62 protein-coding genes, 1 pseudogene and 1 riboswitch (1 of these 64 only partly in view) are annotated in these 55,371 nt (G+C 61.4%); of the genes and pseudogenes, 8 read left to right on the top strand and 55 right to left on the bottom strand.

The window, feature by feature from the left end:
- The 7 genes from mlaD to P3T22_RS25295 all read right to left on the bottom strand — a co-directional run.
- Positions 1–10, bottom strand: the 5' portion of a protein-coding gene (gene mlaD / locus P3T22_RS25325) for an outer membrane lipid asymmetry maintenance protein MlaD (protein WP_429326486.1). It extends 560 nt beyond the left edge of the window; the window shows 10 of its 570 coding nt (coding positions 1–10); the start codon lies at positions 8–10; its stop codon lies beyond the left edge, outside the window.
- Between the two features lie 91 nt (positions 11–101).
- Positions 102–869 (bottom strand): lipid asymmetry maintenance ABC transporter permease subunit MlaE, encoded by a 768-nt coding sequence (mlaE, locus tag P3T22_RS25320; protein WP_063497511.1) that lies wholly within the window; start codon positions 867–869, stop codon positions 102–104.
- On the bottom strand, positions 866–1,687 hold the full coding sequence (locus P3T22_RS25315; protein ID WP_063497512.1) for an ABC transporter ATP-binding protein: 822 nt from the start codon (positions 1,685–1,687) through the stop codon (positions 866–868). The genes mlaE and P3T22_RS25315 overlap by 4 nt, the downstream gene beginning before the upstream one ends.
- Positions 1,688–1,781: 94 nt before the next feature.
- Positions 1,782–2,885, bottom strand: a complete 1,104-nt coding sequence (gene thiE / locus P3T22_RS25310) for a thiamine phosphate synthase (protein WP_429326485.1) — start codon at positions 2,883–2,885, stop codon at positions 1,782–1,784.
- Entirely contained in the window at positions 2,882–3,697 is an 816-nt protein-coding gene (locus tag P3T22_RS25305; RefSeq protein WP_063498104.1) for a thiazole synthase, read from the bottom strand. The genes thiE and P3T22_RS25305 overlap by 4 nt, the downstream gene beginning before the upstream one ends.
- 39 nt (positions 3,698–3,736) lie before the next feature.
- Positions 3,737–3,934 (bottom strand): sulfur carrier protein ThiS, encoded by a 198-nt coding sequence (thiS, locus tag P3T22_RS25300; protein WP_063497513.1) that lies wholly within the window; start codon positions 3,932–3,934, stop codon positions 3,737–3,739.
- Positions 3,935–4,023: 89 nt separating this feature from the next.
- Positions 4,024–5,154 carry an FAD-dependent oxidoreductase gene (locus tag P3T22_RS25295; RefSeq protein WP_429326484.1) on the bottom strand — a complete coding sequence of 377 codons (1,131 nt, stop codon included), beginning with the start codon at positions 5,152–5,154 and terminating at the stop codon, positions 4,024–4,026.
- 229 nt (positions 5,155–5,383) lie between these two features.
- Positions 5,384–5,507, bottom strand: a riboswitch (TPP riboswitch).
- Positions 5,508–5,873: 366 nt separating this feature from the next.
- Here P3T22_RS25295 and P3T22_RS25290 point away from each other — a divergent pair.
- Positions 5,874–7,625, top strand: coding sequence for an ABC transporter ATP-binding protein/permease (locus tag P3T22_RS25290; RefSeq protein WP_063498105.1), 1,752 nt, complete (start codon positions 5,874–5,876; stop codon positions 7,623–7,625).
- Between the two features lie 301 nt (positions 7,626–7,926).
- On the opposite strand, the gene P3T22_RS25285 is transcribed toward P3T22_RS25290, so the two are convergent.
- From P3T22_RS25285 to P3T22_RS25275, 3 genes are all read right to left on the bottom strand, one after another.
- Positions 7,927–9,396 (bottom strand): glutamate synthase subunit beta, encoded by a 1,470-nt coding sequence (locus P3T22_RS25285; RefSeq protein ID WP_063497515.1) that lies wholly within the window; start codon positions 9,394–9,396, stop codon positions 7,927–7,929.
- Positions 9,397–9,535: 139 nt separating this feature from the next.
- Positions 9,536–14,239, bottom strand: coding sequence for a glutamate synthase-related protein (locus tag P3T22_RS25280; RefSeq protein ID WP_063497516.1), 4,704 nt, complete (start codon positions 14,237–14,239; stop codon positions 9,536–9,538).
- 297 nt (positions 14,240–14,536) lie between these two features.
- Positions 14,537–15,244: a transposase gene (locus P3T22_RS25275; RefSeq protein ID WP_063497517.1), complete on the bottom strand. Its 708-nt coding sequence runs from the start codon at positions 15,242–15,244 to the stop codon at positions 14,537–14,539.
- Positions 15,245–15,431: 187 nt separating this feature from the next.
- Between P3T22_RS25275 and P3T22_RS25270 the strand changes: the two genes are divergently transcribed.
- A complete protein-coding gene (locus P3T22_RS25270) occupies positions 15,432–16,154 on the top strand; it encodes an OmpW/AlkL family protein (protein WP_063497518.1) in 723 nt (240 codons plus the stop codon).
- Positions 16,155–16,461: 307 nt separating this feature from the next.
- Positions 16,462–16,842, top strand: a complete 381-nt coding sequence (locus P3T22_RS25265) for a DUF883 family protein (protein WP_429326483.1) — start codon at positions 16,462–16,464, stop codon at positions 16,840–16,842.
- Between the two features lie 132 nt (positions 16,843–16,974).
- Here the strand turns inward: P3T22_RS25265 and P3T22_RS25260 are convergent, their stop codons facing one another.
- The 7 genes from P3T22_RS25260 to pilM all read right to left on the bottom strand — a co-directional run bounded on the left by P3T22_RS25260 (position 16,975) and on the right by pilM (position 24,458).
- On the bottom strand, positions 16,975–18,132 hold the full coding sequence (locus P3T22_RS25260) for a deoxyguanosinetriphosphate triphosphohydrolase (protein ID WP_429326521.1): 1,158 nt from the start codon (positions 18,130–18,132) through the stop codon (positions 16,975–16,977).
- 122 nt (positions 18,133–18,254) lie between these two features.
- On the bottom strand, positions 18,255–19,340 hold the full coding sequence (gene aroB, locus P3T22_RS25255) for a 3-dehydroquinate synthase (RefSeq protein WP_181448385.1): 1,086 nt from the start codon (positions 19,338–19,340) through the stop codon (positions 18,255–18,257).
- Positions 19,340–19,891, bottom strand: coding sequence for a shikimate kinase (locus P3T22_RS25250; RefSeq protein WP_063497520.1), 552 nt, complete (start codon positions 19,889–19,891; stop codon positions 19,340–19,342). The genes aroB and P3T22_RS25250 overlap by 1 nt, the downstream gene beginning before the upstream one ends.
- 106 nt (positions 19,892–19,997) lie before the next feature.
- Positions 19,998–21,614 carry a type IV pilus secretin PilQ gene (pilQ, locus tag P3T22_RS25245; RefSeq protein WP_063498108.1) on the bottom strand — a complete coding sequence of 539 codons (1,617 nt, stop codon included), beginning with the start codon at positions 21,612–21,614 and terminating at the stop codon, positions 19,998–20,000.
- Between the two features lie 188 nt (positions 21,615–21,802).
- Positions 21,803–22,726 (bottom strand): hypothetical protein, encoded by a 924-nt coding sequence (locus P3T22_RS25240; RefSeq protein ID WP_063497521.1) that lies wholly within the window; start codon positions 22,724–22,726, stop codon positions 21,803–21,805.
- Complete coding sequence (locus tag P3T22_RS25235; protein WP_236720862.1) at positions 22,723–23,385, bottom strand: fimbrial assembly protein; 663 nt, start codon at positions 23,383–23,385, stop codon at positions 22,723–22,725. Before P3T22_RS25235 ends, P3T22_RS25240 begins: the two co-directional genes overlap by 4 nt.
- 80 nt (positions 23,386–23,465) lie before the next feature.
- A complete protein-coding gene (gene pilM / locus P3T22_RS25230) occupies positions 23,466–24,458 on the bottom strand; it encodes a type IV pilus biogenesis protein PilM (protein ID WP_063497523.1) in 993 nt (330 codons plus the stop codon).
- 253 nt (positions 24,459–24,711) lie between these two features.
- Between pilM and P3T22_RS25225 the strand changes: the two genes are divergently transcribed.
- Complete coding sequence (locus P3T22_RS25225) at positions 24,712–27,114, top strand: penicillin-binding protein 1A (RefSeq protein ID WP_429326482.1); 2,403 nt, start codon at positions 24,712–24,714, stop codon at positions 27,112–27,114.
- Between the two features lie 199 nt (positions 27,115–27,313).
- On the opposite strand, the gene cyaY is transcribed toward P3T22_RS25225, so the two are convergent.
- Positions 27,314–27,631, bottom strand: coding sequence for an iron donor protein CyaY (gene cyaY, locus P3T22_RS25220; RefSeq protein WP_063497525.1), 318 nt, complete (start codon positions 27,629–27,631; stop codon positions 27,314–27,316).
- A gap of 35 nt (positions 27,632–27,666) precedes the next feature.
- Between cyaY and lptM the strand changes: the two genes are divergently transcribed.
- Both lptM and lysA read left to right on the top strand, forming a co-directional pair.
- Positions 27,667–28,011, top strand: coding sequence for an LPS translocon maturation chaperone LptM (gene lptM / locus P3T22_RS25215; protein WP_063497526.1), 345 nt, complete (start codon positions 27,667–27,669; stop codon positions 28,009–28,011).
- Positions 28,012–28,020: 9 nt separating this feature from the next.
- Positions 28,021–29,283: a diaminopimelate decarboxylase gene (gene lysA, locus P3T22_RS25210; RefSeq protein WP_429326481.1), complete on the top strand. Its 1,263-nt coding sequence runs from the start codon at positions 28,021–28,023 to the stop codon at positions 29,281–29,283.
- 83 nt (positions 29,284–29,366) lie between these two features.
- Here lysA and msrQ read toward each other — a convergent pair whose 3' ends face one another.
- The 5 genes from msrQ to P3T22_RS25185 all read right to left on the bottom strand — a co-directional run bounded on the left by msrQ (position 29,367) and on the right by P3T22_RS25185 (position 35,468).
- Positions 29,367–30,068, bottom strand: coding sequence for a protein-methionine-sulfoxide reductase heme-binding subunit MsrQ (msrQ, locus tag P3T22_RS25205; protein ID WP_181448386.1), 702 nt, complete (start codon positions 30,066–30,068; stop codon positions 29,367–29,369).
- 11 nt (positions 30,069–30,079) lie between these two features.
- Positions 30,080–31,075, bottom strand: a complete 996-nt coding sequence (msrP, locus tag P3T22_RS25200) for a protein-methionine-sulfoxide reductase catalytic subunit MsrP (RefSeq protein ID WP_063497529.1) — start codon at positions 31,073–31,075, stop codon at positions 30,080–30,082.
- Positions 31,076–31,273: 198 nt separating this feature from the next.
- Positions 31,274–32,482, bottom strand: a complete 1,209-nt coding sequence (gene ccsB, locus P3T22_RS25195) for a c-type cytochrome biogenesis protein CcsB (RefSeq protein WP_063498109.1) — start codon at positions 32,480–32,482, stop codon at positions 31,274–31,276.
- A gap of 4 nt (positions 32,483–32,486) precedes the next feature.
- On the bottom strand, positions 32,487–34,700 hold the full coding sequence (locus P3T22_RS25190; protein WP_063497530.1) for a cytochrome c biogenesis protein ResB: 2,214 nt from the start codon (positions 34,698–34,700) through the stop codon (positions 32,487–32,489).
- Positions 34,701–34,814: 114 nt separating this feature from the next.
- Complete coding sequence (locus P3T22_RS25185) at positions 34,815–35,468, bottom strand: c-type cytochrome (RefSeq protein WP_063497531.1); 654 nt, start codon at positions 35,466–35,468, stop codon at positions 34,815–34,817.
- Positions 35,469–35,684: 216 nt separating this feature from the next.
- On the opposite strand from P3T22_RS25185, the gene yihA reads away from it, so the two are divergent.
- Together yihA and hemB are read left to right on the top strand one after the other, a co-directional pair.
- A complete protein-coding gene (gene yihA / locus P3T22_RS25180) occupies positions 35,685–36,338 on the top strand; it encodes a ribosome biogenesis GTP-binding protein YihA/YsxC (RefSeq protein WP_063497532.1) in 654 nt (217 codons plus the stop codon).
- Between the two features lie 251 nt (positions 36,339–36,589).
- The gene (gene hemB, locus P3T22_RS25175; protein WP_063497533.1) at positions 36,590–37,588 is read left to right on the top strand and encodes a porphobilinogen synthase; all 999 of its coding nucleotides are present in this window, start codon (positions 36,590–36,592) and stop codon (positions 37,586–37,588) included.
- Between the two features lie 173 nt (positions 37,589–37,761).
- Here hemB and dsbD read toward each other — a convergent pair whose 3' ends face one another.
- From dsbD to tuf, 32 genes and pseudogenes are all read right to left on the bottom strand, one after another.
- Entirely contained in the window at positions 37,762–39,639 is a 1,878-nt protein-coding gene (gene dsbD, locus P3T22_RS25170) for a protein-disulfide reductase DsbD (protein WP_429326480.1), read from the bottom strand.
- A complete protein-coding gene (gene cutA, locus P3T22_RS25165) occupies positions 39,632–39,964 on the bottom strand; it encodes a divalent-cation tolerance protein CutA (RefSeq protein ID WP_063497535.1) in 333 nt (110 codons plus the stop codon). The genes dsbD and cutA overlap by 8 nt, the downstream gene beginning before the upstream one ends.
- Positions 39,965–40,148: 184 nt before the next feature.
- Positions 40,149–40,541, bottom strand: a complete 393-nt coding sequence (gene rplQ, locus P3T22_RS25160; protein WP_006052227.1) for a 50S ribosomal protein L17 — start codon at positions 40,539–40,541, stop codon at positions 40,149–40,151.
- Between the two features lie 181 nt (positions 40,542–40,722).
- Positions 40,723–41,700: a DNA-directed RNA polymerase subunit alpha gene (locus P3T22_RS25155; RefSeq protein WP_006052226.1), complete on the bottom strand. Its 978-nt coding sequence runs from the start codon at positions 41,698–41,700 to the stop codon at positions 40,723–40,725.
- A 124-nt stretch (positions 41,701–41,824) separates the two neighbouring features.
- Positions 41,825–42,448: a 30S ribosomal protein S4 gene (gene rpsD, locus P3T22_RS25150; protein WP_027800372.1), complete on the bottom strand. Its 624-nt coding sequence runs from the start codon at positions 42,446–42,448 to the stop codon at positions 41,825–41,827.
- A 156-nt stretch (positions 42,449–42,604) separates the two neighbouring features.
- Positions 42,605–43,009 carry a 30S ribosomal protein S11 gene (rpsK, locus tag P3T22_RS25145; protein WP_006052224.1) on the bottom strand — a complete coding sequence of 135 codons (405 nt, stop codon included), beginning with the start codon at positions 43,007–43,009 and terminating at the stop codon, positions 42,605–42,607.
- Positions 43,010–43,037: 28 nt separating this feature from the next.
- Positions 43,038–43,403, bottom strand: coding sequence for a 30S ribosomal protein S13 (gene rpsM / locus P3T22_RS25140; protein ID WP_006052223.1), 366 nt, complete (start codon positions 43,401–43,403; stop codon positions 43,038–43,040).
- A 41-nt stretch (positions 43,404–43,444) separates the two neighbouring features.
- Positions 43,445–43,561 (bottom strand): 50S ribosomal protein L36, encoded by a 117-nt coding sequence (rpmJ, locus tag P3T22_RS25135; RefSeq protein ID WP_004199844.1) that lies wholly within the window; start codon positions 43,559–43,561, stop codon positions 43,445–43,447.
- A 20-nt stretch (positions 43,562–43,581) separates the two neighbouring features.
- Positions 43,582–43,800 (bottom strand): translation initiation factor IF-1, encoded by a 219-nt coding sequence (gene infA / locus P3T22_RS25130; protein WP_004521905.1) that lies wholly within the window; start codon positions 43,798–43,800, stop codon positions 43,582–43,584.
- 8 nt (positions 43,801–43,808) lie between these two features.
- On the bottom strand, positions 43,809–45,155 hold the full coding sequence (gene secY, locus P3T22_RS25125) for a preprotein translocase subunit SecY (protein WP_063497536.1): 1,347 nt from the start codon (positions 45,153–45,155) through the stop codon (positions 43,809–43,811).
- Between the two features lie 46 nt (positions 45,156–45,201).
- The gene (gene rplO / locus P3T22_RS25120; RefSeq protein WP_054036556.1) at positions 45,202–45,636 is read right to left on the bottom strand and encodes a 50S ribosomal protein L15; all 435 of its coding nucleotides are present in this window, start codon (positions 45,634–45,636) and stop codon (positions 45,202–45,204) included.
- Between the two features lie 29 nt (positions 45,637–45,665).
- Entirely contained in the window at positions 45,666–45,848 is a 183-nt protein-coding gene (gene rpmD / locus P3T22_RS25115) for a 50S ribosomal protein L30 (RefSeq protein WP_007180126.1), read from the bottom strand.
- Positions 45,849–45,858: 10 nt separating this feature from the next.
- Complete coding sequence (rpsE, locus tag P3T22_RS25110; protein WP_006052219.1) at positions 45,859–46,377, bottom strand: 30S ribosomal protein S5; 519 nt, start codon at positions 46,375–46,377, stop codon at positions 45,859–45,861.
- Positions 46,378–46,391: 14 nt separating this feature from the next.
- Positions 46,392–46,757, bottom strand: coding sequence for a 50S ribosomal protein L18 (gene rplR / locus P3T22_RS25105; RefSeq protein WP_006052218.1), 366 nt, complete (start codon positions 46,755–46,757; stop codon positions 46,392–46,394).
- A 12-nt stretch (positions 46,758–46,769) separates the two neighbouring features.
- Complete coding sequence (gene rplF / locus P3T22_RS25100) at positions 46,770–47,300, bottom strand: 50S ribosomal protein L6 (RefSeq protein ID WP_028199570.1); 531 nt, start codon at positions 47,298–47,300, stop codon at positions 46,770–46,772.
- Between the two features lie 18 nt (positions 47,301–47,318).
- Entirely contained in the window at positions 47,319–47,714 is a 396-nt protein-coding gene (gene rpsH / locus P3T22_RS25095) for a 30S ribosomal protein S8 (RefSeq protein WP_006052216.1), read from the bottom strand.
- Positions 47,715–47,728: 14 nt separating this feature from the next.
- Positions 47,729–48,034: a 30S ribosomal protein S14 gene (gene rpsN, locus P3T22_RS25090; RefSeq protein WP_006052215.1), complete on the bottom strand. Its 306-nt coding sequence runs from the start codon at positions 48,032–48,034 to the stop codon at positions 47,729–47,731.
- 7 nt (positions 48,035–48,041) lie between these two features.
- The gene (gene rplE / locus P3T22_RS25085) at positions 48,042–48,581 is read right to left on the bottom strand and encodes a 50S ribosomal protein L5 (protein ID WP_063497537.1); all 540 of its coding nucleotides are present in this window, start codon (positions 48,579–48,581) and stop codon (positions 48,042–48,044) included.
- A gap of 17 nt (positions 48,582–48,598) precedes the next feature.
- Positions 48,599–48,907, bottom strand: a complete 309-nt coding sequence (gene rplX, locus P3T22_RS25080; protein WP_028199569.1) for a 50S ribosomal protein L24 — start codon at positions 48,905–48,907, stop codon at positions 48,599–48,601.
- A gap of 9 nt (positions 48,908–48,916) precedes the next feature.
- Positions 48,917–49,285: a 50S ribosomal protein L14 gene (gene rplN, locus P3T22_RS25075; RefSeq protein WP_006052212.1), complete on the bottom strand. Its 369-nt coding sequence runs from the start codon at positions 49,283–49,285 to the stop codon at positions 48,917–48,919.
- A 290-nt stretch (positions 49,286–49,575) separates the two neighbouring features.
- Positions 49,576–49,848: a 30S ribosomal protein S17 gene (rpsQ, locus tag P3T22_RS25070; protein WP_007180129.1), complete on the bottom strand. Its 273-nt coding sequence runs from the start codon at positions 49,846–49,848 to the stop codon at positions 49,576–49,578.
- Entirely contained in the window at positions 49,845–50,039 is a 195-nt protein-coding gene (gene rpmC, locus P3T22_RS25065; RefSeq protein ID WP_007180130.1) for a 50S ribosomal protein L29, read from the bottom strand. The genes rpsQ and rpmC overlap by 4 nt, the downstream gene beginning before the upstream one ends.
- A 10-nt stretch (positions 50,040–50,049) precedes the next feature.
- Complete coding sequence (gene rplP / locus P3T22_RS25060; protein ID WP_007180131.1) at positions 50,050–50,466, bottom strand: 50S ribosomal protein L16; 417 nt, start codon at positions 50,464–50,466, stop codon at positions 50,050–50,052.
- Positions 50,467–50,468: 2 nt separating this feature from the next.
- The gene (gene rpsC / locus P3T22_RS25055; protein WP_011490053.1) at positions 50,469–51,275 is read right to left on the bottom strand and encodes a 30S ribosomal protein S3; all 807 of its coding nucleotides are present in this window, start codon (positions 51,273–51,275) and stop codon (positions 50,469–50,471) included.
- Between the two features lie 11 nt (positions 51,276–51,286).
- The gene (gene rplV / locus P3T22_RS25050; protein ID WP_007180133.1) at positions 51,287–51,619 is read right to left on the bottom strand and encodes a 50S ribosomal protein L22; all 333 of its coding nucleotides are present in this window, start codon (positions 51,617–51,619) and stop codon (positions 51,287–51,289) included.
- 7 nt (positions 51,620–51,626) lie between these two features.
- Positions 51,627–51,902: a 30S ribosomal protein S19 gene (rpsS, locus tag P3T22_RS25045; protein WP_054036552.1), complete on the bottom strand. Its 276-nt coding sequence runs from the start codon at positions 51,900–51,902 to the stop codon at positions 51,627–51,629.
- 10 nt (positions 51,903–51,912) lie between these two features.
- Complete coding sequence (gene rplB, locus P3T22_RS25040) at positions 51,913–52,740, bottom strand: 50S ribosomal protein L2 (protein WP_063497538.1); 828 nt, start codon at positions 52,738–52,740, stop codon at positions 51,913–51,915.
- A gap of 2 nt (positions 52,741–52,742) precedes the next feature.
- Entirely contained in the window at positions 52,743–53,057 is a 315-nt protein-coding gene (rplW, locus tag P3T22_RS25035; RefSeq protein ID WP_007180135.1) for a 50S ribosomal protein L23, read from the bottom strand.
- On the bottom strand, positions 53,054–53,674 hold the full coding sequence (gene rplD / locus P3T22_RS25030; RefSeq protein ID WP_007180136.1) for a 50S ribosomal protein L4: 621 nt from the start codon (positions 53,672–53,674) through the stop codon (positions 53,054–53,056). The genes rplW and rplD overlap by 4 nt, the downstream gene beginning before the upstream one ends.
- Positions 53,674–54,333, bottom strand: coding sequence for a 50S ribosomal protein L3 (gene rplC / locus P3T22_RS25025; protein ID WP_007180137.1), 660 nt, complete (start codon positions 54,331–54,333; stop codon positions 53,674–53,676). Before rplC ends, rplD begins: the two co-directional genes overlap by 1 nt.
- A gap of 212 nt (positions 54,334–54,545) precedes the next feature.
- Positions 54,546–54,857: a 30S ribosomal protein S10 gene (gene rpsJ, locus P3T22_RS25020; RefSeq protein WP_006998489.1), complete on the bottom strand. Its 312-nt coding sequence runs from the start codon at positions 54,855–54,857 to the stop codon at positions 54,546–54,548.
- Between the two features lie 163 nt (positions 54,858–55,020).
- A pseudogene (gene tuf, locus P3T22_RS25015) lies at positions 55,021–55,371 on the bottom strand (elongation factor Tu); the annotation flags it as partial.

Raw genomic sequence — 55,371 nt, 5'->3', positions numbered from 1 at the left:
TCTTTTTCATCGTCATCCCAAAGTGAATCCGCCACGCTGCTCCCGCTCCCGTCACGCGCAACCCGAGGCGCGCCCGCCGAGCGAAAACGTGCAGCGCAGTTTTAGCTGAACATCAGTGCGGTCAGCAGAAAATCGAGGCCAAGCACCGCAAGCGACGCGTATACGACCGTCTTGGTCGTGGCGCGCGACACGCCCTCCGGCGTCGGCTTGGCTTCGTAGCCTTGAAACAGCGCCACGAAGGTCACCGCGAGGCCGAACACCACACTCTTGACGACCCCGGCGCCCACGTCGCGCCAGACATCGACACCACCCTGCATCTGCGACCAGAACGCGCCGGCGTCGACGCCGATCAGCAGCACACCCACTACGTAACCGCCGAACACGCCGACCGCGCTGAAAATCGCGGCCAGAATCGGCATGGAAATGATGCCCGCCCACAGACGCGGCGCCACCACCACTTTCACCGGATCCACCGCCATCATTTCCATCGCGGTCAATTGCTCGCCCGCCTTCATCAAGCCGATCTCGGCTGTGAGCGACGTGCCGGCGCGGCCCGCGAACAGGAGCGCCGTAACCACCGGCCCGAGTTCGCGCACCAGCGAAAGCGCGACCAGCAGCCCCAACGCCTGTTCGGAACCGTAGCGGTTGAGCGTGTAATAACCCTGCAAGCCGAGCACGAAGCCGACGAACAGCCCCGACACGGCGATGATCACCAGCGAATAATTACCCACGAAGTGGATCTGCTTCGTGACAAGGCGCGGCCGGCGCAGCAGCGGGAAAAACTCGACCAGCAGCCGGAAGAAGAAACGCGTGGCATAGCCAGCCGTGCCCAACCCGTCGATCACCCGGCGACCAAGCGAATGGATCATGACTGACCTCCGCCGATGCCGAAGTCCGCCGCGAGCGGCGTCTTGCTGGGGTAGTGGAATTTGAACGGCCCGTCCGGCGCGCCGTCGATAAACTGGCGCACCGTAGGATCGGCCGACGCGCGCAGCTCAGCCGGCGTGCCTTCGGCATGCACCCCGCCGTTGGCGAGGAAATAGACGTAATCGGCAATCGCGAACGATTCCGGCACGTCGTGCGTGACGAGGATCGAGGTCGCGCCAAGTGCCTGATTCAGCGCGCGAATCAGGTTCGCGGTGATGCCGAGCGAGATCGGATCGAGACCGGCGAACGGCTCGTCGTACATCATCAGCTCGGGGTCGAGCGCAATCGCCCGGGCCAGCGCCACACGCCGCGCCATGCCGCCCGAAATCTCCGACGGCGCCAGGTCGCGCGCGCCACGCAACCCGACCGCGTTGAGCTTCATCAACACGAGGTCGCGAAGCAGTTCTTCGGGGAGGTCGGTGTGCTCGCGCAGCGCGAAGGCGACGTTTTCGAACACCGACATGTCGGTGAACAGCGCGCCGAACTGGAACAGCATGCCCATCTTGCGGCGCAGCGCGTAGAGGCCCTCACGCGTCTGCTGGCCGATATCCTGGCCATGAAACAGGATCTGGCCGCGCTGGGCGCGCACCAGACCGCCGATCAGGCGCAGCACTGTGGTTTTGCCGCAACCCGAGCCGCCCATGACCGCGACGACCTGGCCGCGCTTGAAGCGCAGATTCAGGTTCGACAGGACGAGCCGGTCGCCATAACCGAAGTCGACGTCGCGCAGCTCGAGTAAGGTCTCGGGGGTGGAAGACACGAAACTGACAGTCCTTTTACACGGAAGGCCGAATTATAGGGCCATCATGCAAAAGCTGCCGTGAGGTGCCCTGTCCCTTTACCGAACTTGACGATTATTGCGCAAACGCATGTTGCAGCGCCGAAACCGCCGCAGCCGGATCGGCGGCCTCGGTCACTGCCCGCACGACGGCCGCGCAACCTACGCCGGTCGCCAGCACGTCCGGCAACACCTGCAGATCGATCCCGCCGATCGCCACCAGCGGCACGACGCCGTCGAGCAGGCGGACATACCGTGCCAGACGCTTGAGGCCTTGCGGCGCGGTCGGCATGACCTTGGTGGTGGTCGGAAAGACTGCCCCCAGCGCAATGTAGCTGGGCCGGAAGTGCAGCGCCTTCAGAATCTCGTAGAAACCATGTGTTGACAGACCGAGCCGGATGCCGGCCATGGCAAGCGCCGACAGGTCGGCCGTATGCAGGTCTTCCTGGCCGAGGTGGACGCCGTAGGCGCCCGCTTCCAGCGCGGCTTGCCAGTGATCGTTGATGAAAACCTGGGCATCGTGCTCACGGCCCGCGGCGACGCAGCGGGCGATCTCGCGCTTCAGTTCGTCGGCGGGTTCCGTCGATTTGCGGCGCAACTGGACCGTTTTCACGCCGAAGCCCACCACCCGTTCGACCCACTCCGCGGTCGGCAGCACCGGATACAGACCGAGCCGGTCGGGACAACGCGCGAACGCCTGTGCCGGCGCGGCCGGCAAGCAGGCGAGGCGCGGGAAATGCGCGATATTCGCCGGAAATGCGTCGTCCGCTTTGGTTTCGTCGCCGTCGCGCCAGGCCAGAGCCAGCACCAGCGCGTCATGCGGATCGAAACCGCAGTCCAGAAACGCCGCCAGCGCGGGAATCCAGTCTTCCGCCAGATGACCTTCCAGACTGTATTTCTCGCCGCCCAGATGCAGCGTCGCCGCATTCTCGGCGGCAACGATCACGCCGGCGCCTTGCACCTGCCGGCGCGCCACCTGCTCGCCATGCTGCTGCGCGTCGGCGACGACGATCAGGTCCCCACCGTTCGGCTCGTCCGGCGCGGTCAGGCAGATGCGCCACGGCGCATGCGTCGGCGGCCACTCGCCCAGGCGGGAGCGGATCCGCTCGGCGGCTTCGGTGAGTTCGTCGGCAGGCGGCCAGAAGAGGTCGCGGCCAGTCAAAGGCAAAGCTTGCGTCATGCGGCGCTCCCGTCTTGATGCCAGAACGGCATGCCGACCACCGGCGTGCTCGCGTGCGCGCTTTCGCGCTCGGCCATCGGCCCCGCCAGAAAAGCCTGGCGGCCCGCTTCGACGCCCAGCGCAAAGGCGCGCGCCATCGCATCGGGATGGGTCGCCTGCGAAACCGCGGTGTTTAGCAGCACGCCGTCGAAGCCCCACTCCATTACTTGCGCCGCGTGCGACGGCACGCCGAGGCCCGCGTCGACGATCAGCGGCACATCCGGCAGGCGTTCACGCAACACGCGCAGGCCGTACGGATTGATGACGCCCTTGCCGGTGCCGATCGGTGCGCCCCAGGGCATCAGTGCCTCGCACCCCGCATCGAGCAGACGGCGGCCGATCACGAGATCTTCGGTGCAATACGGCAGGACCTTGAAACCGTCCTTGATCAGCTGTGCAGCCGCTTCGATCAAACCGACCGGGTCGGGCTGCAGCGTGTAGTCGTCGCCGATCAGTTCGAGCTTGATCCACTCGGTTTCGAAGATTTCACGCGCCATATGCGCGGTCGTCACCGCCTCGCCGACGGTCAGGCAGCCGGCGGTATTGGGCAACAGCGGGACGCCGTGGCGCTTGAGCAAATCGAAGAAACCGGCTTCGGCGCCGCCTTCGTTCATTTGCCGGCGCAGCGCGACCGTCACCATGCCGGGCCGCGCCGCGTCGATCGAATCGGATAGCGATTGCAGCGACGGATAGCGCGAGGTGCCGAGCAGCACGCGGCTCGCGAAGGTTTGGCCGTAGAGCGTGAGCGCGTCGGCGGTTTGGGGGAAAGTCATTTGCATAGTCCTGGTCTCCGGCAATGCGTGGCGCGGGGCTTAGCCGCCGGCCACGGGTTGCACGACATCGAGCTTGTCGCCCGGCTGCAGCGCGCGCGCCGCATGCTGGGTGCGTGCAACGAAATCGCCGTTCAACGCGACCGCGAACGGCGGACGCGCGCCGAACGCGGCGAGCGCATCGGCAACAGTCGCGCCTTCGGGCAGCGACAACGACTTCTGATTGATATGAATGTCCATGGTGTTCGAATACGGTTCAATCGATGGCAGGAAGCGACGCGGCGCGCGCTTGATTGCCTGCGGTTATTTCATCCGCAGGCGCGCAACGCTCATGCCGGCTCCCGCGTGGAATCCAGTTGAAACAGCTCGCTCCAGCGCGCGGCACTTTGCCAGTCGGCGAAGGCATCGGCGTCGCCGATACGGCCGTCGAGCAGCGCCGCGGCGAAGCGCACGGCTTCATCGGCGACTTCGGGCACGATCATGTAGCCGTGCCGGTACAGGCCGTTCACGCGCAGTGTCTGCGCGCCATCCCACAGCAAGGCCGGACGGTGGTCCGGCAAAGTCGGGCGGCACTGCGAATTCAGTTCGAGGATGCGTGCTTCGCCGAAGCCGGGGTGCACGGAAAACGCCGCGCTCAGCAGTTCGAGCGCGGAGCGTACGCTGACCGGCGACATGTCTTCGCCTTCTACTTCGGTGGCGCCGATCACGTAGAGATCGTCCTGCTTCGGCGCGATATACAGCGGATAGCGCGGATGCAGCAGGCGCACCGGCCGCGTCAGCTTGATACCGGGCGCGTGCACGCGTGCGACTTCGCCGCGGATACCGCGCAATGTGGGCAGCACGGGCTTTGCGCCCAAACCCCGGCAATCGATCGTGATGCGCGCGGGTGGCAGCGCGTGATCGTCGACCGGCGTGTTCCAGTGCGTTTCGACTCCGCGCTGGGCAAGGCCCGCAGCGAGCGCGGCCAGCACCTGACGGTTATCCAGCTGACCTTCGCGCGGCAGCAGCCAGCCCTGATTGAAGCGGCCCGCCAACGCGGGCTCGGCGGCGCCGATCTGGGGACCCACAAGCGGGACGAAGCCGCCGTCGAGCAATTCGGCAGGCGCGTTCGAGCGCACACGGCGTTCGAACAACGGCGCTTCGGTCCGGTCGGCGTGATGCCACACGACGAGCGTGCCATTGCGCTGGAAGAACACCGGTTCGGGCAATTCGGCCAGCACTTGCGGCCAGGCGTCGAGCGAGCTCGCGCCAAGACGCGTGATCAGCAATTCAGCACTGGCGGCTTCGGCCAGCGGCGCCAGCATGGCGGCGGCGACCCAGGCTGCGGCTTGCGAGCCCGCGGCATCGCCACGCTCATAGAGCGCCACGCGATACCCTTGGCCGGCGAGACGCCACGCGACCAGGCGTCCGCACAGCCCGCCGCCGAGCACGGCGAAATCCGGTTGAGCTGAACGGTTCATCGCGCCCACTCCGAGTCGCAACGGCAAGCAAGGCTAAAACAGCGCGGCGCACCGACACAGCCGACGAGGGCGTGGCGCGGAGCAAAGCACTTGTATGAAGAATAGGCGGTCATCGAATCCTTTCCGTACGGCACAAAAACGCACGTACCCAGGACGAAACCGGCGGGTGAGGCCGGCCGGGCAATACGCGAGTCCAATGACGGACGCCGCCCGGCGGGGAATGGAAGATTGGCTGCTTCCGGAAACTTCCCGCGCCGGTATTACCCGGATCGGGTGCAAAGGGTCTCTCTCAGCCTTGCCGCCGTTGCGTGAGAATCACGCAGCCTGTGGGCAAAGCACCCCTGTTTCGTCGAAGGTCATTAGACCATAAAAGGCGCGGCGCCCGCAAACCAATGGCCTGCGCAGTCGCGCGCATTTGACCCGGCACCATCCTTCGATTCATCAATACGGCCGGGGGCGGCGCTCTGGCACAATGCCAAAATCGGATGCCGCAGGAGCCAGGCGCGGGCTGCAAGCTTCGCCACCCGCGCGACGGCGGCATCGAGGCGACACCTCTGAGCGGAAATTAATTTTCACTTAAGGGCTTCGCGCCAGAATCGGGCGCCCGCCCGGACGTGCGTTCGTCGAGCACGACGCCCGGGGTACGCACCGCAAACCCGCCGTGGGGCCGGCCCGACTGAGGCCAGCCCGGCACGGGCCAGCACTTCACCAGGATGCTCATGACACTGAATACCGCTTCCAGCCCCGTGCTGCCGCCGGACGAAAAAGTCTCCGCCTGGAGCCTGATCAAACCTTACTGGGTCTCCGAAGAACGAAAGACGGCGTGGGGGCTGCTCGTCGCGATCATCGTGATGAATCTGCTCGTCGTGTGGATCAACGTGCGCCTGAATCGCTGGAGCGCCGACTTCTACAACGCGCTGCAGACCAAGAACGTGCACGACTTTCCGCACCTGCTGATGGTGTTTTCGGGGCTCGCGTTCGGCTTCATCATCCTTGCCGTGTACGGCCGCTATCTGCGCCAGATGCTCGGCTTCCGCTGGCGCCAGTGGCTGACCACGCGGTATCTCAACGAGTGGCTGCACGACAGCGCCTTCTACCGGATCGAACGCGACCGGCTCGCCGACAATCCCGACCAGCGGATCAGCGACGACCTGCAATCGTTCGCCACCACCACGCTCTCGCTGACGCTCGATCTGCTGTCCACGGTCGTCACGCTGGTCTCGTTCATCACGATCCTGTGGTCGCTGGCCGGTGCGCTGACCGTTTCGCTCGGCGGCATGCCGGTGCAGATTCCAGGCTACATGGTGTGGGCCGCGGCGCTTTACGCGGTAGTCGGCTCGGTAATCATCCAGAAAGTCGGCCATCCGCTCGTGTCGATCAATTACCAGGCGCAGAAAGTCGAGGCGGATTTCCGTTTCGGCTTGATCCGTCTGCGTGAAAACGCCGAGCAGATTGCCTTCTACGACGGCATGGAGACCGAGAAGAAGAACACCCACTCGCTGTTCGGCCGCATCCGCGACAACTGGTGGCAGGTGATGAAGTACACCAAGCGGCTCACCTTCGTGCTGAGCTTCTATGGTCAGATCGCGATCATCTTTCCGCTGGTGGTGGCGGCGCCTCGTTACTTCGCGGGCGCGTTCACGTTCGGCGTGCTGATGCAGATTTCGAGCGCATTCGGCACCGTCAGCGATTCGTTTTCGTGGTTCATCAACAGTTACGGCACCCTGGTCGAGTGGCGCGCTACCGTGAACCGGTTGCGTGAATTCAGCCGTGTCGTGCATGCGCCGCGTCTGAAGGAATCGGTGTCGCCCGCCACCGCGCATGGCGGCATCAACCTGCATTTCGTCGACGAAGACAAGCTCTCGACCGATGGCCTCCAGCTTGCGCTGCCGAACGGCAACCCACTGTCGCGCATCCGCGATATCGCAATCACGCCGGGCTCGCGCTGGCTGGTGCGCGGTCCGTCCGGCTCCGGCAAGAGCACGCTGATGCGTGCGCTCGCCGGCTTGTGGCCGTTCGGCGACGGCTCGATCGACGCACCGGTCAACGCGCGCATGATGTTCATCCCGCAGGTCAGCTACATGCCGATCGGCACGTTGAAAGCCGCGCTCACCTATCCGTCCGCTGCGGACACCTACACCGACGAAGAATGCCGCGAAGCGCTCGTCACCTGCCACCTGTCGGAGTACGCCGACCGCCTGCAGGAATCGGGACACTGGACGCGCGTTCTCTCGCCGGGTGAACAACAGCGTCTCGCCGGCGCCCGCGTGCTGCTGCACAAGCCGGACTATCTGTTCCTCGACGAAGCGACCAGCGCGCTCGATGCGGAAAACGAAGCGCGTCTCTATCACCTGTTCACTGAGCGGCTGCCGAAGGCGGCGATCGTCAGCGTTGCGCATCGCGAATCGCTGGCGGCGTTCCATGGCGAAACGCTCGACGTCGAGCGCTCGGGCGAAGCGATTGCCGCTTGAACTGCATGAACAACGCGAGCGCCGGAGATCTATCTCGACGGGCTGACGTTGAGCCGCTATCGGAAAAGACGCAATGACTTCGCGGCCTGGCGCGGGGCGTCACTTGCGACCCAACGCATAGACAGGGCTCTGCACGTCGCAAAAAATGAAAAGCCGGGTCACCTTCTCAGGTGCCCGGCTTTGTTTTTTACCGCTTTGGTGTACTGCTTATGTACCGCTTATATACCGCTTTGTCGTCTCCACCTCGTCCTGCAAGCATTAGCGGGTTTCTACGCCATCCGGCGGAAACCAGCCGGCGACATTAGCGCGGCAGTTCCGAATGACCCATCAGGAACGCATCGACCGAACGTGCGCACTGACGGCCTTCACGAATCGCCCACACCACCAGCGACTGGCCACGACGCATATCGCCCGCCGTGAACACCTTGTCCACCGACGTGTAATACGCCTTGTCGCCTTCGGTCGACGCACGCACGTTGCCACGGTTGTCCTTGTCGACGCCGAACGCTTCGAGCACCGGCGAGACCGGTTGCGTGAAGCCCATGGCCAGCAGCACCAGATCGGCCTTCATTTCGAATTCAGAGTTCGGCACTTCCTGCATCTTGCCGTCCTTCCATTCGACGCGCGCGGCGATCAGCTTCTCGACCTTGCCGTTCTTGCCTTCGAGACGCTTGGTCGCGACCGCCCAGTCGCGCGAGCAGCCTTCGTCATGCGACGACGACGTGCGCAGCTTGATCGGCCAGTACGGCCACACGAGCGGCTTGTTCTCCTCTTCCGGCGGTTGCGGCAGCAGTTCGAATTGCGTGACGCTTTTCGCGCCATGACGGTTCGACGTTCCGACGCAGTCCGAACCCGTATCGCCGCCGCCGATCACGACCACATGCTTGCCCTTGGCGAGCAGCTGGTTCGCGACCTTGTCGCCGGCGTTGACCTTGTTCTGCTGCGGCAGGAATTCCATCGCGTAGTGAATGCCTTCCAGCTCGCGGCCCGGCACCGGCAGATCGCGCGGCATTTCCGAACCTCCGGCGATCACGACCGCGTCGAACTGTTCTTTCAGCTCGGCCGGCGTGATGGTTTCCTTCGCGGTATTGCCGATGTGTTCCGGCAGCGAATCTGCCTTGCCGACGAACACGTTAGCGCGGAACGTCACGCCTTCAGCTTCCATCTGGCGCATGCGGCGGTCGATCAGCCACTTCTCCAGCTTGAAGTCAGGAATGCCGTAACGCAGCAAGCCACCGATGCGGTCGTTCTTTTCGAACACGGCGACATCGTGCCCCACGCGCGCGAGTTGCTGCGCGACGGCCAAACCGGCGGGGCCGGATCCGACCACGGCGACTTTCTTGCCGGTCTTGTGCTTCGGCGGCTGCGGTGCGACCCAGCCTTCGGCCCACGCTTTGTCGATGATCGCGTGTTCGATCGACTTGATGCCCACCGGGTCGTCGTTGATGCCGAGCGTGCAGGCCGCTTCACACGGCGCCGGGCAGATGCGGCCCGTGAACTCGGGGAAGTTGTTCGTGGAGTGCAGCACTTCAATCGCGTTCTTCCAGTCCTGATGGAACACCAGGTCGTTGAAGTCCGGGATGATGTTGTTCACCGGGCAGCCGTTGTTGCAGAACGGAATGCCGCAGTCCATGCAACGCGCGCCTTGAATCTTGGCTTCGTCGTCGGTCAGTGCCGCAACGAATTCCTTGTAATGCTTCACACGCGTGAGCGGAGCTTCGTACGCCTCGTGGCGGCGCTCGTACTCGAGAAAACCGGTTGCCTTGCCCATGTGGTTCTCTTCTCTATCTGTATCAGGTGAGGTGATCTACACCCGCCGCGCGTCGAACAATCGAACAGTCAAGCGCGGCGGGTACGGCTAAATGTGACGTCTTCTGTGCTGATGGTCAGCGCAGCGGCTATGCGGCAAGTCAGGCGGCGAGCACTTCCTTGTTCGCCTTCTTCGCAGCCATTTCGCCCAGCGCGCGCTTGTATTCGGTCGGGAACACCTTCACGAACTGACGGCGCGACGCATCCCAGTTTTCGAGCAGCGCCTTTGCACGCGGCGAACCCGTGAACTGGAAGTGACGCTCGATGAGACCCTTGAGCAGGGCTTCGTCGGTCGTGCCGCTGTGCCACAGACCCTTGTCGACCGTGCGTTCCTGTTCGGCCTGTTGCAAGACCGGATCGAGCGCGACCATCGACTTGTTGCACTTGCCCGCGAACGTGTTGTCCGGATCGAACACGTAGGCGATACCGCCCGACATGCCGGCCGCGAAGTTACGGCCCGTTTCGCCGAGCACGATCACCGTGCCACCCGTCATGTATTCGCAACCGTGGTCGCCCGTGCCTTCGACAACCGCTGTCGCACCGGAGTTACGCACGCAGAAACGCTCGCCCGCGACGCCGCGGAAGAACGCTTCGCCTTCGATCGCGCCGTACATCACCGTGTTGCCGCAGATGATGTTTTCTTCGGACTTGCCGCGGAAATCGTTGGTCGGACGGATGATGATGCGGCCGCCCGAGAGGCCCTTGCCAACGTAGTCGTTACCGTCGCCGACCAGATCCAGCGTCACGCCCCTCGCGAGGAACGCGCCGAAACTCTGGCCTGCGGTGCCCTTCAACTGGATGTGAATCGTGTCGTCAGGCAAGCCGTCGTGGCCGTACTTCTTCGCGATCGTGCCGGACAGCATCGCGCCGACCGTACGGTTCACGTTGCGCACCGGCTGGATGAACGAGACGTGCTCGCCCTTCTCGATCGCGCCCTTCGCCTTCTCGATCAGCACGTGATCCAGCGCGCGATCCAGACCGTGGTCCTGCACGTCGACGTGCTTGCGAGCCACGTCTGCCGAGACCTGCGGCTGATAGAACACCCGCGAGAAATCGAGCCCCTTCGCCTTCCAGTGTTCGACGCCCTTCTTCATGTCGAGCAGTTCGGCGTGGCCAATCAGGTCTTCGAACTTGCGAATGCCCAGTTGCGCCATGAGTTCGCGCGCTTCTTCCGCAACAAAGAAGAAGAAGTTGACGACGTGCTCCGGCTGGCCCTGGAATTTCGCACGCAGCACCGGATCTTGCGTCGCGACGCCGACCGGGCAGGTGTTCAGGTGGCACTTGCGCATCATGATGCAGCCTTCGACGACGAGCGGCGCCGTCGCGAAGCCAAATTCGTCCGCGCCAAGCAGCGCGCCGATCACGACATCGCGGCCGGTCTTCATCTGGCCGTCAGCCTGCACGCGGATACGGCCGCGCAGTTGGTTCAGCACCAGCGTCTGCTGCGTTTCCGCCAGACCCAGTTCCCACGGCGTGCCGGCATGCTTCACCGACGACAGCGGCGATGCACCCGTGCCGCCGTCATGGCCGGCGATCACGACGTGGTCGGCCTTCGCCTTGGCGACACCGGCAGCAACCGTACCGACGCCCGATTCCGACACCAGCTTCACCGAGATACTCGCTGCCGAGTTGGCGTTCTTCAGATCGTGAATCAGCTGCGCCAGATCTTCGATCGAGTAGATGTCATGGTGCGGCGGCGGCGAAATCAGGCCAACGCCCGGTACCGAGTAACGCAGCTTGCCGATGTATTCCGACACCTTGTGGCCCGGCAACTGGCCGCCTTCGCCCGGCTTCGCGCCTTGCGCCATCTTGATCTGAATCTGATCGGCCGAGGCGAGGTATTCCGCCGTCACGCCGAAACGGCCCGACGCCACCTGCTTGATCTTCGAGCGCAGCGAATCGCCTTCCTTCAGCGGAATGTCAACGATCACCTCCTCGCCGATCACCGACTTCATGGTGTCGCCGTTCTTGATCGGAATGCCGCGCAGCTCGTTGCGATAACGGTTCACGTCCTCGCCGCCTTCGCCGGTGTTCGACTTGCCGCCGATGCGGTTCATCGCGACAGCCAGGGTGGCGTGGGCTTCGGTCGAGATCGAGCCCAGCGACATAGCGCCGGTGGCGAAACGCTTGACGATTTCCTTCGCCGATTCCACTTCGTCCAGCGGGATCGCCTTCGACGGATCCAGCCTGAACTCGAACAGGCCGCGGAACGTCATGTGGCGCTTGGTCTGATCGTTGATCAGGTGCGCGTACTCCTTGTACGTCTGATACGAGTTGCTGCGCGCCGAGTGTTGCAACTTGGCGATCGCATCCGGCGTCCACATGTGTTCTTCGCCGCGCACGCGATAGGCGTACTCGCCACCCGCATCGAGCATGTTAGCGAGCACCGGGTTGTCGCCGAACGCGTCGCGATGCAGACGGATCGCTTCTTCCGCGACATCGAACAGGCCGATCCCGCCAACCTTCGACGAGGTGCCATTGAAGTACTTCGACACCAGGCCTTCAGCCAGGCCCACAGCTTCGAAAATCTGCGCGCCGGTGTACGACATGTAGGTCGAAATGCCCATCTTCGACATGACCTTCTGCAGGCCCTTGCCGATTGCCTTGGTGAAGTTGTAGACCGCCTTTTCCGGTGACAGGTCACCCTTCAGGCCCGCTGCGAGCTGGCCGAGCGTTTCCATCGCGAGGTACGGGTGCACGGCTTCCGCGCCGTAGCCCGCGAGCAACGCGAAATGGTGTGTTTCGCGCGCCGAGCCGGTTTCCACGACCAGCCCCGCGCTCGTGCGCAGGCCATGCTGGACGAGGTGCGTGTGGATCGCGGCGGTGGCCAGCAATGCTGGAATCGCGACGTTGTCGCGGTCGGTCTTGCGGTCCGACACGATCAGCATGTTGTAGCCGGACTTGACCGCATCGACGGCTTCCGCGCACAGCGAAGCCAGACGCGCTTCAATGCCTTCCTTGCCCCAGGCCACCGGATAGCAGATGTTCAGTTCGTACGAGCTGAACTTGCCGCCCGTGTACTGATCGATCGCGCGGATCTTCGCGATGTCCTTGAAGTCGAGCACCGGCTGCGACACTTCAAGACGCATCGGCGGGTTGATGTTGTTCGTGTCCAGCAGGTTCGGCTTCGGACCGACGAACGACACCAGCGACATCACCATGTTTTCACGGATCGGGTCGATCGGCGGGTTCGTGACTTGCGCGAACAGCTGCTTGAAGTAGTGATAGAGCGTCTTGTTCTTATTGGACATGACGGCCAGCGGCGAGTCGTTGCCCATCGAGCCGACTGCTTCTTCACCGGCTTGCGCCATCGGCGCCATCAGGAACTTGAGGTCTTCCTGCGTGTAGCCGAACGCCTGCTGGCGATCCAGCAAGGCAGCAGCTTCGCGGCGCTCCGTCGCGACGTCTTCGGCCTTCGCCTCGATTTCGTCGAGCTTGATGCGCACGGCGTCGATCCAGCTCTTGTACGGCTTGGCGTTGGCGAGGTTGTCCTTCAGTTCCTTGTCGTCGATGATGCGGCCGTGCTCCATGTCGATCAGGAACATCTTGCCCGGCTGCAGACGCCATTTCTTGACGATCTTCGACTCGGGGATCAGCAACGTGCCCGCTTCCGACGCCATGATGACCAGGTCGTCGTCGGTAACGATGTAGCGCGCCGGACGCAGACCGTTGCGGTCGAGCGTGGCGCCGATCTGACGGCCGTCGGTGAAGGCGATCGCGGCGGGGCCGTCCCACGGCTCCATCATCGCGGCGTGGTATTCGTAGAACGCGCGGCGGTTGTCGTCCATCAGCGTGTGCTGTTCCCACGCTTCCGGGATCATCATCATCACGGCGTGGACGAGCGGGTAGCCGGCCATCACCAGCAGTTCGAGACAGTTGTCGAACGACGCCGTGTCGGATTGGCCCGGGTAGATCAGCGGCCACAGCTTGGGCAGATCGTCGCCGAGCACGTGCGAGGCGATCGCGCCGGTACGGGCGTTCAGCCAGTTGACGTTGCCCTTCACCGTGTTGATTTCGCCGTTGTGGGCGATCATGCGGTACGGGTGAGCCAGTTCCCACGCCGGGAACGTGTTGGTCGAGAAGCGTTGGTGCACCAGCGCCAGCGCCGACACCGTGCGCTCGTCCTGCAGGTCGCGGTAGTACACGCCGACCTGGCCCGCCAGCAGCAGCCCCTTGTAGACGACCGTGCGCGCCGAGCACGATGGCACGAAGTATTCCTTGCCGTGCTTGAGCTTGAGCGCCTGGATGCGGTGGCTCGCGGTCTTGCGGATCACGTACAGCTTCCGCTCGAGCGCGTCGGTCACCATGATGTCCTTGCCGCGGCCGATGAAGATCTGGCGGATCAGCGGCTCGCTCGCCTTGACGGTGGGCGAAATCGGCATGGTGTGGTCGACCGGCACATCGCGCCAGCCCAGCACGACCTGGCCTTCGGCCTTCACTGTACGTTCCAGTTCCTGTTCGCACGCGAGACGCGATGCGTGTTCCTTCGGCAGGAACACCATGCCGACGCCGTACTCGCCGTTGGGCGGCAGCACGACGCCCTGCTTGGCCATTTCCTCACGATAGAAACCGTCCGGAATCTGGATCAGGATGCCCGCGCCGTCGCCCATCAGCGGATCGGCGCCGACGGCGCCCCGGTGGTCGAGGTTCTCGAGAATCTTCAGACCTTGCTCGATGATCTCGTGGCTTTTCTTGCCCTTGATGTGAGCAACAAAGCCGACGCCGCAGGCGTCATGTTCGTTTTGCGGGTCGTACAGACCTTGCGCGGCGGGAACCGGGTGAGTCGGTTGCTGGTGGTCGTTCATGGGGACACCGTCTGTGAGGGGCCGGACAGGCCGTTAAACCGTTTTTCTATTGCCGCGGTGCGCACCGCAACCGCGTCGGCGTCTCAGTACGCTTGAATGCCACGCGTATCAAAAAGTACCGGAATTCGGAATATACGCGACGAATCAACGGAATAGCAAATAAAACGTGATGATTGATCCCCAATTATCAAATTGGTGCATTGCGGTTATTTTTTATTGGTGCCATATCAAAAAGGTGCAAAAGAAAACGGCATGCGAAGATGCCGTTTCGGGTGCAGCGCTTTGATGCAAAACGCTTTATTGCGTCTGCGGTGTCTCGCGGACCTTGCGCGGCCGCCCACGCGGCAGCGGCGAAACCCGCCGGTTGGCGGCCCGCGCCGCCCACTCCCGATAGGTGTCGCTGCCCAAAACCCAGCCTTTCAGGGTGGCCTGCTGAAGCTGACTGGCTTCGCGTTCGTCGAGCGGCTGCTCGCACAATTCACGGTACGCACGCTGCCGCTCGAACGGCGTGTTGCCGAGCGACCAGTACAACGGGTGGTCGGTAATCAGGCTATCGAGCGTCAGGCCGATGTGGTGACGGTAGCTCGACCAGCGGTACTCCTCGGGCGCGCTCACCAGCCCGGCACGCACCGGGCTCATTTCGACGACCCGGCTCGCCAGCAGGAAGTAGCGCTCGCCTTCGATCACGGTAGCGCGGTAGCGCCCCTCCCATAAGGTGCCACGGCGCGCGTAACGCCGGTTGAAGTGCGCCACGTAGCGGCGCCCCACCGCCTGCATCGCCTTCGGCAAGCTCGACTCTTCAGTCGGCGTGACGAGCAGTTGCACAGCGCCAGGCATCAGCGCATACGCGTGGATGGACAAATGGTGATCGCGCGAAGCCGCTTTCAAACAGTCGATGAAAAGCTCGTAGTCCTGGTCGTCGACGAATGCGGGCTGCTGGTCGAGTCCACGGAGGATGACGTGCTGCGGCTGATCAGGGACATAGAGACGTGCAAGCCGTGCCATGCTGGAGTATCCAATAGTCGCGTTGGTATATACCCGAAGGTCCGAAAAGCCGCATGGGCGCTGGGTTCGGCGCGGCGCGGCTTAGCCAGAAACCGCCCGGCGCTTAGGGAGAAAGCTCTAACTGCCGCGTATGGTTTGTTTCAAACGTTGTGGTCATAATGAGCGGGCCTTTTTTGGAGGAGCACATATGAAATTAAAACAGGCCATAACGGGGATCGCGGCGCTCGCCTGCATGACGGCAGCTCACGCGCAATCGGCCGGCAGTTTTTACGCTACGACAGGGTGGTTCCATTTCGCCCCCCAAGACAGTAGCGATCCGTTGAAGGAAACAAGCGTCGGCGGGACACCCGTCAACATCTCACTGCCCGGCACGGGCGCTGGCATCGACAGCTCCGACACCATCGGCTTAAGCCTAGGCTACTTTGTCACCGATCACATCGCCGCGGAAGCTGAAATTGGCATTCCGCCGAAATTCAACCTGCTAGGCACAGGCAGCTTCGAGCAATTTGGTACGCTCGGCTCCGCGAAGCAGTGGAGTCCTGCCCTCCTGTTCAAATACTACTTCAACGACGCCACCGCGACGTTCCGACCGTATGCCGGCCTCGGTGTTACGTACGTCTGGTTCACGGACGCGAGCATCTCGAACACTGCGTTTGAACAAGGCGTACTGCATGGTCCGACCTCGGTCTCGACGGATCGTTCCTGGGCACCGGTGTTTAATCTCGGTTTCAATTATGCGTTCACCAAACACTGGTTCGCAGGACTCTCAGTCTCATACATACCGCTCAGCGTAACCGCGAAACTGACCACGAACGCGGCGACTCCGGTCGGCAACCTGACCGTGACGTCTGAGGCAAAAATCAGACTCAACCCGATCGTTACCTTCGCAAAGGTAGGTTACGTCTTCTAGTGAGGCAGGCTGTGCCTGCATGGATCGAACCGTCGCGAACAGTCCGCACCTCAGCCAAACGCCATCACACATGTGACGGCGTTTTTTGATTTTATGCCTCTGTCACCTATTTTAGTGAGTGCCGGATGCATTGTAATTTTGACCATCGGTCGACCTTTCCAGTGCAATTCCTGCCACCAGAAACCGTCCCCACCTGTACGGTGAGCTCGCCGGAACAACGCGCAGCCTTTGGCATCGAAGTTGCGTGACGCCATGTTTCCCGCATGTGTACGTGAAGACTTTTCTCACCCTCATCGACGGAGCGAACATGACAGCACTTCCGAACACACGAGACGCCCTCGGCGAATCCTGGACCGCCACCAGCCGCCGTGCGCGGCGAATCGCTCGCCATAGCCGCCACGCGGCTGAAGACATCGCAGGCGAATTGCGCACGCTGATGTCGGAGCTCGAATCCACCCTGGCGGACGGTACCCAGGCCGACGCCGTGGCCCTGCGCAGCAAACTGCGCAAACAACTCGACGTCGCGCGCGCGCGCCTGAACGACACGCGCGAAGCCATGCGGGAACGCGCCGAAGTCGCGATCGCGGACGCTGACGACTACGTGCACGAAAACCCGTGGCAGACACTTGCGATCGTCGGCGGCGTTGCGCTGATCGCGGGGGCGTTGTTCGCGTCGCGACTGCGCTAGGTGAGTGACAGCAGACGGTGACACCGGCCGCCGGCGCGGCGGCTTTGATTGCGGAAACGGGATTGCGCCGGGCGTTGGATTTCTGTGTCGGCGCTTATCGCGTAGCGACGTCGGCCGGCCGCAAGTCGATCATCAGTTGTCATTGATCACGAACAGCCGCTGATACTCCTTTACCGCATATCGATCCGTCATACCCGCGATGTAGTGGGCGATCAGGCGCGGTTGCTGCGACGCGTCCGTGGATTGATAGCTGGGTGGCAGTAGCCGCGGATCTTCCGTGAACGCGTCGAACAGGCCGGCCACCACGCGCCGCGCCTTGTTGGCCATGCGCATGACGCGATAGTGGCGGTACAGATTCTTGAATAGAAAGCGCTTGAGCGCCGCCGCCTGCGCGGCGATCGCTTCGCTATGCGCGACCAGCGGCGGTGCGGCGCGCACTGCGTCCAGCGAGACTGGCGCGTGTCTCGCAAGATTGAGCGACGTCGTATTGATCAGGTCGACGATCAGCGTATTGATAATACGGCGTACGGTCTCGTGAATCAGCCGGCGCCCTTCGATCTGCGGGAAGTCGCCACGCGCCGCCGCGTAGTGCGTCTGCCATAACTCCACCTCGGCAAGCTGCTCCACCGTGAGCAAGCCTGAGCGCAAGCCGTCGTCGACATCGTGATTGTTGTACGCGATCTCGTCAGCGAAATTGGCAATCTGCGCTTCGATGGAAGGCTGCCGCCCCTCCAGAAAACGCTCGCCTAGCGCGCCGAGCCGCCGCGCGTTCTCGCGCGAGCAGTGTTTGAGAATGCCCTCCCGCGTTTCGAAGCAAAGGTTCAGGCCATTGAACGCGCCGTAGTGCTCTTCCAGATCGTCGACCACCGCGAGGCTTTGCAGGTTGTGCTCGAAGCCGCCATGTTCGCGCATACATTCGTTCAGCGCGTCCTGGCCCGCATGGCCGAAAGGCGTATGGCCAAGGTCGTGTGCGAGCGAAATGGCTTCGACGAGGTCTTCGTTTACGCGCAGATTGCGCGCGACCGAACGGGCGATCTGCGCAACTTCCAGGCTATGGGTGAGTCGCGTGCGAAACAGGTCGCCCTCGTGATTCACGAACACCTGAGTCTTGTATTCGAGCCGGCGGAATGCCGTCGAATGAACAATGCGGTCGCGATCGCGCTGGAATTCAGTACGCGCGCTCGGTGCGGCTTCGGGATAGCGGCGGCCGCGCGATTGGGCGGAATGTGCCGCATACGGCGCGAGATGCGCTTCGAGCGCTTCCTGCGAAGGCACGCCGCTCACGGCCATGCCTGCCGGGTCATGCTTTACATCGTCGCTGCGCCTGTCAGTCACCGGATTCTCCGAAACATGGGCGGCGCCTCGTGACGCTGGTGCGTGTTGCCTTGCGCTCAAGCCCTCGCCGAGTCGGTCTAGACGGCGGCGGCCAGCGTGGCGTGCACCTCGGCGTCGGGCGCCTGGGTGATGAGCGTCTCACCGAAACGCTTCAGCAGAATGAATTTGATCGCCCCGGCTTCCGCCTTCTTGTCGACCCGCATGAGTTCGACGTAACGCGAGTCGCCGAGCGCGGGTGCCCGGGTGGGTAAATGCGCGGCAACGATCACATCGACCAGACGCTTACGCGCGGCTTCGTCGAGATAACCCATGCGCACCGAAAGGTCCGCCGCCATCACCATCCCGCAGCCGACCGCCTCGCCGTGCAGCCATTCGCCGTAGCCGAGTCCGGCTTCGATCGCATGGCCGAAGGTGTGGCCGAAGTTGAGGATCGCGCGCAGTCCGCCTTCGCGCTCGTCCTGCGCCACCACCGACGCCTTGATCTCGCACGAACGCTTGACTGCCAAGGCCAGCGCTTCCGGCTCGCAGCGATTGAGCGCCTCGATGTTCGCTTCTATCCAGTTGAAGAAACCGGCGTCGGCAATCGCGCCGGTCTTGATCACTTCGGCGACGCCCGCAGCCAATTCGCGCGCCGGCAGCGTACGCAGCGCGCCGATATCGGCGATCACAGCCTGCGGCTGGTAGAACGCGCCGATCATGTTCTTGCCGAGCGGATGGTTGATGCCGGTCTTGCCGCCCACCGACGAATCGACTTGCGACAGCAAGGTGGTCGGCACCTGAATGAACGGCACGCCGCGCATGTAGCAGGCCGCGGCAAACCCCGTCATGTCGCCGATCACGCCGCCGCCGAGAGCGATCAGCGTAGTCTTGCGATCGGCGCGCGAGCCGAGCAGCGCGTCGAAAATCAGGTTCAGCGTTTCGAGGTTCTTGTACGCTTCGCCGTCCGGCAAAACGACCGTGGACACCTGCTTGCCGAGCGGCGCGAGCGCCGCGCGCAGTGCGTCGCCGTAGAGCGGGTCGACCGTGGTGTTCGTGACGATCGTGACCGAGCTGCCGGCGATATGCGGCGCGAACAACTCAGTTTGGCCGATCAGGTCGGCACCGATATGGATGGGGTAGGCGCGCTCGCCCAGTTCGACATTGACGGTAATCATACGATCCATTATGACGCAGGATGTTTGGCGACGCCGGCCATCTCGAGCTGCATCAGAACCATGTTGACGAGTCCGTTGACCGAAGGCCGGCCGGTTTCGATCACAAAGTGCGCGCATTCCCGGTATAGCGGATCGCGTACTTCGTAGAGCGCTTCGAGGCGCGCTTTGGGGTCTTCGGTCTGCAAAAGCGGGCGATTCTTGTCGCGCCGGGTGCGCAGCCACAAATCATGCGGATTGGCGCGCAAATAGATCACCACGCCGCGATTTTGCAGCGCTTCGCGGTTTTCCGGCCGCAGCACCGCGCCGCCGCCTGTGGCCAGCACGATATTTTCGCGCCCGGTCAGCTCGGAAATTACGTGCGCTTCGCGCTCGCGAAAGCCCGCTTCGCCTTCCAGCTCGAAGATCACCGGAATGCGCGCGCCCGTGCGCGCCTCGATTTCATGATCGGAATCGAAGAACGGGCGATCGAGACGGCGCGCAATGGCCCGGCCCACGGTGGTTTTGCCTGCCCCCATGAGCCCTACGAAAAATACATTGGCGTGTGCGTCCCGCGCTTGCAACGGTGTCCTCTGGCTAATCCGGTATGGTTCGTGCCGCAGCTTACTGGCAAAGCGGCTGCCTTGTCGAGCCTGCATGCCGCCGCTAGAGAGCGGAGGCAGCATGCCCCTAATTTGTCTGAACGACGCGCGGCGTGATGAAAACTGCCAGTTCACTGCGCTGGTCCCGATGGGCCCGATGGCGAAAAAGCGCACCTAAAACGGGTATTTTGCCCAGGACCGGCACCCGCGTCACATCGTCCCGGTTGTCGGTCGCGTAAATTCCGCCGATCGACACCGTACCACCATCTTCGACTTCGACGCGCGTTTGCACGTGTTTGGTGTTGATCGCGGGCCCGGCGTCGGTCTGTTCGCCGACGCTGTCCTTGGCGACGTCCAGGTCCAGCACCACTCTGCCGTCCGGCATGATTTGCGGCTCGACCTCCAGTTTGAGCGTGGCGCGGCGAAACTGCACGCCCGACACGCCCTGCCCCACTTTCGCCTGATAGGGCAACTCGGTGCCCTGCTCGACGACCGCTTTCATCCGGTCCGCCGTCACGACCCGCGGGCTCGAGACGATTTCGCCGCGTCCTTCGGCCTCCAGCGCGCTCAGCTCGATGTTCAGGAGCCGCGTCGCCCCAGCTGCGAACAAGGTCAGCCCGGCGGTGGCGGCGTCAAAACCGGAAATCGGCCGCGCCGACAGATCGTAAACGGTGCCGTCCGTGCCGCCCGTCAAGCCTCGGGCGGTGCCGTCGGCGTTGGCGGCCGCCATGGAAAGCCGCACGCCGAGATTGCGCGAAAACCCGTGCTCGCCCTCGACGATACGCGCTTCGATCAATACCTGACGGGTCGGCCGGTCAACTGAGGCAAGCAAGGCCGTGATTTGCGCGAGGCGTCCTTCGAGATCGGTGACGAACAGCAGGTTGGTGCGCGGATCGGCAGTCGCGGCGCCGCGTTTGGACAGCACGCGCTGGTTGCCCGCGCCGGTCAGCAGGCGCCGCGCATCTTCGGCGCGCGCGTAGTGCAGTTCGAACGTGCGGCTTGCGAGCGGCTCAAGATCGGCGGCTCTCGCGTGTGCTTCGAAACGCTGCCGTTCACGCGCGGCCAGATCCGCAATCGGCGCGACCCAGATCACATTGCCGTGGCGCTCCATGGCCAGCCCGTTGACATCGAGCAAGGTATCGAACGCGGTGCGCCACGGCACCTTGTCGAGTCGTAGTGAGACGGCGCCGCGCACTCTCTCGCTCGCGACGATGTTCAGGCCGGTGAACTGGGCGAACGCGTTGAGCACCGCACCGAGTTCCGCGCGCTGGAAGTTAAGCGAGATCGGTTTGTCGTCAGCGGCGAGTTTGGCGTCTGCAGGCGCTTTCGGTGCGTCGCTCAGGCGCGCGAGCGGCGGCAGCGGCACCGGCGGCCCTTCGAGCGCCGAGGATGCGGCTATGTCGTCGCGCGCCGACGCGGCGGATTGCCGCCGTAGCGGCACTGAGCCGTCTGCATCACCGGCTGGGTCGTCGGCTGGGTCGTCGGTGCGTCTGGTTTGGGCGGTCGCCGCCATTCGCGATATACCGGGCCCATCGGCGGACTCTTCGCGGAACGGGTTGGGCACATCGGCAGCGACGCCGCGTGGCAGCGGCGGTACGTCGTATCGGGCATCGGGCGGCGCAATGGCGTCGTCGAGCGGCATGTAGGCGGGCAGCGGCGGCAGCGCTGGGGTTGAAGCGTGCGCGATGCCGGCGCTTATCGCCATCCAAACGACGAGGCGGCTGAGACGGCTGCAAAGCGGACTGCGAACCGGCCTGCCAAGTGGATCGCGAAGCAAGCTAAAAACCGCGCCTCCGCGGATTCTTGCCGACAGGCCGCGACTCACACCATGGCCAAAACACACGCGAACGCCGTAGCGCGACACTGCGACACCGACTGGCTTGATCAGCCTCATCAGGACGCCTCCGTCAGTGCCAGCGTACGCGTCGCGCCGCCGTTGGCCAGCGTGATGCTGAGCGCGTCGAGCCGCGTGACACGCTCAGCGCCGAGGTGCTGCCCGGACACGACCGTGGTCGCACCATCCGGCGTATCGAGCAAGGCGAGCCCGCGTGTACGATCGTGCAGCAAGCCGACGAGGCGCAGTTGCGAAACCTCAAGCTGCTGCTCGGCGGACGCGAGCATCTGCGGAAGCGAGAATGGGTCGAAGAACACGATGTCTTCTTCGTCGTCCGAATCGAGACTCTCGTCGGCAAACGCGTCCGCCGCAGCAGGTGAAGGTACAGGCCTCAGCGCACTGAATACATGCAGAGTTGCCCTCACCGCTAACGAAGCGGTATCGCGCTTGACCGTCACGTCGACGGGCACGATTAGCACGGGCAGATCGGACAGGCCACGCAGAAACGCCATCAGGTGGACGAAATCGGTGTGCGCGGTAAGCTGTATAGGACGCATGCTGTCAGCGCCCGAGCCGCTGGCCGCGCCCGGTTCTACCGAGAGCAACGAGACGCCATTCTGCGCCGCGAGTTCGGACACGATGCGCACATCGTCCGCGGAAGTCCATGACACAGGCAATTGCGCGCCCGGCCTGGCGGCAGCTTCCCGGCGCAGCGCGGACAATTGCGCCAGCGCGCGGCGCGCATCCGCGAGATGCCGCGAGGCCGTCTCCCATGCCGTGCGGCTCGCCTCGACCCCGCCGAGATCGGCCACAACCCAGCCATGCGCGCCAAGTCCGAACACCGCCGCGGCGATCAGCAATGCAACCACCCAACGACGCCGAGGGCTCCAGGCAGCGAGCGGCAAGCGCACACGCTTCATCCATTGGGAAAAAGAGAGCCGCGCGCTCGCCGCGCCGCCGAACTCGACAAAAGTCGTACTCATTTCGCACCTCCTGATTGTTCAGACTTCATCGGACGTTGCGCCGCCAAGCCTGACATATGGGCCGTTTTCTTTGGCGGGTCGCTCCAGCGCAGATGCGCTCCGAATTCGATCGGGCCGGTCACGCTGGCCGCCGCAACCGCCCCGCTGCGTGGCGCCGAGCGATGCAGGTCGTTCACCTCCGCGCCCTTCACGCCGCGGATCGCGCTCAAGCGCTTGAGCCACTCGGCCGACGCGATATGTCCGCGCGAGGTCGCGAGCAATTCCGTCTCGTGCTCGCGCTGGCGCAACTGCTGCAGCACCACGCCGTCACCGGGTTCAAAACTCAATGCATTCAGCAGATCGCGCAAATGCGTAAGCGGCTCGGACAAGTCCATCGCACGCGCCGCGCCTTTGCGTTGCTCGTCTTGCGCTCGCAGTAACCTAGCGTGCTCCGCGAGCGGCATGGCCAGCTGAGCGAGCGTTTGCTCGATCGACGCGCGCTCTGCATCGAGCCGCGCCTTTTCGAACGCCTGCCACCCAACTAGTGCGAGCACGGCCGCAAAACCAGCGAGCGCCGCGACGCCCCATTCGAGCAAACGCCGCCGGCGCGCGAGCCGCGCATTGCGTTGCCTGTATGGCAGCAGATTGAAGCCGCCGAGCCACGGCCGTGCGAAGTGCATGCCACGCGTAGACGCCGTAGACGCCGTAGACGCGTGCGTACCCGGGGCCGCCGAATGCAAACGGGAGCGTAGGCCGAACGTCATTCGAGCACCCCGCGCAGCGCGAGTCCGAATGCGACCGCGGCGGCAGGCTCGTGCAACAACGAATCGTGCAGTTGACGTGCGAACCCTCCAAGCGCCGCACACTCGAACGGCAGCACAGTGCAGCCCAATACGTCGGCTATATCCGCAATCGAGAAACCCACGCCATCGAGCAAATCGACCTCGCCGCTCAACAACGCGCAGTCGAGTACGGGGCCGTGGACGAGATCGCGCAACGCGTCGGCGAAATCGGCGTGCTCAGGCGCGGGGTAACGCATTTCGCCAACCAGGCAGTCGTCGACGATGCGCCAGCCGTACACACCATCTGTGCCAATCCAGAGCGCGACGTAGGGCTCGTGCGGATCGAGTTCATGGCTCGCCGCGTAGCGCATTGCGCGCAAAGCCGCATGCGGCTCGCCATCGATCGCGGTGAGCGAGATACCGGCGGTCGCCGCGCATTCGATACGCGCTTCGAGATGCTGGCGTGCGGTTGCGGCGATTGTCACCGAACGAATCGGCGAACGCGTCTCGTCGACGAACCAGTCGACAGCTAACGCATGGCGCTCCAGGCCTGCGATACGCTCAACTTCGCTCATCACCGCCGGCTCGAGTTCGGCGAGTTCATGACCGCCGTTTTCCGCGCAACCGGCGAGCGCGGCGAGCCGTGTGAGCGGCACGGTGGTTGTCAATGTAGCCGAGGCGGGCAGCGCCATCGCGCATCGCAATGCATGCGTGGCACACGCACGCGGCAAACCCGCGAATGCGTCGCGCAACGCACGCGCCACCGCATGCCGGTCGGCGATCTCCGTGCCGGCCATCGCGCCGGCGCCAAGCGGCACGGTGCTCGCGTATTCGATATGCAGCGCGGCATGTGTGGGCGAATGCCGACTCACCACGACCAGACGCACCGCCTGCGAACCCACATCGATTCCCGCAGCAAAACGCTGCGCACCCAGTCGCACACCTTGAAGCCACGAATTTTTGAACGTCATCACGCCCTCCCTCAGACTCACGCGACGAACCATTCGAACGCGAGTAACGAGGAAGAATTGTGCGTAGCCGCGCCGCCGCGCGACACTCAGCCAAATGGCTAACGTTGCGCGACGCGCGCCCTCTCCGCCGGCAAAGCGTCTACAGTGAAGTCATTCCCGCGCGGCGCGCCGATTTGTCAAGAACTGTCAGTAAGCATGCCGAAAGCTGAAATGCCAGGCAGCTATAATCGCGGGACTGTTTTTTGGTGCCCATATGCAATCCACGTCTCCTACGTCCCCGCCGCCCGCGCCGCAGAAGCGCAAGCGCCCCTTGTGGCTCAAGCTCATCCTCGGCTTTGTGGGTCTGATCGTCGCAGGCATCCTGTGCGTGCTGCTGGTGCTCGGTTATGCGCTGGTGGTCGCAACGCCGAACCTGCCGTCGCTCGACGCGCTGACCGATTACCGGCCGAAGGTGCCCTTGCGCATCTATACGGCCGACCACCTGCTGATCGGCGAATTCGGCGAAGAGCGGCGCGACATCGTCCATATTCAGGACGTGCCCGATAGCCTGAAGAAAGCCGTGCTGGCAATCGAAGACGCGCGCTTCTACGATCACGGCGGCGTCGACCTCACAGGCATCGCGCGAGCCGGCTTCGTCGCACTGACCAATGGCCACGCCACGCAAGGCGCCAGCACGATCACCATGCAGGTGGCGCGCAACTTCTTCCTGTCGAGTGAGAAGACCTACACGCGCAAGATCTACGAGATGCTGCTCGCGTACAAGATCGAGTCGAAACTGACGAAAGATCAGATTCTCGAGGTGTACATGAATCAGATCTATCTCGGTCAGCGTGCGTATGGCTTCGCGAGCGCGGCGCGGGTGTATTTCGGGAAAGACCTGAAGGACCTGACCCTGGCGGAATCCGCCATGCTGGCGGGCCTGCCGAAGGCGCCGTCGGCGTATAACCCGGTGGTCAATCCGAAGCGCGCGAAAATCCGTCAAGAGTACATCCTGCAGCGCATGTACGAATTGCACTACATCACTCAGGAACAGTATGACGAGGCAAGCAGGCAGCCGCTGGTCGTCAAGGGCGCGGGCAAGGAGTTCAGCGTGCACGCGGAATACGTCGCGGAAATGGTGCGGCAGATGATGTACGCGCAGTATCGCGAGGAGGCGTACACGCGCGGCCTGAACGTCGTGACCACCATCGACTCGGCCGATCAGGATGTCGCTTACCGGGCGCTGCGCAAGGGTCTGATGGACTACGAACGGCGCCACGGCTATCGCGGCCCGGAAGCATTCATCGATTTGCCGTCCGATGCGGACGACCGCGAACAGGCGATTGACGACGCGTTGCTCGAGCATCCCGACAACGGCGAAATCATCGCCGCTGTGGTGACGGCGGCGAGCCCGAAGCAGGTGCAGGCCACCTTCATCGACGGCAACGTCGCGACCATTCAGGGCGACGGCCTGCGCTTCGCGCAGTTCGCGCTCGGCACGCGCGCGCAGCCGAATCAACGCGTGCGGCCCGGCGCGATCATTCGCCTCGTGAAGGATGACGACGGCAACTGGTCGATTACGCAATTGCCGCAAGTGGAAGGCGCATTCGTTTCGGTGGTGCCGCAAGATGGCGCGATTCGTGCGCTGGTGGGCGGTTTCGACTTCAACAAGAACAAGTTCAACCACGTGACCCAGGCGTGGCGTCAACCGGGTTCGAGCTTCAAGCCGTTCATCTATTCGGCCTCGCTAGAAAAGGGTCTCGGACCGGCTACGGTGATCAACGATGCGCCGCTCTTTTTCAGCGCTGCGGAGACGGGCGGCCAGGCGTGGGAGCCGAAGAACTATGGCGGCGGTTTCGATGGTCCGATGACCATGCGCACCGCGCTGCAGAAATCGAAGAACCTCGTGTCGATTCGCATCCTGAACCACATCGGCACCAAGTACGCGCAGCAATACATCACGCGTTTCGGCTTCGACGCGGATCGTCACCCGGCTTATCTGCCGATGGCGCTCGGCGCGGGTCTCGTTACACCCTTGCAGATGGCAGGCGCGTTCTCGGTGTTTGCGAATGGCGGCTATCGCGTCAACCCGTATCTGATTGCTGAGGTCACTGATCAGCGCGGCATCGTCGTCGCGCACGCGCAACCGCTGGTCGCCGAGCAGAGTGCGCCGCACGCGATCGAGCCGCGCAATGCGTATGTGATGAACAGCCTGCTGCAAAGCGTCGCGCAACGTGGCACGGGCGCAAAGAGCAACGTGCTGAAGCGTACCGATCTCGGCGGCAAGACCGGCACGACCAACGATTCGCGCGATGCGTGGTTCGCCGGCTATCAGCACACGCTCACGGCGATCGCGTGGATCGGCTACGACAATCCGCGCAGTCTCGGCGATAAGGAAACCGGCGGCGGCCTTGCGTTGCCGGTGTGGATCGAATACATGGCGCGCGCGCTCAAAGGCGTGCCGGACTACAAGATGCCGATGCCCGACGGTGTGACCGAGCTCGGCTCAGAACTGTATTTCGACGACTTCACGCCGGGCCACGGGTTCGTCGCGACAGTCGGTATCAGCCAGGCGGCGCTGGATGCCGAGGCGAGCGGTTCGGCGTCGGAAGCCGCACCGGAACAGGTCGGCGAACAGGAAAAGCAGGACATCATGAATCTGTTCCGCGGGCACTAGAGACGCGCCCAAACAAGGCGGAAAAATCCGCCGGAAAATGGAAAACCGCCGCGCTCGATACGCGGCGGTTTTCGTTTGGGCGGTGCTTCGGCGGTCGTTTGAGCAGTCGATTAAGCTACGCGTCCGGCGATCGCGTCATGGGCCGCTTCAGCGATGCCCCCGAGCGCTCCTTCCCGAACCCAGTTCGGAGGCGAGCGCTTTACGCTTCAAAGTGAACCGGCTCGCCAGCCTGCTGCGTCGCGTACTCCGACAATGCGGCGAAAAACTCCGTGCCGCTGCGCGTATCGCGCCACTCGCCGTCGATGAAACGGAAGTGGAAACCGCCCGCTTTCGCCGCGATCCAGATCTCGCTCATCGGCGGCTGCAGATTGACAATGATCTTCGAACGGTTCTCGAATTCGAGGGTCAGGACATTGCCGCTGCGCTCGAGTTCGATGTCGGCTTCCGTGTCGTCGAGCGCGCGTTCGATGGCGGCTAGCGCGGCTTCCGCGCGGGTCAGGTAATCACTATCGGACATGCTAAACTCCATCGATTATTTATTCAGGGACAGTCATGCGAGTCGTATCTCGGATGCGCGCGGCGGCGCCCGGCCGCGCGATTGTAGCGGGTTTAGCCATTCTCGCAGGTTGTGCACTTGCCGGCTGCGGGCAACGGGGTTCGCTTTACTTGCCCACCGTGCCGCCTCTGCCGGCCAAGCCGATCGATCGTACGCAACCGCCGTCGCCAGATGAAGTGAAATCGGGCGCTGAAGCCGCCTCGCCGATGGGTGAGGTACCGGATACCTCTGGCGCGCCGCTCTCGTTGTCGCCGGAAAGCGAACTCGCCGCGCCGCCCGCGTCGGCCGCATCCGCTGCCGTGGCTCCGCAAGCTGCCTCCGCCGTCACTCCCGCTCAATAAGACTTTCGCATGACTCGATCCGCATTTGACTACGTCGACGGCGTGTTGCACGCCGAGGGCGTGTCCGCCGTCTCACTCGCCGAGCAGTTCGGCACGCCGCTGTACGTCTATTCGCGCGCCGCACTCACCGAAGCATGGAACGCATATGCAGGCGCTTGCGCCGGTCGCCGCGCGACCGTGCACGTCGCCGTCAAGGCCAATAGCAATCTTGCGGTGCTGAATGTATTCGCTCGCCTCGGCGCCGGCTTCGACATCGTGTCGGGCGGCGAACTGGCGCGTGTGCTGGCCGCAGGTGGCAAAGCGGAAAACACCGTGTTTTCGGGCGTCGGCAAGAATGCGGACGAGATGCGTCAGGCACTTGCCGCCGGCGTTAAATGCTTCAACGTCGAATCGATTCCCGAGCTCGACCGCCTGAATGCGGTTGCGGCGGAAATGGGCAAAAAAGCGCCCGTCTCGTTGCGTGTGAATCCGGACGTCGACGCGAAAACGCATCCGTATATTTCCACCGGCCTGAAGTCGAACAAGTTCGGCGTCGCGTTCGAAGATGCACGGGCTACCTATCAAGCCGCCGCGGCGATGACGCATCTCGACGTGGTCGGCATTGACTGCCATATCGGCTCGCAGATCACTGAAGTCGCACCGTATCTGGATGCGGTCGACAAGGTTCTGGAACTGGTCGAACAGATCGAGCAGGACGGCGTGAAGATTCGCCACATCGACGTGGGCGGTGGTCTCGGTATCACATATGACGACGAAGCCCCGCCGGAAATCGGCGACTTCGTGCGCACCGTGCTGGATCGCATCGAAGCGCGCGGTCACGGGCATCGCGAGGTGTATTTCGAACCGGGTCGTTCGCTGGTCGGCAATGCGGGTGTGCTGCTGACGCGCGTCGAATATCTGAAGCCAGGCGCGGAAAAGAACTTCGCCATCGTCGACGCGGCGATGACCGATCTCGCACGCCCTGCGATGTACGAGGCCTATCACGCGATCGAAGCTGTCGTTAAGCGCGACGTGCTCGCCCACGTGTACGACGTGGTCGGCCCGGTTTGCGAAAGCGGCGACTGGCTGGGTCGTGAGCGTCTGCTGGCGGTCGAACCGGGCGATCTGCTGGCGATTCGCTCAGCCGGCGCGTATGGCTTCGTGATGAGCTCGAACTACAACACCCGTCCGCGTGCGGCCGAGGTGATGGTTGATGGTACACAAGTGCATGTCGTTCGCGCTCGTGAAGAGGTCAAGCAGCTGTTTGCGGGCGAAGCGATCTTGCCGGCGTAAACGTCTGAGCTGGGAGCCCCTCGATAAAAAAGGCGATGCCACTGCGGCATCGCCTTTTTCCATTTGCGCGCTGGTCCTCGTGGTCAGCGTGTCTTTAACCTCCGCTCGCGCAGCCATACGAGCAAACGCCACCCCAGCAACGCGACCATGATCGCACCGTAAATCTTCGGCAAAATCAGGTCGTGCTTGCCCGCCTTCATCCACCAGAAGTGCAGGATCGCGAGCGCAGCGATCGCATAAATCGCGCGATGCAGCGTCTGCCAGCGGCGTCCGAGTTTGCGCACCATCGCGCGCGGCGACGTAACGGCCAACGCGATCAGCAGCACGAACGCCGCGAAGCCCACGGTGATGAACGGCCGCTTGCCGATGTCCTTGAGAATCGCGGCGACATCGAACCATTTGTCGAACCACAGGTAAGTGGTGAAATGCAACGTCACGTAGAAAAATGCGTAAAGGCCCAGCATCCGGCGAAAACGGGCCAATGCAGTGATACCGGTCAGTCGGCGCAACGGCGTCACCGCCAACGTGATGCAAAGAAAGACGAGCGTCCACAGACCCGTCGAGCGCGTAATGAACTCGATCGGATTTGCGCCCAATCGATCGGTCATGCCAAACAGCACGATGCGCGCGAGCGGATACCACGCGGCGATAAATACCGCGATCTTGGCCGGCACGATCCAGCGCGCGCCGCTTGCGGGCCGCTTTGCGGTGGTCGCAGCCGACGCCTGCGCTGCTCGCGGCGCTCTGCGTTCGGTTTGAGTAACAGGTTGCGTATCGGAAGCCATAGTCACGCCGCTTAAAAATTCTTCTTCAGGTCCATGCCCTGATACAACGACGCGACCTGATCGCCGTAGCCGTTGAACATCAACGTCTTGCGCTTGGGCGTGAAGAAACCATCTTCGCCGATGCGCCGCTCGGTAGCCTGGCTCCAGCGCGGGTGATCGACGTTCGGATTCACGTTCGAAAAGAAGCCGTATTCGTTTGACGCGTACGTGTTCCAGCTGGTCGGCGGCTGCTTGTCGAGGAAGCGGATCTTCACCAGCGACTTCGCGCTCTTGAAGCCGTATTTCCACGGCACCACCACGCGAATCGGCGCGCCATTCTGATTCGGCAGCACCTGGCCGTAGAGGCCCATCGTCAGCAGCGTCAGCGGATTCATCGCTTCGTCCATCCGCAGACCTTCCGTGTACGGCCAGTCGAGTACCGGCGTCGACAGGCCGGGCATTTGCGACGGGTCAGCCAGCGTGATGAATTGCACATACTTCGCATTGCCAGTCGGCTGCACACGCCTGATCAACTCCGAGAGCGGCACGCCGATCCACGGAATCACCATCGACCAGCCTTCGACACAACGCAACCGGTACACGCGCTCCTCGAGCGGCGCGAGCTTCAGCAATTCATCGATCTCGTACACCTTCGGATTCTTGATTTCGCCCTCGACGCTCACCTTCCACGGATGCGGGCGCAACGTGCCGGCGTTGTGCGCGGGATCCGCTTTGTCCGTGCCGAACTCGTAGTAGTTGTTGTACGTGGTGATGTCCTTGTACGGCGTGATCTTGTCCAGGGCGACGAACTTCGCGTTGGTCTTCGCCACAAGCTTTTGCGCCTTCGTATCCGGCGATGAATATGCTGCCAGCGCTTCTCCATTCACACCGATCAGGCCGCCGAGCGCCAATGCACCCGCAGCTTGCAAAACGCGCCGCCGGTTCTCGAAGACGCGCTGCGGCGTGATTTCGCTGCGTGCGATGTCATCGCCTATGAGTTGAATTCTGTCGCTTCGCTTGATCCACATCGTGCTGCTCCTTGCCGCCCCATCGCTTGTCTAGCTTACGGGGCCATATTGATGATCGGCTCGTTTCGCCGCTCGCCCAGTCATCTTTAGGTACTGCTCTAACGAACACACTGGATGCAGCGAATATTCCGCCAGACGTAAAAAAAACCGCCGGTGTGAAGCACGCGGCGGTTCTTAGTCGGCTCAGGACGGCAGATCTTACAGCTTGCCGTAGCTATGCAGCCCCGACAGGAACATATTGACGCCGAGAAATGCGAAGGTCGTCACCAGCAGGCCGGTCAGCGCCCACCATGCCGCCACCGCGCCGCGCAGGCCTTTCATCAAGCGCATATGAAGCCAGGCTGCGTAGTTCAGCCAGACGATCAGCGCCCACGTTTCCTTCGGGTCCCAGCTCCAGTAACCGCCCCATGCTTCAGCGGCCCACAGCGCGCCGAGGATCGTCGCGATGGTGAAAAACGCGAAGCCGACGGCGATCGACTTGTACATCAGGTCGTCGAGCACATCGAGCGGCGGCAGGCGGTCTGCCAGCACGCCGCGCTCTTTCGCCAGATACGCGACGCCGACCATCGCCGACAGCGCAAAGCTGCCATATCCGATGAAGTTAGCCGGCACGTGGATCTTCATCCACCAGCTCTGCAGCGCCGGCACGAGCGGCTGGATCTGCTGTGCGTCACGGGCGACCGAGTACCACATCAGGAAGCCGACCGCCGCGCTGATCACCAGCAGCACGAATGCGCCGAGCGCACGCGTGTTGTAGTGCTGCTCGTAGTACAGATAGAACAGCGCGGTGATCAGGCTGAACAGCACGAACACTTCATACAGGTTCGAGATTGGAATATGACCGACGTCCGCGCCGATCAGATACGACTCATACCAGCGCACCATCAATCCGACGAAGCCCATCACCACTGCGGCCCAGGTCATCTTCGAACCGATCGCAGCGCCGGTCGGTGAACGCGACAACAGGCCGATCCAGTAGAAGACGGTGGCGAACACGAAGAGCGCGCTCATCCAAAGAATCGCGGACTGGCTCGACAGGAAATATTTGAGGAAGAACGCGTTATCCGCGCGCGTCAGATCGCCGTGATAGATCTGGATCGCCAGCAGCGACAGTGCGGCGATGCCCACCATCAGCGGACGCACCGGTTTCCAGCGCCAGCCCAGCACGACGAACACCGGCACTGCGCAGCACAGCACCAGTTTGTCGTAGTAATTCATGAACGGGTGATAGCGCGACAGCGCGAACCCCGCGCCCGCGACCATCACGACGGCGAACAGCCAGTCGACAATACCGAGCCGTTTCAGAAACGGCCGCTCGTCATACTGCGCGACGTTGAGCGCCTCGCTCGCGAACGCCTTCTGCGGTCGCGAGGGTGAGGAGGAGGAGGAAACCTGAGTCAAGTCCATGATCTTACCGGGTCGAATCTTGTGAGCCTGCAGACGGCGCGCGGGCATGGCCGGGTTTGTCGGAGGCGCCGGATGCTTCAGTGAGTTTGACACCCAGCGCGGTGCCTACAGCGTCGCGCGTTTGAACGAACTCCTTTTCGAAATCCAGCGTTTTGCGCGCGCTCGACATCGCCATCACGACATTCGTGCCGTGATCGGTATCTTTAAGCCAGAACCAGAGGCGCCTTTCGCGGACGTAGAACATCGAAAAGATGCCCAACACGAGGAGCAGGCTGCCAAGATACACGACTTTTTTGCCCGGCGCGCGCGTCAACTGAAATACCGAAGCTTGCACCTGCTTGAATGAGTCAAGCTGCAAGTAGACCGGCGATCCATACAAAAAGCTGTCGGATATCGCATTGATAGAGCTTTGGATAAAGCGGCTGGCGTCCGCATTGGCCTGCGCATCCGGCTCGCCAAGCTGCTCGCGCGACAGTTGCCACAGGTCCCACGTCGCGCCTTCCAGCATGCGCAGCAGCAAGCCCGCGGCCTTTTCCTGCTCGCCCTTCGGCACCGAATGATCGATGAACCCGGCGATCGCCTGGAAGCCGCCGAGCGTCTGGCCGTTCGGCATCTTGATACTGTTGTCCGCGCCGGCAAACAGGGTCAGGACACGCAGCGCGCTTTCTTCCAGGTGCTGTTGCAGTTCGGTATTCGAACCCGACACCGAACGCAGCGCGAAACGGTGAGCGGCGGCTGCGCGCATGGCCGGATTTTCAAGCGTGGCGCGCAGGTTCATCCATTCCTTGACGGTACCGCCTGTGTCGGCGGGGATTCGCAGGTAGCGGAATGGGTCGTCCGGATTCAGGCGCATGCCGGCGAGGAACATCTTTTCGCCCGCGACGTCCACCGGCAGCATGTAGTTGTTGTACTCGCGCGCCTGGCCGTCCTTGTCGCGCACCTTGTACTGCACCGACGGACCGACGTTATGCAGATCGAGCGGCTTCGAGCTCTTCGCGCCCGAGCCGAGGCGCTCGTCGAACGCCTCTTTCAGCGTACGATGCGCGGCGACGCCACGCGCATCGTTCTGGCCGCTGCCGTTCGAGACGTTTTCGACGTTGATTGCACGGAAATCCGTGAATTCGACGGTCTGGCCGTCGGCCAGCGGTGTGGCGGCACTCAACGGCGCATTGCCGCCGATCATGCCGCCGAACGGCGCGGTTTTCGCGCTCGAACCGGACATCGGGTACGCGGTCATCTGCATCTGCGACCCGCCGTCCTGGAAGCTCGACTGGTAGATCGAGACGCCGTCGTAGGTGAATGGCTTGTTCACTTCGACCCGGGCCGGCACGCGCGCGCCCGTTTTATGGTCGACCACGACGATGTCGCTCGCGAACAGCTTCGGCATGCCCGTCGAGTAGTAGTCGACGATGAACTTGTTCAGCTCGATCGAGAACGGCAGGTCCTGGATCAGCGAGCCGTCCGGCTGGTTAAGAATCGCCGTCGACACATGCTGCCCTTCCGGCACCCACGCATAGCCGCGGAAAGTCGGATTCGACTGCGACAGGCGATGTTCAGGCGGAATGTCGTTGATCACCGTGTTGGAGCGGATCGGCGACTTGTCGAACAGCCACATTTGCAGCTTGATTGGCAGATTGCTGTCGAGCAGGCCGCCCAGACAGATCACCACAATCGCAATGTGCGCGGAGATGTAGCCGAACTTGGTCAGCGCGCCGCGCTTGGCGGCGATCAGCGTTGCACCGTCCGACTCCCGTGTGACGAACTTGTAGCCAAGCCTGGCCGAGAGTTTGGCGAGCACCGCCGAGGTCTGTGCGCGCGTGCCGTGCACCGCGAACTCGCCCTTGTGATGGAACGCGCGCAAGCTGCCTTCGCGGACCTTGTCTTTCCAGCTCTTGGCGTCCGCGACCATTTTCGGCGCATTGCGGATCACGCACAGCGACACCGACACCATCAGGAAGCCGAGAATCAGCATGAACCACCACGAGCTGTACACCGTGTACAAGCTCAGCGAGCGGAAGATGTCCGCCCAGAACGGGCCGAACTGATTGACGTAGTTGGGATACGGATCGTCCTGCGTGAGGACGGTGCCGATAATACTGGCGATCGACAGAATCACGAGCAACGAGATCGCGAAGCGCATCGAACTCAATACTTCGATGATGCTGCGCGTGATGCGATTGCCCGACTTCGACTGCAAACCCGACGTGGTGACGCTCATTCATACTCCGACTGAACAGCAAAAAAGGGTGAAGGGCTGTCGTAGACACGACGCCCTCACCCTTTTCTTGTTTTGTACCGGCCTCGCCGGGCCGGTTGCTTGCGTACGGACTTCTTAGTGCAAGCCCGCGATGTAATCCGCTACAGCCTTGATCTCGCTGTCCGACAGACGCGATGCAATGGCATGCATCGCCTCATTGTTGTTACGCGCGCCCGGACCTTGCGTGAATGCAGTCAACTGCGCCACCGTGTATTCCGCCCACTGCCCCGACAGACGCGGATACTGCGACGGGATCCCCTGACCGGTCGGCCCGTGGCAGCTTGCGCACGCCGGTACACCCTTATCTGCAATCCCACCGCGATAAATCTTCTGACCGAGCGGGACGGTATCTTTGTTATGCGCGTAGCCTAGCTTCGGAGTCTGCGTCGAAAAATAGGCAGCCACGTTGGCCATGTCCTGGTCGGACAGCGCCGCAGCCATGCCCGCCATGATCGCGTTGTTGCGCGCGGGCTGCTTGGCGCCCGGCTGCGTCTTGAAATCCACCAGCTGCTTGACGAGATACTCGGGATGCTGGTCCGCCAGCTTTGGATACGCACCGCCAGCACTGTTGCCATCTGCACCGTGACACGACGCGCAAACCTGCACCGCGATTGCCTGCCCCCGATTGACGTCCGGCTTTGCCGGATCTGCTGCTCGTGCCTGAATTGCCAAACCTGAAAGACCTGCCGCTACTTGAAGCACCATCAGAGCCTTGCACAGTCGATTCATTCGCACACCCTGTCTCGTCTTGTGGGATTTTAGAGGTTTTGCAAGATACGACAGCGACTGAGTGACCGCAAAGAGCCGCCAAGGCACGCGGGCTGGCCCCCTCAGGTTTTCAGTAAACCATCGTATTGTACAATAACTCGCTAATCGCTAAGACGCCAGTCGGGCTTGACCCGTCCCCACTCTGGGTTCCCCGGCGTCTCGAATCCTGGCCTGATCATGTCCTTCCTGCTCCACCAATCCCGCTTTTTCACGACCGTCAATCACCTGCGTGATCTGCCGGCTACCGCGCAACCCGAGATCTGCTTTGCGGGACGCTCGAATGCGGGCAAGTCCACGGCCATCAATATTCTGTGCAATCAGAAACGTCTGGCGTTCGCCAGTAAGACGCCGGGCCGCACCCAGCACATCAATTATTTCTCGGTGGGCAAGGAGGACGAGCCGACAGCGCACCTGGTCGACCTGCCGGGCTACGGTTATGCGGAAGTGCCGGGCGCGGCCAAGGCTCACTGGGAAGCGCTGCTCTCCACCTACCTGCAATCGCGCTCGCAACTGCGCGGCATGATTCTGATGATGGACTCGCGCCGCCCGTTGACGGATCTGGATCGGCGGATGATCGAGTGGTTCGCGCCGACCGGCAAGCCGATCCACACGCTGCTGACGAAGTGCGACAAATTGACGCGCCAAGAAAGCGTCAACGCCTTGCGCGCGACGCAGAAAGGGTTGGCTGAATATCGTTCCGCCGGCTACCAGGGCGAATTGACCGCGCAGCTGTTCTCGGCGCTCAAACGCGTCGGCATCGACGAAGCGCACGAGCTGATCGAAAGCTGGCTGATCCCCGACGCGAAGGGCGAAACGGACGCACCGCAGTAACCGCGCGGCGTGTACGAGCCCAGGCAAAAAGCGCCGTTCCGGCCGCCCATAAAAAAACCCGCCGCTTTAACGGCGGGTCAAACAGCCTAATCGAAAAAACGACAGGCACCCGCTCAGGGAGGAGAAGCGGGGAGGTCAGCGCAGGGCGCCTTGCTCGATCGGTATGATATACCATTGTCTCGAAAAGTTTCCGGGAGCGGAGGCAGGCGCTACTTGTCCACTCCATACATCCACGTTTCTTCGATTCGTTTATGAGCTTCTTTCCGCACTACCGTCCGCGCCGCATGCGCCGTGACGACTTCTCGCGCCGTCTGATGCGAGAAAACATCCTCACCACCAACGATCTGATCTATCCCGTGTTCATCGTCGAAGGCACCAACGTGCGGCAAGCCGTACCGTCGATGCCGGGCGTCGAGCGCGTGTCGGTGGATCTGCTGATGGGCGTGGCCGAGCAATGCGTCGAGTTGGGCGTGCCGGTGCTATCGCTCTTTCCGGCGATCGAGCCTTCCTTGAAGACGCCTGATGGCCGCGAAGCGACCAACCCGGCTGGCCTGATCCCGCGCGCAGTTCGCGAACTGAAAAAGAACTTCCCCGATTTGGGTGTGCTCACCGACGTCGCGCTGGATCCGTACACGAGCCACGGCCAGGACGGCGTACTCGACGAGGCCGGCTATGTGATCAACGACGAGACCGTCGAGATCCTCGTGGAACAGGCGCGCGCGCAGGCTGAAGCGGGTGTCGATATCGTCGCGCCCTCGGACATGATGGATGGCCGCATTGGCGCGATCCGCGAAATGCTCGAGAGCGAGGGTCATATCCATACGCGCATCATGGCCTACTCTGCCAAGTTCGCGTCGGCGTTTTACGGCCCGTTCCGCGATGCCGTCGGTTCTGCGACGAACCTCGGCAAGGGTAACAAGATGACTTACCAGATGGATCCGGCCAATTCGGATGAAGCCCTGCGCGAAGTGCAAGCGGACATCGAGGAAGGCGCGGATATGGTGATGGTCAAGCCAGGCATGCCGTATCTGGACATCGTGCGTCGTGTGAAGGACGAGTTCAAGTTCCCGACCTACGTGTATCAGGTGAGCGGCGAATACGCGATGCTGAAAGCGGCCGCGCAAAATGGCTGGCTCGATCACGACAAGGCGATGATGGAATCGCTGCTGGCGTTCAAGCGGGCAGGCGCGGATGGCGTGCTGACCTACTTCGCGCTGGATGCCGCGCGGATTTTGCGCTCGCAGAAGTGATTTGAGGTGTCGCTTTACCGGCGACGCCAGTCTTCTGAATGCGCCCCAAAAAAACGGAGGCCGACTTTAAGTCGTGCCTCCGTTTTTTTATGCATGTTCTGGCCTGCGCCTTTTTGCGGGCGCGTCGGGGGTGCGGGTTTCTTTGCGCGCTCGGGCAGCGCAGCTGCTTTGCGTTACGCCCCGGGCGCGTTGGCGCGATCGAGGGTGCGCAAAAACTTGTCCGCGGACTCGTAGCCGACGACGCGCAGCACTTCCTTGCCCCCCTGGTCGAAAAAGATGATGCCGGGCGGGCCGAACAGGCTGAAGCGCTTGAGCAGCATCTGATCGTCGGCGTTATTTGCGGTGACGTCGGCGCGCAGCAGGTTCATCTGCTTCAACTTCGCCTGAACACGCGGATCGCTAAACGTGAACTTCTCCATTTCTTTGCAGCTCACGCACCAGTCTGCGTAAAAATCGAGCATAGCGGGCTGCGCAGCCGTTTTGACGGCCTCGTCGAGATCGGTCGAGGAACGAACCGGAGCGAATGTCAGATCGCTCTGTGACAACCTATTCGGCGATTTGGAAACACTTGCCACGTTAGCCTCCCCGCCGTCACCCCACACAGCCAGGACAGCTAGCGGACGCAGCGGATCGGAGGAGCCTGCAGCGAGGCCAACCAGCAGCACCGCTGCCCAGATAGCCAGCGCCGCGCCGATACCCCGGCCGAGCCGCCGCCAGACGGAAATACCCACCGCTGGTGCCGAGAAAAGACCGAGTCCGGCGGCCGCGATCAGCAACCACAGCGCACTCAGCAGCATTGTCGCGGTCGCACCAAGCACCGGCCAGACGATCCACAGGGCCGCCGCCAGCAGCACCACGCCGAAAAACACCTTGACGCCGTCCATCCACGCGCCGGCGCGCGGCAGCAAAGTACCGGCGCCAAGCCCGATGATCAGGAGGGGCACACCGAGCCCGAGTCCCATCGAGAACAGCGCCGCGCCGCCGAGCAACGCGTCGCCTGTGTGCGCGATGAACGCCAGCACGGCAAAGAGCGGCGCGGTCATGCAAGCGCCAACCACCAACGCGGATAGCGCGCCCATTACTGCCACCGCGGCAAACTTGCCGCCGGAACGCCCTGTCGACGCACGCGACACGCCGTCCTGCCAGCGCTGCGGCAACGCGATGTCGAAGCCGGCGATCAGGGTCAGCGCGAAAACGGTCAGCAGGACGCCAAACGTACCAAGCACCCACGGGTTCTGCAGCCATGCGCCGAGGCTCTGGCCAACGAGCGCTGCCGCGATGCCAAGCGCCGTGTACACGAGTGCCATGCCGATCACGTACGCCAGCGACAACGCAAAGCCACGGGCACGCGTCACCCGCGCGCCTTCGCCGATGATGATCGCAGACAGGATCGGAATCATCGGATACGAGCACGGCAGCAGACTGAGCACGCCGCCGGCCACGAAATAGAGCCCGATGATCGCGAAGAAGCCGCCGCCTTCCAGTAGCGACTGCGCATAGTCGGCGCTAGTGGCACGCTCATACCACGGCGCGCCGGCTGCTGCGGATTGCCGCGTGGCGGTGGCCGCCGCGGCGCCGCCGGCCGGCTGCAACGCCTCGCCGCTCACGTGATACACGCGCTCCATCGGCGGATAGCAGATGCCGGCATCCGCACAGCCTTGAGACGTAACAGCAAGATCGAACGCCCCCTGCGGCTGTTTCACCGGAATGCGGATTGTCAGTTCATTGCGATAGGTTTCGACATTCTTGTTGAAGGTCTGATCGAACTTGACGTGACCAGCCGGCAATTGCGGTTCGCCGATTGTCGTCGTGCCGTTACGGGTCGCGAACGCGAAACGCTCGCGGTACATGTAGTAACCGTCCGCGATCTTGTAAGTGACGTCGACTTCGCCGGGTTTCTCGGTCGCGCTGAATTTGAAGGCGACGGCGGGATCGAGGAAGTCGTCCGCAGCGTGCGCAAGCGTGCCGAACTGAGCGACGATCAGGCAACCGAGCAGGAGGACGACGGCGCGCAACGCATGGCGCGCACGTCGATTGAGACCGTTAAACATGGAGAGGACGTTGAGTTTCAGCAGTGATCCACTGGCCGTACGCGACCGATGCCATAGCTTGCCACGAGAGGATTTCCGGCGTGTCGTAGGGATGGTGGGCCTGAATGTACTGCTCGAGCTCGAGCGCGCGTGCCGCGCTGGTCTTGAACAGCAACTGGATCTCCTGCGCCGTTTCGATCGCGCCCTGCCAGTGATAGCTGGACTGCACAGAGCCTAACTGCGTGACGCAGGCGCACAGCCGCGCGGCCAGTGCGCCCGCCGCGAGCTTCTGAGCAACGGCCGCATCCGGTACCGTCGTCAGAATCAAGGTCACATTCACGCTCACAAAGGCTCCGGCCAAGCACGATTCAGGTGCCGATATCGTATCACCTAGCCATGCGGTGCCGCAGACGGCTCTGCTGCAAGCCTGCGGCATTTGGCCGCCGCGATCGACATGCCGCAGTGAAATTCGCCGCCATAAACAAAAAAGCCAGGCTTGGCGCCTGGCTTTTTCTTCGATGCTAAAAAGCTTACTCAGCTTCTTGCACTTCAACTTCTTCGACTTCCGGACGGTCCAGCAATTCGACCAGTGCCATCGGTGCGTTGTCGCCGACGCGGAAACCGAACTTCAGGACGCGCAGGTAGCCGCCCGGACGCGTAGCGTAACGCGGGCCGAGAACTTCGAACAGCTTCGTGACCGAGTCACGATCACGCAGGCGGTTGAACGCCAGACGACGATTTGCCAGCGACGGCTTCTTGCCGAGCGTGATCAGCGGCTCGACGACTTTACGGAGTTCTTTCGCCTTCGGCAGCGTCGTCTTGATGACTTCGTGCTCGATCAACGAGTTGGACATGTTACGGAGCATTGCCAGACGGTGGCTGCTCGTGCGGTTCAGTTTCCGCAAACCATGACGGTGACGCATGTTAATTCCTTTGATTCAAAGTTTTGGTCCAGCTCTTCTATCGCGCTCGGTCTACCCTCGGTTTCCCAACGGTGATGAGTGCACGGGCCGGTAGTGAAAAAAGACAAGACGCGGATTTTAAAGGAAAATCCGCGTCTTTGCCAGTGCAGCGACGGGTTCTGCCCCGGGATGACTTCTCGACTTACTTGTCCAAACCTGCCGGCGGCCAGTTTTCGAGTTTCATGCCCAGCGTCAAACCACGCGACGCCAATACTTCCTTGATTTCGTTCAACGATTTGCGACCCAGATTCGGGGTCTTGAGCAACTCGTTTTCCGTGCGCTGGATCAGGTCGCCGATGTAGTAGATGTTCTCGGCCTTCAGGCAGTTCGCGGAACGAACCGTCAGTTCAAGATCATCAACCGGACGCAGCAGGATCGGATCGATCTGCGGCGCACGCGACGGCGCTTCCGCCGTTGCTTCGGTGCCTTCCAGTGCAGCGAACACCGACAGTTGATCAACCAGAATACGCGCCGATTGACGGATCGCTTCTTCCGGCGAGATCACACCGTTGGTCTCGATGTTCATCACGAGCTTGTCGAGGTCGGTACGCTGTTCGACGCGCGCGCTTTCAACGGCGTAGCTCACGCGGCGAACCGGCGAGAACGACGCGTCCAGCACGATACGGCCGATGATCTTGGCCGACTCTTCGCCGTAACGACGCACATTGCCCGGCACATAGCCACGGCCCTTTTCGACCTTGATCTGCACGTCGAGCTTGCCGCCCTTCGACAGATGCGCAATCACGTGATCCGGGTTGATCACTTCGCAATCGTGCGCGAGTTCGATGTCGCCAGCGGTGACAACGCCTTCGCCTTCCTTGCGCAGCGTAACCGTCACTTCGTCACGGTTATGCAGCTTGAACACCACGCCCTTCAGGTTCAACAACAGGTTGACCACATCCTCTTGCACACCGTCGAGCGTCGAATACTCATGCACGACGCCTGCGATCGTCACTTCGGTCGGCGCGTAGCCGATCATTGACGACAGCAGCACGCGCCGGAGCGCGTTACCCAAGGTGTGGCCGTAACCGCGTTCAAACGGTTCCATGACCACTTTCGCGTGGCTCTCACCAAGCGATTCAACTGCGATGATCTTGGGCTTCAACAAACTGGTTTGCATAGGTTTTCCTTTTCAATACCCTCGGCTCGTTACACCGATAAGGCTGACCGGTAACAACCTGAAAATAAACAGCCGAGACGCCCCCTTGCGCAACGCAATCGGGGTGCCCCGGCCGTTAATCCGATTACCGCGAATACAATTCGACGATCAGGCTTTCGTTGATATCGCCAGCGATGTCGCTGCGTTCCGGCTTGCTCTTGAACGTGCCTTCGAACTTCTTCGAATCGACAGCAACCCAGCTCGGCAGACCGCCTTGCTCAGCCAGCGACAGCGCTTCGAGAATACGCGCCTGCTTCTTCTTTTGTTCGCGCACTGCGACGACGTCGCCTGCCTTCACTTGCATCGACGGGATGTTCGACACCACGCCGTTCACCGTGATCGCCTTGTGGCTCACGAGCTGACGCGCTTCAGCACGCGTCGAGCCGAAGCCCATGCGATACACGACGTTGTCGAGACGCGATTCGAGCAATTGCAGCAGGTTTTCACCCGTGTTGCCCTTCAGGCGGTCGGCTTCAGCGAAGTAACGGCGGAATTGACGCTCGAGGACACCGTAGATGCGCTTCACTTTTTGCTTTTCGCGCAGCTGCGTGCCGTAGTCGGACGTACGTGCACCCGACGTGCGGCCGTGTTGGCCAGGCTTGCTGTCAAGCTTGCACTTGTCAGCGAGCGAACGACGGGCGCTCTTCAGGAAGAGGTCAGTGCCTTCACGGCGGGACAGCTTGGCCTTAGGGCCGATATAACGTGCCACGTTGATTCCTTCTATGATTGATCACACGAATGCATGCACTCGCGCTAGTCCGAACCCTTTGGGTCGAACGGTGGGCTTAGTCAATTCAATAGCGCAAGCAGCCTGTGGTCGCCGGCTTGAACCCCGGCGGCGACAGGCGCTAGCGAAAACAGCGTCTTAGATACGACGACGCTTCGGCGGACGGCAGCCGTTGTGCGGGACCGGCGTCACGTCGGAGATCGCGGTGATCTTGATGCCAAGACCATGCAACGCGCGCACCGCCGATTCGCGGCCAGGACCGGGGCCCTTGATACGCACTTCGAGGTTCTTCACGCCGTATTCCATCGCCACGCGGCCAGCCGATTCGGCTGCCACCTGGGCTGCAAACGGGGTCGATTTACGCGAACCCTTGAAGCCCTGACCACCCGACGTTGCCCAAGCAAGTGCATTGCCTTGACGATCGGTGATCGTGATGATGGTGTTGTTGAACGACGCGTGAACGTGAACCACGCCCTCGGCGACGTTCTTCTTGACCTTCTTGCGAACGCGTTGCGCCGCGGAGTTGTTCGAAGCCTTAGCCATTACGTTTTCCTGTAACTGTCAGTTCCGCTTACTTCTTCAGCGATTGCGCTGCACGACGCGGACCCTTGCGCGTACGGGCATTCGTACGCGTGCGTTGGCCACGCAGGGGCAAGCCCTTACGATGACGCACGCCACGGTAGCAGCCGAGATCCATCAGGCGCTTGATGTTCATCGTCGTTTCACGGCGAAGATCGCCTTCAACGATGAACTTGCCGACTTCTTCACGCAGCTTTTCGAGGTCTGCGTCGTTCAGGTCCTTGACCTTCTTCGAAAATGCCACACCAGCAGCGACGCAAATGTCGCGCGAGCGCGTGCGGCCGATACCGTAAATTGCCGTCAGGCCGATTTCGGTATGCTGGTGATTCGGGATGTTAACCCCTGCGATACGAGCCATTGTTTTTCCTCAAACAAAAAGCGCAGCAAAAAGCGCGGCGTTCAGCCTTGACGCTGTTTGTGGCGCGGATCAGAGCTGCAAATCACGCGCACAACGCCTTTGCGCTTGATGATCTTGCAATTGCGGCAAATGCGCTTAACCGATGCCATCACTTTCATGATATTACCCTTTTTTCAAATCACTTCGCCCGGAACACGATCCGCGCACGCGACAGATCGTAAGGCGTCAATTCAACCGTTACCTTGTCGCCCGGCAGGATTCGGATGTAGTGCATCCGCATCTTGCCGGATATGTGTCCCAATACGACATGGCCGTTTTCCAGCTTCACCCTGAAGGTAGCGTTAGGCAGGTTTTCGATGACTTCACCCTGCATCTGGATAACATCGTCTTTGGCCATAAGTCCTTTCAACGCATCGGGACGCCGCCGCCTTTGAAATTAGCTTTCTTCAGCAGCGATTCATACTGTTGCGACATAACGTACGACTGCACCTGCGCCATGAAATCCATTGTGACGACGACAATGATCAGCAGCGACGTTCCACCAAAATAAAACGGCACGTTCCAGCGCAGTACCAAAAATTCAGGTAGCAGACAAACAAACACGATGTAGATCGCACCAGCCAGCGTCAGACGCGTGAGGATACGGTCGATGTATCGCGCCGTTTGATCGCCCGGGCGGATGCCTGGGACGAAAGCGCCACTCTTTTTCAGGTTGTCGGCCGTTTCCCTGCTGTTGAACACCAGTGCGGTGTAGAAAAAGCAAAAGAAGACGATCGCCAACGCGTACAGCAACACGTACACGGGTTGACCGGGCTTAAGGGCTTCGGCCACGTTGTGCAACGTGTCTGCGAACCAGCTGGTACGCGACCCCGAACTAAACCAGTTCAGGATGGTTGCCGGGAAGAGAATGATCGACGATGCAAAGATCGGCGGAATCACGCCCGACATATTCAACTTCAGCGGCAGATGTGAAGACTGTCCGCCGTAAATCTTGTTACCGACCTGCCGCTTGGCGTAATTCACAAGAATCTTGCGCTGGCCGCGTTCGATGAACACCACCAGATACGTCACACCGGCAATCAGCGCGACCACGATAATCGCCGAGATGATGCTCATCGAGCCGGTTCGCACCAGTTCGAAAAGACCACCGATTGCGTTCGGGAAACCCGCTGCAATACCGCCGAAAATGATGATCGAGATACCGTTACCAAGCCCGCGTTCCGTGATCTGCTCACCCAGCCACATCAGGAACATCGTGCCGGTCACCAGCGTCACGACCGTCGTCAGCCGAAATACCATCCCCGGATCGATCACAAGGCCCGGCTGATTTTCCAGCGCGACGGCAATGCCGAACGCCTGGAACGTCGCCAGCAGGACCGTAAAGATACGCGTGTACTGCGTAATCTTCCGTTGACCCGCCTGCCCTTCCTTTTTCAGCGCTTCCAGTTGTGGCGAGACAATCGCCAGCAACTGCATGATGATCGACGCCGAAATGTACGGCATGATCCCCAGCGCAAAAATCGTGAACCGCGAAAGTGCACCACCCGAGAACATGTTGAACATGCCAAGGATGCCGCCCGACTGGCTTTGGAACAACTTTGCCAGCTGGTCCGGGTCAATACCCGGCACCGGAATGTGCGCGCCGATACGGTAGACGATCAACGCCAGCAGCAGGAACACTGCACGCCGACGCAGATCGCCAAACTTCGCCGCGCTGCGACCGGGTTTTGCGAGACTCGGACTGTTAGCCAAGTACCTTCTCCGATGCAAATGCTAGTGACGGCAAATAACTTGCGCGTTACTCGGCAAAAGAGCCGCCGGCTGCTTCGATAGCAGCGCGCGCACCCTTCGTCGCACCCAGACCCTTCACAACGATCTTGCGCTTAAGCTCGCCCGTCGCGATGATCTTGGCGCTCTTGATCAGCTCGCCGAGCAGGCCGGCTTGCTTCAGAGCCAACAGATCGATTTCGTCGACCGGCAGCTTTTCCAGATCAGAGAGACGCACTTCACCAACGAATTCCTTCGTCAGCGAGGTGAAGCCACGCTTCGGCAGGCGACGTTGCAGCGGCATTTGACCGCCTTCGAAGCCAACCTTGTGAAAGCCGCCCGAACGCGACTTCTGACCCTTGTGACCGCGGCCAGCCGTCTTGCCCAGACCGGAGCCGATGCCACGGCCGACGCGACGCTTAGCGTGCTTCGAGCCTTCAGCCGGCTTCAGGTTATTCAATTCCATTATCAACTCCTTGAGTCCTGGTCAGCCGCTTAGCTGATGACCTTAACGAGGTACGAAACCTTGTTGATCATGCCGCGCACAGCCGGCGTGTCCTGCAACTCGCTAACCGAGTTGAGTCGGCGCAGGCCCAAGCCACGCACCGTTGCACGGTGCGTTTCACGGGTGCCGATCAGGCTCTTGACGAGCTGGACCTTGACAGTTTTATCAGACATGGTGTCCACCTTAGCCCAGAATATCTTCGACGGACTTGCCGCGCTTCGCCGCGATATCACCCGGCGTCGACTGCTTACGCAGACCGTCGAGCGTTGCACGAACGAGGTTGTACGGGTTCGTCGAACCGTGGCTCTTGGCCACAACGTTCTGCACGCCCATCACGTCGAACACTGCGCGCATCGGGCCACCAGCGATCACACCGGTACCGTCCTTCGCCGGAGCGAGGAGGACCATCGATGCGCCGTGCTTACCGTGCACTTCGTGTTGCAGGGTACCGTTCTTAAGCGGCACCTTGAACATGTTGCGGCGAGCCTGCTCCATCGCCTTCTGAACAGCGACCGGCACTTCCTTCGCCTTGCCCTTGCCCATACCGACGCGGCCATCACCGTCGCCAACCACGGTCAGTGCGGCGAAACCGAGAATCCGGCCACCCTTCACAACCTTGGTCACGCGGTTGACCGAAATCATCTTTTCGCGCAGGCCGTCGTCGCGTTCGTCAGCCTGAACTTTCGCTTGCATCTTTGCCATGACGAATTCTTCCCTTAGAACTTGAGTCCGGCTTCGCGCGCCGCATCAGCCAGCGCTTTCACGCGGCCGTGATAACGGAAACCCGAACGGTCGAAGGCGACGGATTCGATGCCGGCAGCCTTAGCCTTTTCTGCAATGCGCTTACCGATCAGGGTCGCAGCAGCGACGTTGCCGCCCTTGCCTGTCTGATCAGCCAGTTGCGCACGCACTTCGGCTTCGAGCGTCGACGCGCTGGCGAGCACCTTGGTGCCGCACGGCGAGAACACTTGCGCATAGATGTGCGTGTTCGTGCGATGCACGGCGAGACGCGCGACCTGCAGCTCAGCGATCTTGATACGCGTCTGACGAGCGCGGCGCAGGCGAGATTGAGTCTTATCCATGATTGCGCACCCTTACTTCTTCTTCGTTTCTTTGAGGATCACAACCTCATTGGCGTAACGCACACCCTTGCCCTTGTAGGGCTCCGGCGGGCGATAGCCGCGCACTTCTGCAGCGACCTGGCCAACTTGTTGCTTATTGATCCCCTTGATCACGATTTCGGTTTGCGTCGGGGTTTCAGCCTTGACGCCTTCCGGCATCTGGTGCACCACGGGGTGCGAGAAACCCAGCGACAGGTTCAGCTTGTCGCCTTGCGCCTGTGCGCGGTAACCGACGCCAACCAGCGTCAGCTTGCGCTCGAAACCCTTCGTCACGCCGTTCACCATGTTCGCAACCAGTGCGCGCATCGTGCCCGACATCGCATTCGCTTCGCGGCTTTCGTCCACCGGCTCGAACTTCAGCGTGCCGTTGTCGTTCACCACCTTCACGAGGCTGTTTGCAGCCTGCGAAATCGTACCCAGCGGGCCCTTGACGGTAATGCGTTCGTCGCTCAGGGCCACTTCTGCGCCTTGCAGCGCGATCGGGCTTTTACCTACTCGAGACATGTTTCTCTCCTTTCGGCCTTAAGCGACGTAGCAGATGACTTCGCCGCCAACGCCCGTTGCACGCGCCTTGCGGTCCGTCATCACGCCCTTCGGCGTCGACACGATTGCCACGCCGAGGCCATTCATGACCACGGGAATGTCGTTACGGCCGCGGTACACACGCAGACCAGGCTTCGAAACGCGTTCAATGCGCTCGATCACCGGACGGCCAGCGTAGTACTTCAACACGATGTTCAATTCAGACTTCGCACCTTCGGACTTCACTGCGAAATCATCGATATAGCCTTCGTCCTTCAGGACCTGCGCAATCGCAACCTTGACTTTCGACGAGGGCATTGTCACCGAAACTTTCTCAACCATCTGCGCATTGCGGATGCGAGTCAGCATATCGGCGATAGGATCACTCATGCTCATTTACGTTTCTCCTATTACCAGCTCGCCTTGGTCAGGCCAGGGATCTCGCCGCGGAACGCGATTTCGCGAATCTTGTTACGCGCCAGCCCGAATTTACGGAACGTGCCACGCGGGCGACCGGTAATTGCGCAACGATTGCGCTTACGGGTCGGGTTAGAGTTGCGCGGCAGTTGTTGCAGTTCCAGACGTGCTGCGTAATGCTCTTCGTCCGACTTGCTCATATCGCCGATAATCGCTTTCAGCTCAGCACGCTTGGGAGCGTACTTAGCGGCCAGGCGAGCACGCTTCTTTTCACGTTCGATCAGTGCCAGTTTAGCCACGGTAACCTCAGTTTCTGAACGGGAACTTGAAGCCGGCGAGCAGAGCCTTTGCTTCGTCGTCGGTCTTCGCAGTTGTCGTGATGCTGATGTTCAGCCCACGCAGTGCGTCGATCTTGTCGTAGTCGATTTCGGGGAAAATGATCTGCTCTTTCACACCGATGTTGTAGTTGCCGCGGCCATCGAACGCACGACCCGACACGCCACGGAAGTCGCGCACACGGGGGAGCGCAACCGTCACGAAACGGTCCAGAAATTCGTACATTGCCTGACCACGCAACGTGACCATTGCACCGATCGGATAGCCCTGACGGATCTTGAAGCCAGCGATTGCCTTGCGTGCCTTCGTGATCACCGGCTTCTGGCCTGCGATCTTCGTCAGGTCGCCAACGGCGTTTTCGATGATCTTCTTGTCAGCAACCGCTTCGCCAAGGCCCATGTTCAGGGTGATCTTGGTGATGCGCGGCACTTCCATCACGGACTTGTAACCGAACTTCTCGATGAGGCCGGGTACAACCTTCTCTTTGTAAAACTCTTGCAAACGAGCCATTTTTTTACTCCGCAGCGTCAGGCGCTCAGTACGGCACCGGTCGTCTTAAGGAAACGGACTTTCTTGTCTCCCTCGACCTTGATGCCTACACGCGACGCCTTGCCATTCGCGTCGACCAATGCGACGTTCGAAATTTGCAGCGGCATCGTCTTGGCTTCCACGCCACCCGTCGTACCCTTCATCGGGTTCGGCTTGACGTGCTTCTTGACGAGGTTGATGCCCTCGACAATTACCTTGTCTTCGCCAACGGACAGCACGACGCCGCGCTTGCCTTTATCTTTGCCGGTGATGACGATAACTTCGTCACCTTTGCGAATCTTGTTCATCGCGACTCCTTACAGCACTTCAGGTGCCAACGAAACGATCTTCATGAATCGTTCGCTGCGCAACTCGCGCGTAACAGGCCCGAAAATACGGGTGCCAATAGGTTCGAGCTTGGCATTCAACAGCACTGCTGCATTGCCGTCGAACTTGATCAGCGAGCCGTCCTGACGGCGCACGCCCTTGGCGGTGCGAACCACCACGGCGTTGTAAATTTCGCCTTTCTTCACGCGCCCGCGCGGCGTTGCTTCTTTGACGGTCACCTTGATGATGTCGCCAATGCTGGCATAACGACGCTTCGAGCCGCCGAGAACCTTGATGCACATGACTTCACGCGCACCGGTGTTGTCGGCCACTTCAAGCCGAGTTTCGGTCTGGATCATGGTTTATCTATCCCAACTTAATCCGGTCACACCACCATGGCGTACCCGGTCAGTCTTGGTCCCGTCAGCCAATCGGCTGCTTGGGTATGAACAGCAGCGACGGCAAACGAAACCCGCCATCGCAATCCGGTGAATCCTTCGGAACAGGCTGGCGCCTGAACCGCTTCCCCCACCAACTTCGCCCGCGACGGGGCTCCCATAAAAGAGGGAAGACCGAGATTATAACAAATAATCTCGGTCTTGCAAGCGAAACTTACTGCGATTTCAACTACTTCTACAACTTTGCGGCGTCAGATGACGCGAGCAGCCTCGACCAGGCGAGCCACAACCCAAGCTTTCGTCTTCGAAATCGGACGCGTTTCCTGGATTTCAACGAGGTCACCCTCGTTGTACGTGTTCGCATCGTCGTGCGCGTGGTACTTCTTCGAACGCACAACGTACTTGCCGTAGATCGGGTGCTTCACGCGGTGCTCAACCAGCACGGTGACCGTCTTGTCCATCTTGTTGCTGACGACCTTGCCGACCAGCGTCCGCTTGAGCGAGGTTTTTACGCTATCGTTCATTTCTGGTTCGCCTTCTCAGTCAGGACGGTCCGCACACGTGCGATGTCGCGACGAACCTTCTTCAGCTGGCTCGTGTTCGTGAGCTGCTGGGTCGCGAGTTGCATGCGCAGGCCGAATTGCGCCTTCAACAGGTCCGACAGCTCCTTGTTGAGCGCGGCCTGATCTTTCTGGTGAAGTTCGGAAGCCTTCATCATTTGCTCCTTAGGCGCCGAGCTGACGCACGATAAACGTCGTCTTGAGCGGCAGCTTAGCTGCAGCCAGACGGAACGCTTCGCGTGCCAGCTCTTCGGTTACGCCGTCCATTTCGTACAGCATCTTGCCCGGTTGAATCTCTGCGACGTAGTACTCAGGGTTACCTTTACCGTTACCCATACGTACTTCAGCCGGCTTGTGCGAGATCGGCTTGTCCGGGAAGATGCGGATCCAGATGCGGCCACCACGCTTGATGTGACGCGTCATTGCACGACGTGCCGCTTCAATCTGGCGCGCGGTCAAGCGACCACGACCGATAGCCTTCAGACCGAACTCACCGAACGACACCGCGTTGCCGCGGGTAGCGATACCGGTGTTACGACCCTTCTGCTCTTTGCGATACTTTCTGCGTTTCGGTTGCAGCATCGTTATTCTCCAGTCTTCCCGCCGTCGCCGGCACCGCCAGCACGACGAGGAGCGCCACGGCGTGCACCTGCCGGGCCACCACCTTCACCATCGCGACGCGGACGGCGATCGCCACCCGGGCGTGCGTTACGGCGCGGACGCTTTTCTTCGGCGACTTCTTCAACCACCGGTGCGTCATTGCGGCCGAGCGTGTCGCCCTTGTAGACCCACACTTTCACGCCGATGATGCCGTACGTCGTCTTCGCTTCCGAAGTAGCGTAGTCGATATCAGCACGCAGCGTATGAAGGGGCACGCGACCTTCGCGATACCATTCCGTACGAGCGATTTCGATACCGTTCAGGCGGCCAGCGCTCATGATCTTGATGCCTTGAGCACCCAGACGCATTGCGTTTTGCATCGCACGCTTCATCGCGCGGCGGAACATAATCCGGCGCTCGAGTTGTTGCGTGATCGAGTCAGCGATCAGTTGCGCATCGGTTTCCGGCTTACGGATTTCTTCGATGTTGACGTGGACCGGAACGCCCATGCGGCGTTGCAGTTCCGACTTCAGCAGCTCGATATCCTCGCCCTTCTTACCGATGACGACACCCGGACGCGAGCTATAAATCGTGATGCGCGCGTTCTTCGCCGGACGCTCGATAACGACGCGGCCAACCGAAGCGTTTTTCAGCTTCTTCTTCAGGTATTCACGAACACCGATGTCTTCCTGCAACATCGCCGCGAAATTGTTGTTGTTCGCGTACCAACGCGACGCCCAATTGCGGCTGACGGCCAAACGGAAGCCAGTCGGATGAATTTTCTGTCCCATCGTATGACCCCTTAATTCCCGACCGTCACAGTGATGTGACAGGATTGCTTCTCGATGCGGTTACCGCGGCCTTTAGCGCGCGCGGTAAAACGCTTGAGCGACGCAGCCTTGTCGATGTAGATGCTCGTGATCTTGAGCTCATCGATATCGGCGCCTTCGTTGTGCTCCGCATTCGCGATCGCCGACAGCACGACCTTTTTCACGATTCCCGCAGCCTTCTTCGGCGAGAACGTCAGAACGTTCAGCGCCTTGTCGACCGGCAAACCGCGGATCTGGTCAGCCACAAGGCGCGTTTTCTGCGCCGAGATGCGGGCACCGCGATGAATTGCTTTCACTTCCATCATGAGCCCCTTATTTCTTAGCCTTCTTGTCGGCTGCGTGACCCTTGAACGTCCGGGTCAATGCAAACTCGCCAAGCTTGTGGCCGACCATGTTTTCCGAGATGTACACCGGAACGTGTTGACGGCCGTTGTGCACAGCAATCGTCAAACCGATGAAATCCGGCAGAATCGTCGAACGACGCGACCAGGTTTTGATCGGCTTCTTGTCACGTGCAGCGGCTGCCGACTCAACTTTCTTCAGCAAATGGGCGTCGCAGAACGGACCTTTTTTTACAGAACGTGCCATTGCCTACTCCTTAACGCTTGTGACGGCGCTGGACGATCATGCTCGTCGTGCGCTTGTTGCTGCGGGTGCGATAACCCTTAGCAGGCGTGCCCCACGGGCTCACCGGATCGCGACCTGCAGCCGTCTTGCCTTCACCACCACCGTGCGGGTGATCGACCGGGTTCATTGCAACGCCACGCACCGTCGGGCGGATACCGCGCCAGCGATTCGCGCCAGCCTTACCGATTTGACGGAGGCTGTGCTCTTCGTTGCCAACTTCACCAATCGTCGCGCGGCATTCAACGTGAACGCGGCGGATTTCACCAGAGCGCAGGCGGACCTGTGCGTAGATGCCTTCACGAGCCAGCAACATCGCCGACGTACCAGCCGAACGCGCCATTTGCGCGCCTTTGCCCGGCAGCATTTCGATGCAGTGGATCGTCGTACCGACCGGAATGTTGCGGATCGGCAGCGTGTTGCCTGCGCGGATCGGAGCTTCCGAACCCGACATCAGTTGCTGACCAACCGTCACACCCTTCGGAGCGATGATGTACTTGCGCTCGCCGTCTGCGTACAGAACCAGCGCGATGTTCGCGCTACGGTTCGGATCGTACTCAAGACGTTCGACCTTTGCCGGAATGCCGTCCTTGTTGCGACGGAAATCGACGACACGGTAATGATGCTTGTGACCACCACCCTTATGACGCGTGGTGATGTGACCGTTGTTGTTACGGCCGGCGGTCGTGGATTGCGAATCGAGCAGCGGTGCGAACGGCTTGCCCTTATGCAGATCCTTGTTGACCACCTTGACCATCGCACGGCGACCCGGCGAAGTCGGCTTAACTTTAACGATTGCCATGATTACTTGGCCTCCGCTTCAAAGTTGATTTCCTGGCCGGGCTTCAGGCAGACGTACGCCTTCTTCACGTCCTTGCGCTTGCCCATGAAGCGGCCAAAGCGCTTGGCTTTGCCCTTCGAGACCAGCACGTTGACGGAATTGACTTCCACCTTGAACAGCAGCTCGACTGCAGCTTTCACTTCCTGCTTCGTGGCATCGGGCGCGACTTCGAACACAACTTGCTCGTTCTTGTCGGCCACCAGCGTCGCCTTTTCGGAGATCACCGGCGCGAGCAGGACCTGCATCAAACGATGATCGTTCTTGCGAATCTCGCTCATGACAGCAACTCCTCGATCTGGGCGACCGCAGCCTTCGTGATCAGGATCTTCTTGAAGTAGATCAGCGACAGCGGGTCGGCGTAACGCGGCTCGACAACTGCCACATGGGCGAGGTTGCGCGACGCGAGGTACAGGTTTTCGTCAACCGTGTCGGTAATCACCAGCACGGAGTCGAGACCCATCGCCTTGAATTTTTCGGCCAGCAGCTTCGTCTTCGGCGCTTCGAGCGTCAGCTCGTCGACCACCGAGATGCGGCCTTCGCGGGCCAGCTGCGAGAAGATCGAGCAGAGACCTGCGCGATGCATCTTCTTGTTGACCTTGTGCGAAAAGTTTTCTTCCGGCGAATTCGGGAAGATCCGGCCACCGCCGCGCCACAACGGGCTCGACGACATACCGGCACGGGCGCGGCCCGTACCCTTTTGGCGCCACGGCTTCTTGGTCGTGTGCTTGACTTGCTCACGGTCCTTCTGCGCGCGGTTACCGCTACGGGCATTCGCTTGATACGCCACCACTACCTGGTGAATCAGGGCTTCGTTGTAATCGCGGCCGAACACTACGTCCGACGCGCTAACGCCTGCACCTTCCTGACCATTGGCATTCAGGAGCTTAAGTTCCATTATTTCGCTCCTTTCACGGCACGCGTCTTCACGGCCGGCGTAACGAATACCTTGCCACCCTTCGCACCCGGAACGGCGCCCTTGACCAGCAACAGCTTGCGGTCAGCGTCGATACGAGCGATTTCGAGGTTTTGCACGGTTACCGTATCGTCACCCATGTGACCGGTCATGCGCTTACCCGGGAAAACACGACCCGGATCCTGCGCCATACCGATCGAACCCGGCACGTTGTGCGAGCGCGAGTTACCGTGCGATGCACGGCCGGATGCGAAGTTGTAACGCTTGATGGTACCGGCGTAGCCCTTACCGATCGACACGCCTTGCACGTCGACCTTCTGGCCTACTTCGAACAGGTCGGGACCGACCACGGTGCCGTTCGACAACTCGGCAGCCTTGGCAGCATCGATCTGGAATTCTTTGAGGATTTCACCGGCTTGAACACCGGCTTTGGCGAGATGACCGGCCAACGGCTTCGTCACACGCGATGCACGGCGCGTACCGAATGCAACCTGCACGGCTGTGTAGCCGTCGGTTTCAACAGTCTTGATCTGCGTCACGCGGTTGTCGGACACGTCCAGCACGGTAACGGGAATCGAATCCCCTTCTGCCGTGAAGATACGGGTCATGCCAACCTTGCGACCTACGAGTCCAAGGCTCATCGTTTTCTCCATTCCCGACTGCGATTGGTCGGGGCTAATTTACAAAATGCCGGTGCCGTTTCGGGCATGCGCTTCGGAAGAAGCCATGCTGCAGCACACCGACTTTTTTGCGCAAATGCGCGAAAAGCCTTGCATTATAGCGAGGCTTTTCGTTTTCTGCAAGCAATCAATGACTTAGCGTTGCCTGGCACGCCAGGCAAGCGTTAGAAGCCTTATTGGAGCTTGATTTCCACGTCCACGCCAGCCGGCAGGTCCAGCTTCATCAGTGCGTCAACGGTCTTGTCCGTCGGATCGACGATGTCCATCAGACGTTGGTGCGTACGGATTTCGAGCTGATCGCGCGACGTCTTGTTGACGTGCGGCGAACGCAGGATGTCGAAACGTTGAATGCGGGTCGGCAGGGGCACCGGACCACGAACGATTGCGCCAGTCCGCTTTGCCGTGTCGACGATTTCCGCTGCCGATTGATCGATCAGGCGATAGTCGAAAGCCTTCAGGCGAATGCGGATTTTCTGGTTCTGCATGACAATTCCTTGGAAAGAGCGAGGCGGTATTGCGCCGCCAGATAGTAAAAGAACGTAGAGCCGGGCTTGGGATAGGAGTAAGCGCTGAAGCGCCAACTCCTATCGACACGCTATGCTGGCGCCCGGCTCCGGGCACCACTTACTGCAACGTCAATCCTCGATTTTACTCGAGAATCTTGGCAACCACACCTGCGCCGACCGTACGGCCACCTTCGCGGATTGCGAAGCGCAGACCTTCTTCCATCGCGATCGGGTTGATCAGCTTCACCGTGATCGACACGTTGTCGCCCGGCATGACCATTTCCTTGTCCTTCGGCAACTCGATCGAGCCCGTCACGTCCGTCGTACGGAAGTAGAACTGCGGACGATAGTTGTTGAAGAACGGCGTGTGGCGGCCGCCTTCGTCCTTGCTCAGCACATACACTTCAGCCGTGAAGTGCGTGTGCGGGTTGATCGAACCCGGCTTCGCCAGAACCTGGCCACGCTCCACGTCTTCACGCTTCGTGCCGCGCAG

The sequence above is a fragment of the Paraburkholderia sp. GAS348 genome (assembly GCF_050434205.1).
Taxonomy (GTDB): domain Bacteria; phylum Pseudomonadota; class Gammaproteobacteria; order Burkholderiales; family Burkholderiaceae; genus Paraburkholderia.
This window is presented reverse-complemented; position numbering and strand designations above follow the sequence as displayed.

Coding starts and splice junctions, on each gene's coding strand:
- pilQ (WP_063498108.1), bottom strand. CDS start 21,614: ATGGCGATAAGCGCCGGCATCGCGCACGCTTCAACCCCAGCGCTGCCG.
- rplE (WP_063497537.1), bottom strand. CDS start 48,581: ATGGCTCGTTTGCAAGAGTTTTACAAAGAGAAGGTTGTACCCGGCCTC.
- P3T22_RS25265 (WP_429326483.1), top strand. CDS start 16,462: ATGACAGCACTTCCGAACACACGAGACGCCCTCGGCGAATCCTGGACC.
- aroB (WP_181448385.1), bottom strand. CDS start 19,340: ATGGATCGTATGATTACCGTCAATGTCGAACTGGGCGAGCGCGCCTAC.
- rplD (WP_007180136.1), bottom strand. CDS start 53,674: ATGGAACTTAAGCTCCTGAATGCCAATGGTCAGGAAGGTGCAGGCGTT.
- mlaE (WP_063497511.1), bottom strand. CDS start 869: ATGATCCATTCGCTTGGTCGCCGGGTGATCGACGGGTTGGGCACGGCT.
- rpsJ (WP_006998489.1), bottom strand. CDS start 54,857: ATGCAGAACCAGAAAATCCGCATTCGCCTGAAGGCTTTCGACTATCGC.
- rplR (WP_006052218.1), bottom strand. CDS start 46,757: ATGGATAAGACTCAATCTCGCCTGCGCCGCGCTCGTCAGACGCGTATC.
- P3T22_RS25185 (WP_063497531.1), bottom strand. CDS start 35,468: ATGAATCGACTGTGCAAGGCTCTGATGGTGCTTCAAGTAGCGGCAGGT.
- rplP (WP_007180131.1), bottom strand. CDS start 50,466: ATGCTGCAACCGAAACGCAGAAAGTATCGCAAAGAGCAGAAGGGTCGT.
- rplO (WP_054036556.1), bottom strand. CDS start 45,636: ATGGAATTGAATAACCTGAAGCCGGCTGAAGGCTCGAAGCACGCTAAG.
- P3T22_RS25225 (WP_429326482.1), top strand. CDS start 24,712: ATGCAATCCACGTCTCCTACGTCCCCGCCGCCCGCGCCGCAGAAGCGC.
- P3T22_RS25260 (WP_429326521.1), bottom strand. CDS start 18,132: ATGGCCGTGAGCGGCGTGCCTTCGCAGGAAGCGCTCGAAGCGCATCTC.
- P3T22_RS25190 (WP_063497530.1), bottom strand. CDS start 34,700: ATGAGCGTCACCACGTCGGGTTTGCAGTCGAAGTCGGGCAATCGCATC.
- yihA (WP_063497532.1), top strand. CDS start 35,685: ATGTCCTTCCTGCTCCACCAATCCCGCTTTTTCACGACCGTCAATCAC.
- thiS (WP_063497513.1), bottom strand. CDS start 3,934: ATGGACATTCATATCAATCAGAAGTCGTTGTCGCTGCCCGAAGGCGCG.
- hemB (WP_063497533.1), top strand. CDS start 36,590: ATGAGCTTCTTTCCGCACTACCGTCCGCGCCGCATGCGCCGTGACGAC.
- P3T22_RS25280 (WP_063497516.1), bottom strand. CDS start 14,239: ATGAACGACCACCAGCAACCGACTCACCCGGTTCCCGCCGCGCAAGGT.
- rplW (WP_007180135.1), bottom strand. CDS start 53,057: ATGAGCGAGATTCGCAAGAACGATCATCGTTTGATGCAGGTCCTGCTC.
- thiE (WP_429326485.1), bottom strand. CDS start 2,885: ATGACGCAAGCTTTGCCTTTGACTGGCCGCGACCTCTTCTGGCCGCCT.
- rpsS (WP_054036552.1), bottom strand. CDS start 51,902: ATGGCACGTTCTGTAAAAAAAGGTCCGTTCTGCGACGCCCATTTGCTG.
- rpsE (WP_006052219.1), bottom strand. CDS start 46,377: ATGGCAAAGATGCAAGCGAAAGTTCAGGCTGACGAACGCGACGACGGC.
- lptM (WP_063497526.1), top strand. CDS start 27,667: ATGCGAGTCGTATCTCGGATGCGCGCGGCGGCGCCCGGCCGCGCGATT.
- P3T22_RS25275 (WP_063497517.1), bottom strand. CDS start 15,244: ATGGCACGGCTTGCACGTCTCTATGTCCCTGATCAGCCGCAGCACGTC.
- P3T22_RS25235 (WP_236720862.1), bottom strand. CDS start 23,385: ATGCACTTCGCACGGCCGTGGCTCGGCGGCTTCAATCTGCTGCCATAC.
- P3T22_RS25290 (WP_063498105.1), top strand. CDS start 5,874: ATGACACTGAATACCGCTTCCAGCCCCGTGCTGCCGCCGGACGAAAAA.
- P3T22_RS25305 (WP_063498104.1), bottom strand. CDS start 3,697: ATGACTTTCCCCCAAACCGCCGACGCGCTCACGCTCTACGGCCAAACC.
- rplB (WP_063497538.1), bottom strand. CDS start 52,740: ATGGCAATCGTTAAAGTTAAGCCGACTTCGCCGGGTCGCCGTGCGATG.
- lysA (WP_429326481.1), top strand. CDS start 28,021: ATGACTCGATCCGCATTTGACTACGTCGACGGCGTGTTGCACGCCGAG.
- rplV (WP_007180133.1), bottom strand. CDS start 51,619: ATGATGGAAGTGAAAGCAATTCATCGCGGTGCCCGCATCTCGGCGCAG.
- dsbD (WP_429326480.1), bottom strand. CDS start 39,639: ATGTTTAACGGTCTCAATCGACGTGCGCGCCATGCGTTGCGCGCCGTC.
- msrQ (WP_181448386.1), bottom strand. CDS start 30,068: ATGGCTTCCGATACGCAACCTGTTACTCAAACCGAACGCAGAGCGCCG.
- ccsB (WP_063498109.1), bottom strand. CDS start 32,482: ATGGACTTGACTCAGGTTTCCTCCTCCTCCTCACCCTCGCGACCGCAG.
- rpsC (WP_011490053.1), bottom strand. CDS start 51,275: ATGGGACAGAAAATTCATCCGACTGGCTTCCGTTTGGCCGTCAGCCGC.
- rpsQ (WP_007180129.1), bottom strand. CDS start 49,848: ATGAACGATAGCGTAAAAACCTCGCTCAAGCGGACGCTGGTCGGCAAG.
- pilM (WP_063497523.1), bottom strand. CDS start 24,458: ATGACGTTCAAAAATTCGTGGCTTCAAGGTGTGCGACTGGGTGCGCAG.
- rplF (WP_028199570.1), bottom strand. CDS start 47,300: ATGTCTCGAGTAGGTAAAAGCCCGATCGCGCTGCAAGGCGCAGAAGTG.
- rplX (WP_028199569.1), bottom strand. CDS start 48,907: ATGAACAAGATTCGCAAAGGTGACGAAGTTATCGTCATCACCGGCAAA.
- rplQ (WP_006052227.1), bottom strand. CDS start 40,541: ATGCGTCACCGTCATGGTTTGCGGAAACTGAACCGCACGAGCAGCCAC.
- P3T22_RS25285 (WP_063497515.1), bottom strand. CDS start 9,396: ATGGGCAAGGCAACCGGTTTTCTCGAGTACGAGCGCCGCCACGAGGCG.
- P3T22_RS25155 (WP_006052226.1), bottom strand. CDS start 41,700: ATGCAAACCAGTTTGTTGAAGCCCAAGATCATCGCAGTTGAATCGCTT.
- rpmC (WP_007180130.1), bottom strand. CDS start 50,039: ATGAAGGCTTCCGAACTTCACCAGAAAGATCAGGCCGCGCTCAACAAG.
- P3T22_RS25270 (WP_063497518.1), top strand. CDS start 15,432: ATGAAATTAAAACAGGCCATAACGGGGATCGCGGCGCTCGCCTGCATG.
- rpsM (WP_006052223.1), bottom strand. CDS start 43,403: ATGGCTCGTATCGCAGGGGTTAACATCCCGAATCACCAGCATACCGAA.
- rpmJ (WP_004199844.1), bottom strand. CDS start 43,561: ATGAAAGTGATGGCATCGGTTAAGCGCATTTGCCGCAATTGCAAGATC.
- P3T22_RS25295 (WP_429326484.1), bottom strand. CDS start 5,154: ATGAACCGTTCAGCTCAACCGGATTTCGCCGTGCTCGGCGGCGGGCTG.
- infA (WP_004521905.1), bottom strand. CDS start 43,800: ATGGCCAAAGACGATGTTATCCAGATGCAGGGTGAAGTCATCGAAAAC.
- rplN (WP_006052212.1), bottom strand. CDS start 49,285: ATGATCCAGACCGAAACTCGGCTTGAAGTGGCCGACAACACCGGTGCG.
- P3T22_RS25240 (WP_063497521.1), bottom strand. CDS start 22,726: ATGAGTACGACTTTTGTCGAGTTCGGCGGCGCGGCGAGCGCGCGGCTC.
- rpmD (WP_007180126.1), bottom strand. CDS start 45,848: ATGTCTGATAAAACTGTCAAGGTCCAGCTCGTCAAGAGCCTGATCGGC.
- rpsK (WP_006052224.1), bottom strand. CDS start 43,009: ATGGCTAAGGCTTCGAACAACTCCGCGGCGCAACGCGTTCGCAAGAAG.
- rpsH (WP_006052216.1), bottom strand. CDS start 47,714: ATGAGCATGAGTGATCCTATCGCCGATATGCTGACTCGCATCCGCAAT.
- rplC (WP_007180137.1), bottom strand. CDS start 54,333: ATGAGCCTTGGACTCGTAGGTCGCAAGGTTGGCATGACCCGTATCTTC.
- msrP (WP_063497529.1), bottom strand. CDS start 31,075: ATGTGGATCAAGCGAAGCGACAGAATTCAACTCATAGGCGATGACATC.
- cyaY (WP_063497525.1), bottom strand. CDS start 27,631: ATGTCCGATAGTGATTACCTGACCCGCGCGGAAGCCGCGCTAGCCGCC.